Genomic DNA, 57,216 nt, shown 5'->3' with positions numbered 1-57,216 from the left:
CGCGGACCTGCATGTCCGGCTGGGGCTCCAGAGCCAGGGGCTCCGCGGCGACGGTCAGTCGCCCCGACCAATCCTGGCCGCCCCAGCGAAAATCCCCGCCTATTTGGCCATCACTGTCCGCTGCCCGGAATTGGCCGGTCGCCGTAGCCTGGTTGTCGGCCAGTTGCAGGAGCAGCTCGATGTCCTCCACCGGAACCGGCAAGACTTCGTTGTTGAAAAACCCATCCTGCAGTTCGAATCTGCCGTTGAGGACCGGCGCCTCGAGCTGACCGGAGACCGCCAGCTCGGAGTTGATTACCCCCCGCAGAGTGGTTTCCGGCGGCACGAATAACTGGGCGTAATCCGCAAGCTGCAGGGCGGTAATGGTGGCCCGGCCCACAAGCTCCTGGTCGCGCAGGCTCAGCTCCCCCTCGCTGGCCCCGCTGCGCTCACTTTCAAGGCGCCACGTAGCCCGATGGTCGCCGGCATCCATTTGCCACCCCAGTTCAAGGTCACGGATCGCGAGCGAGTCCTCTGCCAGGCGAAGACCGAGATCAGTACTGGTGATGGTCGCCTCCAAACGTGGCGCGGCCAGAACATCTTCGCCGCGGAAGGCCAGTTGCCAGTCCCCCTGGATGCGTAGATCCTCGCCGGGAAGGAAGGGCTGCAACCACTCCCAGGGCAGTTGCTGTCCGATGATCTGAACGGGGGCCAGCGCGCCCCCGGCGAAACGGATATCCGCTTCGCTGCACAGGCTGGCATCGGCGCTCCGCAGGCAGAACGCGGAAGCCTCGAGCCGCGGTTCCCCGGGGCGCAGGTCGATTCGGACCGGAGATTCCAGCGCCCAGACCTGGGAGTCCGGTTGCGCAAACTGAAGCTGCAACTCCTCGCACTGACCGCGCCATTGTTCCCATGGATCGGCTGTACCCGGGTAGAAGCCACCACTGCACTGCAATTGCAACTGCTTGTCCCGGTGGTCGTGCAAACCTTCAATGGCCAGATTCAGCGCGTGGTCCCGGGCGCCGCCCTGCCCCTGCAATCGCAGATTCGCGGCCACGAGCCCTCCCGCAGCCAGGTCATCCAGACGCAGGTCCAGCTCTCCGGGCCCCTCGTCCAAGCCCGGCCACTGGAGTACCAGGTCGGCTTGCGCCACGCCCACGTCGCCATAGCGAACCTCTCGCAGTTGCAGGTTGCTGGCGACGGCCGGATTGTCCAGGTCGCCGAATACTCTCAGGTCACCGGAAGCGGCACCGGCAAGCTCTGCACCCAGATCCCGGGGAATAAACGCGGCGAGCTGTGGAGCATCAATACCCAGGCGGACGTCCAGCGGGCCGGTGGTGCTTATTTCTCCGGTCAGGTCCACACGATTGTCCCCCTGGCGCAGGTTCAGGGAACGGATCGCCAGATTGCCCTCTTCGTAACTCAGCGCGCCGGTCGCCGCGAAGGGACGCTCCAGAACCGTCCCGGACACCTCGGGGAGCGTCAGCTCCGCAAGGAGGCGCCCGGCGGAAAAGCCCCCCCGCGTTGAAAGCTGTCCTTGCAGTTCACCGCTGAGCAACTCGGAGAACTGCGCCAGCCCAACTCCTTCCCAGTCCAGGTTCGCCTCCCAGGCCAGATCGTCCACGTATTCAAGCCGCCCGCTGGCCGTAAACTCGCCATCCGGTAATTGCAGGCGAACACTGTCCACCTCCAGCGCCTCGGTGGAGGCCCGCGCCCGGAGCTGCAGGTTATTGAGCCCATTCCAGTGAGGGCTTTCAAAAGTGAGCGCTGCGGTAATCGCGGGGCTGAGCAAGGGCCCGGCGGCCGTAACATCGCTACTCGCCAGGCGCAGGCTCTGTTCGCCCGCCTCGATCACAACCGGCGCAGGTGTGGTCAGCTGGAGACGAGCGGGAAGATCGGGGTTGAGCGGCTCCAGGCTCAGCGAGAGATGGACGGGAACCGGCTCTGGACTCAGGTTCGATTCCACGCGGGCAGCGAGTTCCAGCGCCACCTTGCGGAGGTCACCACTCAGCTCTGCGGTGGCTTCTCCGAAGCCTCCCACAGACTCGCAACCGAGGTTCGCACTCAGCGGATAGCGGTTGATGAAGGTAAGCTCCCCCTCCATGGCCCATCGGCACCAGGAGTCACGGGCGAGCAGGTGTTCCAGGTCCAGAGTGCTCTCCCGCCAGCCGAGGGCAGCGTCCAGATCTTCCAGCTGGTACACGACATCACTGCCCCGGGTCACGGCCAGGTTACCGATTCGCAGGGACTCCAAAAATACCTCGACCGGCAACTGGATGTCCGGAAGGGTCGTCTCTTCCCCGGGTTCGGCGTCACTTGCCTCCTCCTCGGCTTCTTCGGCACTCAGTTGGATCTCCAGTCCGGCCAGGTGCAGCTGCCGGATGCAAAGAGCTGCTTGCCACAAGCAATCCAGCCGAAGCTCCAGTTCACCCTGTTCCACCATCACGGCGAGCTCCGGTGTGGAATAGCTCAGGTCGAACACCAGTCCTCCCGCCAGGCTCCCCTCCACACGGCTGAAAGAAAGGGCGGGTACAGCATCGCTCGCCTTTTGCAGCGCAAAGCGACTCACCGCCCCGGATGTGAGCAAACCATAGACCAGCAGGTAGAGGATCAGCAGCAGGCCCACCGGGATCAGGATCCACCGGAGCCACCGGGGGATGCGTTTGCTCATAGGGGCGTTCCCAGGTACAAATGGACGCGCACGCCGCTCTCCAGAGGGTCGTCCACCGGAGCCGCCACGTCGAAGGCGATGAATCCCACCGGCGATCGCCACCGGACCCCCAGGCCCGCTCCGGTCCGGTAATCCTCACCCCGGTCCGCCGCCACGAATGTGCCGCTCAGGTCGCTCTCGAAGTTCTCATCCAGGTAGGAACGCCCGGTATCCACAAAGACCGCGGCTTGCCAGGTTGGCAGGAATCGGTAGCGATACTCAAGACTTGCCACGTTCAGGCGCTGGCCGCCGATCAGGTCTCCGTCCGGCTCCCGGGGCGCAATGCTTTCGAAGTCGAAGCCCCGCACACTTTGATCACCCCCGGTGTAGAAGCGCTGGGAAACGGGAGTCCGTCCGAATTCATCGGTTTCAATCCGCCCGTATTCGATCCGGCCCAGCAAACTGTGCCGCTCGAAGAAGGTGAACAGGGTGTTGACGCCTGAATTGATGCGGTGAAAGTCCGTGTCCGACCCGAGGCTGTCGTCACTCGTGGCCAGGTGCAACCAGTATCGGTAGCCGAAGTTGGGGTCTGCTGCATCGCCTGAGAAGAAGCGGCGGGAAAGGCGCACACTGGGGATCACGTAGGAAGTATCCTGCTCGGGCTCGTCGCCGATGCGGGAGGTCTCGTTCTCCAGGTCCACGTGCAGGCTGTAGCGCCAGCTCTCGCCATAGACCCGATGGTAGGACAGGCCCGTGGTGAACACCTCGGTTTCCACGCCCTCGATGTCCTGCTGGCGCCAGCCGTTGTCCCAGCTCACAAATTCATTCTGCGGATGGCCGCGCGGGATCTTGTACTGGGTGAAGACTTCCTGGGAGACCTGGGACAGGCGCAGTTCAGCCAGCAGGTTGTGGCCTCGATCGTTCAGGGCGGGTCGCTCCCAGCGCAGCTTCACCCATGCCCCGATGTCGGTCCCGAAACCCACGCCGGTGGAGACCCTGTGCCGGGCGAGGTCTTCCAGCTCGATGTGCAGGTAAGCACGGTCTGGAGCCTGGGTATCGACGGTGATATTCACCCCGGCGAAGTAGCCGCTGTTCAGCAAGCGGTTGTAGATTTCGCCGACCAGGTCCGCGCTGTACCAGCTTCCGTCGGGGACCTGGGCAATGCCTTGTACCAGCTCCGGGCGCAAGCGGCTTTCGCTGAAGGTGGCATCGACAATCGAGTAGCGATCACCCAGTTCCGCGTGGAGGATCACCTCCGCCTCCTGGATTTGCGGGTTGATCCGCAAGCGGTTGCGGACCAGCCGGGCGTCCAGATAGCCCTGACGGGTGGCAAAGCTGAGGAGCTCGCTCTTGTAGTTTTCGTAGGTTTGATGGCTGAAGGGCTGCCCGGGCCGAAACGGGTGGGATGCGATCTGCTCGCGGAACAGAGCATTCGAAGGCTCGCCGTCACGAAGAACCTGGATATCCACCTCGCCCCAGCGTACGCGGGGGCCCGGGGCCACGTTCAGGATCAAGCTTTCGCCGTCCAACCCGTACTCGACCTCGGCACGGTAGTAGCCCAGGGCCTGGAGTGCTTCGGTAACCGTCGGTTGGACCGTATCGCGCACCTCCTCCACATCCTGAGCCGGTAACTGGTCCCACTTCGAGAGGTGGAGGCGGATATTCTCCTCCAGATCAGAGGGCGCCCCTTCGACCTGCAACGGGATCGCCAGGGCGGAGAGCGGCCACCCGACACACACCAGCAGGCCGAGCAGCAATGCTGTCCGGCGTCGGTTTCGATGGCGATCAGCTGATAGCAAATGACTACGAACCAAAGCGTCTCCGTTGCCCTTGGCCGCTGAGGAGGGAAAGATGAACAGTTCAAGTGAACTCAGGTTTTAGATACTCATCCGTTTAAAAGTTTTGGCATCCGGGCCAAGCGCGCGTATAGTCTATCGCTCGCTTCCCCCCATGTCCTGCTTGCTCACCTCCCGTCTATGCCGTCCCCGAACTTGCCGACTCTGAGCCTCTATGTTCATATCCCCTGGTGTGTCCGCAAGTGCCCCTACTGTGACTTCAACTCTCACTCTGCCCCCGAGCGACTGCCGGAGGAAGACTATGTGACGAGCGTGCTGGCAGACCTTGAACGGGACGCCAGCCTGGCCCAGGGGCGCAGGATTGACAGCGTTTTCTTTGGCGGTGGCACCCCCAGCCTGTTCAGTGCCACGGCCATCGGAGCAATTCTTGAGGGTGCCGAGAAACTGGTCGGCCTTGAACCCGAGGCCGAAATCACCCTCGAAGCCAACCCGGGCACTTTCGAGCAGCAGCGCTTTGCCGATTACCGCACGGCGGGTGTGAATCGCTTGTCGCTCGGTCTCCAGAGCCTCCAGGACCCCCAATTGAAGGCTCTCGGCCGCATTCACGATCGGCAGGACGCCATCGCTGCAGTTCAGGCCGCGCGCTCGGCAGGCTTCGACAACTTCAACCTGGACCTGATGCATGGTCTGCCTGACCAGGGTGTGGCCGAGGCCCTTGCGGACCTGGAATCCGCCTTGGCCCTGGGGCCTGCTCATCTGTCCTGGTACCAGCTCACCATCGAGCCCAACACGGTCTTCTATTCCCGGCCGCCGCAATTGCCCGACAGCGACGTACTGGCCGAAATCGAAGATCGGGGTGTCGAGCTGCTGGAGAGTAATGGATACGCTCGGTACGAGATTTCCGCCTATTGCAGGCCTGGCCGGGAATCACGGCACAATAGCAATTACTGGGAGTTCGGCGACTACCTGGGCATCGGTGCAGGCGCCCACGGCAAGATCACTGATGCCGCCACGGGGGAAGTGTGGCGCAGTCGCAAAACCCGCTTGCCGGCCCACTATCTTGCCGATCGCCCGCTGAAGAATGCCTGGAGCCCTGTTGCGCCCTCCGAGCTGCCTCTGGAGTTCATGATGAACGCCCTGCGCCTTATTCGCGGTGTGCCCCGCGATCTGTATTCGGAGCGCACTGGCCTGAATCTGGCAGGAATCGATGATCAACTGTCGAGCTTGCGGGCTCGGGACCTGCTTGATGCGGACGGGACGATGCTGAGAACCACACCCCTCGGGCGGCGGTTTCTGAACGAGGTCCTGGACGTGTTCATGCCGGACGACGGCACCCGATAGCACTGGGCCGGCGGGGGACGTGGAATTGAGCCGCAGAACGGGCGCGGGTTTCGCAGACGTGCATATGGTCCTTGAACACGCGGCATGGGGTGCTTATCATTCGTGGTCAGCAGCGCCGGCGGCCCCGGACACGACACACCACCCGAAACGCCAGAGATGCCAGGGCACCTCTCTCGCAGAGAGAGTACCCGCCGGGCCGAGGCATGTAGCATTTACAAGGGTGCTGAAGAATTGCCACTTTCCTCCCACGCCATCCACCGGTCACGGCAAACCGACATTATTTCTCAAGCTTTGTGGAGACAACTATGAGTGACGCTATTGTTCATGTAACTGATTCGAGCTTTGAAGACGACGTTCTGAAAGCCGCAGAACCAGTACTGGTGGATTTCTGGGCAGCCTGGTGCGGCCCCTGTAAAATGATCGCGCCCATCCTCGAGGAGCTCGCCGGGGAGTACGAAGGCAAGGTGAAGATCTGCAAGATGGACGTGGATGCAAACAACGAGACTCCGGCAAAGTACAACATCCGCGGGATCCCCACCCTGATGCTCTTCAAGGGCGGCAACATGGAAGCCATGAAAGTCGGAGCCCTGTCCAAAACTCAACTGACCGAGTTCCTCAACTCCAGTATCTGACTTTATGGAAGGGTCGGGAGGCCCGCACGAAGCTCCCGACCCGGCCTGCCGGACGAGGCGAAACCTTTGTCCGGAGCATTGGTCCGATGCTTGCACTATTTGTTTTTGCACTGCTGACTTTTTGTCGCTATACTCTGGTCAATCTCGCGAACTTCCCAGCGGCGACTCTTTCCAAACTTTCCCTTATCGTTGTAATCAACACTCGACCCTCTCAGCAAACGCGATTCCGACGGGTTGCGAAACGTGCAAGGGTTTCTGGATTGAGCCGATAGATTAAAACTACAATCCGGGAAGAAACAGGCCTGATTTACCATCCCTTACCGGCTTTAAGTCAGCCCCGTGCTAACAGAACTGTTAATGTCAGCTTTGGACCTTGGTGGCTCCATTCCAAATGCGCTCTACTCCCAAAGCTGCCCCGGTTAATAGTGGGTAATCAATAAAGTAATCGGAACCACGCTTCGGCGTGTAAATCACAGCGAACATTGCCCGTAACCTTTAATCCCACTCTTTCCCGGCCAACACCTCCTTACATAACCTAACCTCTGGAAACTACTCACAACACCTCTATGAACCTGACCGATTTAAAAACCAAACCAATTGAAGAACTGATCGAGATCGCCAAGGAAATGGGGCTCGAGAACCTCGCCCGGTCTCGCAAGCAGGACGTGATCTTTAACATCCTGAAGCGCCACGCCAAAAGCGGCGAGGATATCTACGGCGATGGGGTGTTGGAAATTCTGCAGGACGGCTTCGGCTTTTTACGCTCCGCCGACAGTTCCTATCTCGCCGGCCCCGACGACATTTACGTCTCGCCCAGCCAGATCCGCCGCTTCAACTTGCGCACGGGCGACTTTATTGCCGGCAAGATTCGGCCACCCAAGGAGGGCGAGCGCTATTTTGCCTTGTTGAAGGTTGCAGAGATCAACTTCGACAAGCCGGAAAATTCCCGCAACAAAATCCTTTTTGAAAACCTTACCCCCCTCTTCCCCGACGAACGGCTGAAACTCGAAGCCGGCAACGGCTCCACCGAAGACCTGACCGGACGCATGATCGACCTCGTGTCACCCATTGGTAAAGGGCAGCGCGGGCTGATTGTCGCCCCGCCGAAGGCGGGTAAGACGATCATGATGCAGCACATCGCCCAGTCCATCATTCGTAACAATCCCGAATGTCACATGATCGTTCTGCTCATTGATGAACGCCCGGAAGAAGTGACGGAGATGCAGCGTTCCGTGCGCGGTGAGGTAGTGGCCTCCACCTTTGATGAACCGCCCACCCGTCACGTGCAGGTCGCGGAAATGGTGATTGAAAAGGCCAAACGGCTGGTCGAGCACAAAAAAGACGTGGTGATTCTGCTGGATTCCATTACCCGTCTCGCGCGCGCTTACAACACCATCGTACCTTCCTCCGGCAAGGTGCTCACCGGGGGTGTGGACGCTCACGCGCTGGAGCGACCGAAGCGCTTCTTCGGCGCTGCCCGAAACATCGAAGAAGGTGGCAGTCTTTCCATTATCGCCACTGCGCTGATCGATACCGGCTCCAAGATGGACGAAGTGATCTACGAGGAGTTCAAGGGTACAGGGAACCTGGAACTGCACCTGGACCGGAAGATTGCCGAAAAACGCATTTATCCTTCCATCAACATTCGTCGCTCCGGCACACGGCGCGAAGAACTGTTGATGACGGAAGAGGAGATGCAGCGCGTGTGGATTCTGCGCAAACTGCTGCACGACATGGAAGATGTGGCGGCAACTGAATTCCTGGTGAGCAAACTCAAGGACTTCAAGAGCAACGACGAATTCTTCCTGTCCATGAAGCGCAAGTAAAGCGCCCGCTTCGGGTGCGATCCGGCGCGCCCGCTCCGGATCGGCCACACCCGATGGTGTACGTAATAGCCAGATGTTGCGCAGTGTATGAAATATAAAGATCTTCGTGATTTCATCAGTCAGCTGGAGCAAAGCGGGGAGCTGAAACGCATTGCGGTGCCGGTCGATCCCCGATTGGAAATGACGGAGATTTGCGACCGCACGCTCCGCGCCGGCGGACCTGCGCTTCTCTTTGAAAATCCCAAAGGCTTCTCCACGCCGGTGCTCGCCAACCTGTTCGGCACTCCGAAAAGAGTGGCCATGGGCATGGGGCAGGAATCCCCCGAGGCCTTGCGGGAGGTCGGAAAGCTTCTCGCCTATCTGAAAGAACCCGATCCGCCAAAGGGCCTGCGGGATGCCTGGGACAAACTTCCGGTGCTCAAGCAGGTGCTCAACATGGGCCCGAAGGTGGTGAACAAAGCCGCCTGCCAGGAGGTGGTGCTGCGCGGGGACGCGGTGGACCTTAGCCTGCTTCCCGTTCAAACCTGCTGGCCGGGCGATGCCGGCCCCCTGATTACCTGGCCCCTGGTGATTACCCGCGGTCCAGAGAAAGAGCGGCAGAACCTGGGCATTTATCGCATGCAGGTACTCGGGAAGAACCGCCTGATCATGCGCTGGCTCAGTCACCGGGGCGGAGCGCTGGATTTTCGCGACTGGCAACTCAAGTACGGCGACGAACCCTTCCCTGTATCGGTCGCGTTAGGCGCGGATCCGGCAACCATTCTCGGAGCCGTTACTCCTGTTCCCGACACACTGTCTGAGTACGGCTTCGCCGGATTGCTGCGCGGCGACAAGACCGAGGTGGTGAAAAGCCTCGACAGTGATCTGCAGGTTCCTGCCAGCGCGGAGTTTATCCTTGAAGGGACCATCAGCCCCAACGATCTCGCTGATGAGGGACCGTTTGGTGACCACACGGGTTACTACAATGAAGTAGAGCGCTTTGCGGTGTTCACCGTGCACACGGTCACCCACCGAAAGAACCCCATCTATCACAGTACCTATACCGGGCGGCCGCCCGACGAGCCGGCAGTTCTCGGGGTTGCTCTGAACGAAGTGTTCGTGCCCATTTTGCAGAAACAGTTTCCGGAGATTGTGGATTTTTATTTGCCGCCTGAAGGCTGCTCTTACCGCATGGCGGTAGTGACCATGAAAAAACAATACCCGGGCCACGCCAAACGGGTCATGATGGGGGTGTGGTCCTTCCTGCGGCAGTTCATGTACACCAAGTTTGTGATCGTTACCGACGACGACGTGAACGCGAGGGACTGGAAGGACGTGATCTGGGCGATCACTACGCGCATGGACCCTGCCCGTGACACCGTGCTGGTGGAAAACACGCCCATCGACTACCTCGACTTCGCATCACCGGTTTCCGGCCTCGGTTCAAAAATGGGAATGGACGCCACTAACAAATGGCCTGGCGAGACCACCCGGGAGTGGGGACGTCCTATCGTGATGGACGCCGAAGTGAAGGAGCGGGTCGACGCCATCTGGGACGAACTGGGGATTGAGACCACCTAGCGTGCCTCTGGCCGTTTTTCCGGTCAGGTATTCCCTTCCTCGAGACGAGCGTTTATATTCGCTTGCACCTTCGCACAGTGAATTCCACCTGGCGTTTTACATCCCGGTTGCCTGCCCCCCATGCCACTCACACGCTCACCTGCCCGCCGAACGGCCTCCACTCAAGGGCCTTTCGACGGCGGTTCCGACGTCTTTGATCGGATCGTTGCTCAACTTCAGGCACAAGGCTATGCGGTTCTGGACCGGGCCCTGCCCGAGTCGTTGATGAACCGCCTTTTCGTTGATTTCACGGAGCGGGATCGAGGCGCGTTTCGGCAGGCGGGTGTCGGACGGAGGAAGGAATATCAGCTCAACGACTTCCTGCGGCGGGACCACATTTACTGGCTCGGTTGTGAAGATGGACCGGTCGGGGAGTATCTCGACTGGATAGAACATTTGCGGATGTGCGTAAACCGGCGGCTGTTTCTGGGCCTGTTCGACTACGAATGTCATTACGCCTACTACCCGGAAGGCGCCTTCTACAAAAAACATTTCGATGCGTTCAAGGGGCGCTCCAACCGGCGATTGTCCACGATCCTCTACCTTAACCCCCAATGGCAACCGGGGGACGGGGGAGAGTTGGCCCTTTACCCCGGTGGCGGCGACCTGAGTAGCGCTACAGAAGCACTCCTGACCCTGGAGCCGCTGTTCGGGCGGATGGTGATATTTCTCAGCGAAGTGTTTCCCCACGAAGTTCTGCGGGCGAACCGCGGGCGCTTCAGCCTCACGGGCTGGTATCGCATCAACGGGACCACCGCCGCTTACCCGGACCCACCCCTGATTCGTTGAAGCATCCGCTGACCTCAGGTCACCCCGAGGAAGCGGAGCCCGGTGCTCAGCAGAATGTAACCCAGGACAATGGATGTGGCGGTGAAGGCCAGGGCGAGGAGGTAGAGAAACTGACGGTAAAACCACTGGCCGAGGCGCTGCAGCCAGCCCTGGGGCCGGTTTGTCGGAGCGTCTGCTGCTACCGCGAAGTATCCGAGAGAAAGGCAAAGCAGGAGCAAGGTAGCGAGCAGGAAGGCCGGAAGCAGATAACGGGCGCTGATAGCTGATTCAGCGAACACCAGCCAGGTCGTCAGAAACACTGCGCCGGTGAGCAGAAACGCAAGTACATGGCGGATGCGGAACATCCGCCGGCCCAGACGCTGGTATGCCTCAAGCAGCCGTGGCAAAGGAACTGCCCGATGACAGGAAGCGGGAACACAGCAGGCCTCCCGCCCTAACGTTTATCATCGAGATCTTCTTCGTCGTCTTCTTCGAGCTCGTATTCTTCGAGGTCGTAGTCCTCGTCATCGTCGTCCTCTTCGTCCACATCCTCGTCGTCGTAGTCATCGTCATCCAGGGCAAAAAGTCGCTCCAGAGCCTCTTCGCCTTCCAGATCTTCTTCGTCGGCGGCGCTGTAAAATACCTCCACTTCTACCTCGCCGTCCGGGTGAAATTCCACTTCCCAGCGCTCTCCCGGCACTGCGATCAACACCGTGATGGTGTCCTCCCGGTTGTGCTCCATTGAATAACCGAGACCGTGCTCGTCCAGTTGGTTGAGAAAATCCAACAGTTTTTTCAGACTGTTCATTGAGGGTACCCGCCACGATTGAAGGAGTGGAGAAGCCGGAACCGGCGATTGTAGAGCAATGGCTCGCAAAGAGCAGTCCGCTTTCGGGCTGCCGCGGGCATTTGGGTGTGTTTCAGCTTCGGATCAGGCCGGCCAGTACCGTGACCCAGGTGAAGACCGCCAGTATCAATGCCACGAATACCGCGGCCGAACCCAAGTCCTTGGCCCGTGCGCTCAAGGGGTGGAGTTCGCTGCCGATGCGGTCGATGGCTGCTTCCACTGCGCTGTTGAGCAACTCGACAATGAGGACGAGCAATACGCTGCCAACCAGAGCGATGCGCTCCATGGTGCTGGCATCCAGCAGCAGGGCCAGTGGCAACATGAGGGTGGCGAGGATAACCTCGAATCGAAATGCAGCCTCGCCCTCCCAGGCTTGCCGGAAACCCTGGAACGAATATCGGGTGGCGTTGTTTAACCGTTTGATTTCTGCGCTGATGAACTTCATGGGTCTTGTTTCGTGTCTGTTTCAGGAGGCAAACAGCGAGTTTAGCCTGTATTTCTCGCCACAGGTCGATTCCGATGCGCCGGACTGGCCAGTTTGTGAGCGGGCTCGCCGCTGAATCCTATAACCGCGCAGGATGGCTCGGGTTGGCGTCCAGTCCGGTGGCCGGTACGGGCGATTTGCCCGCCGGTTCGGGCATGGGCAGCTTCGGCAGACCCGCGGTGGTCATCAGCAGGCCCTGCTGGTAGTACTCTGTGCTCTTCGTGTGCTCGCCCTGGTGGGCGAGCAGGCGCGCCAGCTCCGCATAGGTATCCGGGTCCTTGCGCAGTTTCAGGCTGCTTTCGAAATAATCCCGCGCGCGGGTCCATTCGCGGTTGCGCAGACACAGGCGGCCGAGGGTGAGCAGCAGTACGGCATCCCCCGGGTGCTCCTGCTGCCAGTGCTCCGCAACCAGCAACTGCTTCTGAACATCCTTCCCCTCAACGCGACCGTAGGTGGCGACGAGGCTCTCGTCCCAGGTTTTTTTGAGCTCGCGACGCAGGAAGGACTCCACTTTAGCCTCGGCTCCAACCTTCAGCAGCTGGCGGACATAAACTTTTTGCAAGTCGACCTTCTTGCGCAGCGGTGCCGGCATGGCCATCCATTCGTCTTCAATGGTGGCCGGCCCGTCCTGAGCCGACTGCAGTTTGGCCTTGGTGCCAGCCTTGTCCAGCAGCGCCGCATAGAGCTGAACCTCAAGGCGGCTGAGCTCCGACGCGGGCAAAATCTTGTGGCGGCGAAGATCGGGCATGAGCTTTTGCAGTGAACGCCAATCTTCGAGCTGCTGATAGGTTTTCTGAAGCAGCTCCAGCACCACCGGATGCTGGGGAGCAATTTCCCGGGCCCGTTCCAGATTGGCCATACACTGCTCGTATTTGTTGGCCGCCAGGAGCATGCGCGCCTGGGTCAGGGCGACGGCCAGGCCACTGGTGGCGGAACTTTGCTGGGCTTTGTGCAGCAAATCAAAGGCTTCCTCCTCATTGCCCAGTTCGTAGCTGCTCCGGGCCGCTGCCAGGTAATTGATGAGGGGATCGTCCGACTTGCGGGCGGATTTAAGCAGGTGCTTGCGGGACTGGGCCCAGTTGCCCTCGATAAACTCCACCAGCCCGCGGGCGGTGCGTCGCTGCACGGTTTTGCCACTGACCGACATGAGCTGATTGGCGCCGCCGGTCAGGAGGTGGATGAAACCCACAATGAGGCGCACCAGCAGGTACAGGGCCAGCAGAATACCCAAGAGGATGAACACGGCGGTCCAGAAGCTCATTTCGACGGTGGTGCCACCCAGGGAAATCAGAACGTAGCCGCTGCCGTTCGAAGTCTGCTGGAAAACAAAGGCGCCGGCGATCAGGCTGAGACATATGAGGAAAAAAAGCCGTTTCATTCGCGGGGTTCCTGCGCTTGGGGTTCAGCAGCGGCTGCTTCCGGTTCTTCCTCCTGCGCGGGGGGCGCGGCGGCCTGCTCCCGGGCTGATTGCTGCGGGGCCGGCGCAGGTTGCGGCTGAGCGCCGGAACGGTCCCCGTTCTGGGGCGCAAGGCGGTGGCGACGCTCCAGATAATTGCCGAGCACCTGCTGGGATTCGCTGATATCCGGGAGCCCCTGGCGGATGTCGGTGCCTTCCAGTTCCCGCAACTCCGCCAGGAGAGCCTGGCGCTGCCGCGATTCGGCGTAGACCTCGGTCAGCAACTGCCGGGCGCGCTGGAGACTGGCCCTGTAAATCTCCGGTTGCTCCCGCAGCAGTGCCAGCTGTGCAGTATCGAGGGTGGTTTCCAGACTGGATGCCCGGTACAGCTGCTGGTCCAAAGTCATGACCGGCTGCAGAGGCTCGTCGTGGCGGGTGACGCGGACGAAGTTGGTCAGCTTGTCCATGGCCCGGTGGAAACTCTGCCGTACGGATGCCCAGACGCCCTGCTCACTCGGATCCTGCTCACTCGGATCCTGCTCACTTGGCTCCTGCGCACTTGGCTCCTGCGCACTTGGCTCCTGGTCAATTGGCTCCTGGTCACTGGTCTCCCGGTCACGCTGAGGCTCACCGCCGGAAGCTTCCGGCTTGTCGGCAGGCGCCGGGCGCCCGGCGTCCGGTTCGAAATTGCGGGGTTCACCCACGGGTAATTCGCGGATCTGCCGGATCAGGGCGGCAATTCGCAGGTACAAGCCTTGACGGTCCACGTCATTGGCCAGGCGCAGGGCCGCGATGTCGTCGGCCAGCGCCGCCCGCGCCGGGTGGAGGTCCGGGTCCGGATAGTTGCGCACAATCTCGTCGGCGGCCTGGAGCAGGGCCAGGGCGCTGCCTGTATCCCTCTCCATCAGCAGACGCTGGCCTGCGAGTCGAGTCAGGTAATAGGCTTCCGCGAGCTTCCAGTCTTCCGTTGTCGTGGTAGAGATGGCTTGCAGCTGGCGGCGCAAAGCGCGGACCTGCTCTTCCATCTGACGGGTCTGTTGGCTCAGCTCTCGCTGAACCCGCTGCGCCTGCTGCTGACCTTCCTCCACCTGTTCGGCCGCCTGTTGAACGGCTTGCCGGGCATCCTGCTGAACCCCGTCCACAGCGGAGGAAATTTCCTGGAGCTCGACGCTCTGGTTATCCACCTGGCTGTCCAGCTCGGCCAGCCGGGCCTGCAACGCGTTGTTCTCCTCCCAGCCGAAGTAGCCGAGGGCGGCCACCGCTCCAGCCACAACCAACAGCAGTATGACCAAGGGCCAGACGGTTGCCTTGGTGCGCGAGCGGGGCTTCGTCGCAGGTGGTTTTGACCTGGCCCCGGAGGACTGCTTCCCGGACGCGCCGCCACTGTCTTTTCCGGCTGGCTCCGGTTCTCCGCCCGGCTTGGCCGAAGTTGGTGGCACGGGTTTTTCTCCTGACTGCTCTTTGTCCGTCACTGTGTATCCACTCGTCAGTTGGTGGTGAACCGGGTCGGCCCGGCTCTCCGGGGGATCATGTTGTGGGAGACGAAAGCCCACGGCTGAGCGCTTCGGCCATGGACTCGTCGGTGGCGTTGAGCGCTACAAGTATGCGGCCAAAGCCGAGCTCACTGGCAAGCTCAGCGACCCGCGCTCCGGGTACCACGATCATCACCTGCTCCAGCAGCCTGGTCCGGAATTCGGCCGGGGCGCCACCTTCCAGCAGCTGATTGAAGTTGAGCAGACTCTCCCCGCTGTGGACGGCCACCGCGCGCTCGGGTCCAGTTGCCTCAGGCGGTTGCCGCCAGCGCTCCAGCAGGTCGCTAAAACGGGCTGCGGCCTCAGCTGGAAGTCGTCGGTGATAGAGCTCGCAAAAGTCCACCTGTGCACCACGGGCCCGCAACTGCTCGGCAAGGAAGCTCCGGCCACCGACTCCGCGGAAGATCAGGACTTTCGCGTCGGCCACCGTTTTGAGGCCCTCCAGCTCCAGAAGTGCCTCGCTGTTCATGGCCTGGTCCGCCGCGTGCACGGTAAGGCCTCTGGCCTCGGCCGCTCGGGCTGTGGCACTCCCCACCGCGAAGTATTGAATCCCGACCGGATTTTGGGGCCAGTACCGGTCGACCCACTCCATGGCTTCCGCCACGGCGTTGCGGCTGACAAAGATGACTTTCTGGTATTCGGCCAGATTGAGAATGCACCGCTTCACGGCCTCCCGCTCGGCGGCGGTCCGGACCGCTTCAATCTCCATCACCGGCAGCAGAAACGTGCTGGCCCCCCGCTTGCGCAGATCCTGTTCCCACTGCCGGGCCTGAGCTGCAGGTCGGGTAATGACAACGTCCAGCCCCTGAAGATCCATCACGCCGCCGCGCCTACTGAAAAGCGGACGGGTCCGCCAGCCGCGCGAGAACCTCCGCGGCACCGGCGGCGATCAGTTCCTCGGCAAGGCGCAGCCCGAGCTGCTCCCCGTCTTCCGGCGGGGCATGCCCTTCCCTGAAGAACAGCACCGTGCCGTCCGGCTCCGCCACCAGTGCCCGCAGCCAGAGCTGTCCATCGCTCTGCTGTACGGCATAGGCCGCAATGGGGACCTGGCAGCCACCCTCCAGCCGGCGCACCACCGCCCGTTCCGCGTGGACGCAGGCGGCTGTTTTCGAGTGATGGAGCACCTGGAGCAGTTCGATCACCTCCGAATCGGAGGTCCGACACTCCACCCCCACAGCGCCCTGGCCACCCGAGGGCAAACTCAGCTCCACGGGCATTTTCTGGCGGATGCGTTCCTCCAGTTCCAGGCGAATCAACCCTGCTGATGCCAGAATGATGGCGTCGAAGTTGCCCGCGTCGAGCTTGCCGAGCCGGGTCTGAACATTGCCGCGCAGGAACTCCACCTGAAGATCGGGCCGGGCCGCCAGCACCTGGCTCTGGCGTCGCAGGCTGGAGGTGCCCACCTTCGCGCCCCGAGGCAGCTCGTCGAGGCTGGCGTAGTGGTTGGAGACAAAGGCATCCCGCGGGTCCTCCCGCTCGCAGATCACGGCCAATCCCAGTCTTTCAGGGAATTCCATGGGCACGTCTTTCATGGAATGAACCGCAATGTCCGCCTCACCTTCGAGCATCGCCTGCTCCAACTCTTTAACAAAGAGGCCTTTGCCGCCCACCTTGGCCAGCGGAATGTCCAGCACCTTGTCCCCGCGACTGGTGAGAGGAACCAGCTCGATCCGCAGGTCCGGGTGGTGCTGCTCCAGCTGCGCCTTTACAAATTCCGCCTGCCAAAGAGCGAGGGCGCTGGCGCGCGTAGCGATACGAAGTACTTCAGGCATCGATGGGTCCTGTGGAAATCACTGTGGAAAGGGAAAGTCTAACATGGAGACAGGAATGGGAAGTGCACCAAGGCCGAGGTTCGACGCCCACCGCTCAGGCTCGGGTGGGCGCCGAGCCTCGTCGCGAGCCGGTGGGAGAGCGAGTGGCGACCGGTTCGGCTCCGAGGAGCATAGCGGCGCTATGTAACGAGGGGCCGGGACGGTTTACGCCGCTCTGCCGCCGGCACAATCAGCAGCGGGCCGGCGACCACCCGCTGGAGCTCGGGTGGGCGCCGAGCCTCGTCGCGAGCCGGTGGGAGAGCGAGTGGAGACCGGTTCGGCTCCGAGGAGCATAGCGGCGCTATGTAACGAGGGGCCGGGGCGGTTTACGCCGCTCTGCCGCCGGCGCAGCAGAGGATTGGCGCTCACCCGAGCTCCCACCCCTACATCGTGGTGAGCAGTTCTCTCAAGCGGGATACGTGCCTACGGCTGACCACGGGTCTTTCCTCGATGTCCTTGAGACGGACGCGGTACTGGCCCTGGGGATTGCGCTCCATTCCTTCAATCGCTTCCACCGCCACCAGCGCATTGCGGTGAATGCGCACAAAAAGGTTGGAAAACTCCTGTTCGAGCTCCTTGAGCGTATCGTCGATCAGGGTTTCGCCGTCCGTATGGTAGACCGTCACATACTTGTGATCAGCAATAAAGAAGCGCACCGAGTCGAGGGGAATCAACTCCACACCACGCCGGGTTCTGGCACTGATGTGGTTGCGGTGATTGCCGGAACTCTTGCGTTCGGACAAGGCTGCCAATTGCACTTTGTTTAGCTTTTGTGCTTTTTCCAGAGCGGACCGCAGGTCGTCCTGCTTCACCGGCTTGAGCAGGTATCCCACGGCCGCGGTGGCAAATGCGTCCACCGCGTACTCGTCGTAGGCAGTGCAGAAAATAACGGCGGGAGGGTCCTCCATCCCGGTGATTCGCGTCGCTGCGCTCAGGCCATCCTCTTCGGGCATGCGGACATCTAGCAGGACGACATCCGGATCGTGTTCAGCGATCGCGCTGATGGCATGCTCCACATTCTCCGCCTGCGAGACCACCCGGCAGTCGTCCAGCTTTTCCACCATTCGCACCAGACGCTCGCGAGCCAGCGGTTCATCATCGACGATTATCACATCCATACGGCTTACCTGACTGAACTTGCAGAGAGGCTGGGATCCGCAGCCCCAAAATCGTTATTGTCTTCGAACATCATCGCGTTCCGCGATCGCGCCTGTTCCGGCGGGCGTCCCGAACGGCGGCGTTGACGTCGCCCGGTCGAACGGTATTCGAATTTCCGTGCGGAAGGTGTCGTCCTCCGCTTCCGCCCGGAAGGCGGCCCGATCGCCGTAAAGTGCGGCCAATCGGTTGAGGATATTGTCCATCGCCATCCGGTTGCCGGGCCGGACATTCTCTTCCGTCCGTCGCGGCAGCGGGTTGCGCACGGTGATCCGAAGCTGATTGTGGCGCGCTTCCAGCCATATCTCAACCGTTCCGCCCTCGGCGCGCGGCTGGATTCCGTGGTAGATCGCATTCTCGATAACCGGCTGCAACAGCAAGCTCGGCATGCGGCAGTCTTCCGGGTAGGGACCAATCCGCCAATCAACCTTCAACCTGCGACCCAGACGCAACTGCTCGATGCTGACGTACTGCCGGCAAAGGTTGAGCTCCTGGGTGACCGGCACCTGCCCGGGAGTGGCCAGACTGGCCCGGAAAAGATCCGACAAATCCTCCACCAGCCGCTCCGCGCGGTCCGGGTCGGAGCCGATGAGGCTCACGATGCTATTCATCGAGTTAAATAGGAAATGGGGGCGGATACGTGACTGGAGCGCCTGAATGCGTGCGGTTAACTCCGCCTCCTCCTGGGTGAGCAACTGCTGCTGAATATAGAAGTAACGCAGGACGATGCCACCAAAAATGGCCGCCAGCAGCAGGTGGGCGCCGACGGTCCACCAGTCCACCTGCGTGCGCTGAAACAGCCACTGCCCGATGACGGACGAAGCCAGGGTCACCAGCAGCACGATGCTGTAGCTGAGAAAACCGGCGAGCAACAGGGAGTGACGGCTGAGGAAGGGCCGCAATGGGCAGAGCATCGCTGCGCTGAGCAGGACGATCCACTGAATCAGAAAAGAGGCGTTGCCCAGCTGGGTCCAGTTGAAAGGGCGCAGGCCGCTGTCGGCGAGCACCAGCGCGAGAGCCAGCAGTTCGCCCCCCAACACCAGGGTGAACACCGCCTGCACCTTGCACAGATCCGGGAGAAAATCGCCTCGCTGCTCGATGCTGCGCATGGAATGGAGTAGTGGCCGGGGGGTAATCGGGTCTCTCCTGGTCGGAAACCCAGCGCCATATCCGGCAGTTCTGGGCTTCCTGTGAATCTGGATGGCCTGGGTTTATAATGCGGCGCCTCTGGCCCGGATATGCGGGAACCGTTCGGATAAGCTGGCTGCCGCCAGCGGCTGCCCCTTCCTGTGCGCCGTCCGCGCAATCCTAGGAGTTTCGCCAGAACCCGTCAATCGCCATCTTTGCGCCTTCGGCCGAAGGCCGGGCGGTTTGCAATTTCACTCTCCCACTACGGACCTGCAGCATGAGCGAGAACAACAGCAGCGACAAGCCCTGGGGCGGTCGCTTTACCGAAGCCACGGACGCCTTTGTTGAACGATTTACCGCTTCGGTGGGATTCGATCAGCGACTTTACCGTCAGGACATTCAGGGCTCCATCGCTCACGCCACCATGCTCGCAGAATGCGGGGTGCTGTCTTCGGAGGAAAAAGCCCAGATTGTTCAGGGCCTGGAAGAGATTCTCGCGGATATCGAAGCGGGCCGATTCACCTGGTCCGTTGGCCTGGAAGACGTGCACATGAACATCGAGGCGGAGCTGACCCGGCGCATCGGAATTACCGGCAAAAAGCTGCACACGGGCCGTTCGCGCAATGATCAGGTGGCCACGGACATTCGCCTTTATCTGCGGGATTCCATCGACGAGATCGCCGGTGAGCTGCGTCGCCTGCAAGCCGGGCTGCTGGATCTGGCCGACCGCGAAGCGGACACCATCATGCCTGGGTTTACGCATCTGCAGTCCGCGCAGCCGGTGACTTTTGGCCACCACGTTCTGGCCTGGTTCGAGATGTTGCAGCGCGACTATGAGCGATTGCTCGACTGCCGCAAACGAGTGAACCGGTCTCCACTGGGTGCCGCCGCGCTGGCCGGCACGAGCTACCCGATCGACAGGGAACTCACCGCCCGGTTGATGGGCTTTGATGGGCCAACTGGCAACAGCCTCGACTCCGTAAGCGACCGGGATTTTGCCATCGAGTTCTGCTCCTTTGCGGCGCTGCTGATGACCCACCTGTCCCGCGCCAGCGAGGAAATCATTCTATGGTCCTCAGCCCAGTTCAACTTCATTGAATTACCGGACCGGTTTTGTACGGGTTCCTCCATCATGCCCCAGAAAAAGAACCCCGACGTTCCGGAACTGGTGCGCGGAAAGACGGGTCGCGTGAATGGTCATCTGGTGAGCCTGCTCACCCTGATGAAATCCCAGCCTCTGGCCTACAACAAGGACAATCAGGAAGACAAGGAGCCGCTGTTCGACACCGTCGATACGGTTCGCGATTGCCTGCGCGCCTTTGCCGACATGGCTCCGGCAATGGTCGCCAGGCGTGACAACATGCGCGCGGCCGCCATCTCCGGCTTTTCCACCGCCACCGACCTCGCCGATTATCTGGTTCGCAAGGGCATTCCCTTCCGGGATGCCCACGAGGTGGTGGGCAAAGCCGTGAGCTTCGGGGTTGCCGAGAATCGGGATCTGTCCGAGATGACTGTCGAAGAGTTGCAGCAATTCTCCACAGCCATCAGCGCCGACGTGTTTGATGTGCTCACCCTGGAGGGCTCCGTGGCGGCGCGGGATCACCTGGGCGGAACCGCACCCGCTCAGGTGCGGGCAGCCGTCGCGCGCAACAAAAAACTGCTGGAAACCTAGCGGGCTGTCGACAAGCGCTCGTGCGACGGTTCGCCTGGGGCCACAATACACGTTCGGCTCGCCAACCAGGCGCCTGACGACTGAATCGCCGTGGAAATTGGCTGACATGCGCCGCAAGCCCGTTCCGCAAGCCCGTTGAAGAGTCCCATACGGACTTCTTCAACAGGCTGGTGGCAGGCCCTTTGGACTAAAATTCGCTGGCAGGGATGTCCCTTTCGACTCAAGCGGATCTGTATTTGAGTCGTTTGCCCGTGTTACCCGGGGCTCGGAAGGAACAGCTGGCCACACGGATGGATTGGGCTATGCTCTTCAATTCCTTTGAATTCATTTTCCTTTTCTTGCCGGTCGTTGCGCTCGGCTTTTACCTCATCCGGGCACACAGTGGCACCGGCAATGTGGCCCTCGGCTTTCTGGTTCTTGCTTCGCTGTTTTTCTACGGTTGGTGGGACCCACGCTATCTCCTGCTGATTCTTGCCTCGATATTGGTCAATTTCAGCATCGGGCGGTCCATAATCTCTCTGCGCAGGAAAGGCGCCGGCAAGGGACGGGCTTATGTGGCGCTCGGCGTCGGCCTCAACCTCGCTGCGCTCGGTTACTTCAAGTACAGCGGTTTCCTCCTCGGGAATCTGGGCGCACTCACTTCACTGGATGTGCCCCTGGTTCAGGTCGTTCTGCCCCTGGCCATCTCTTTTTTTACCTTCCAGCAAATTGCTTATCTGGTGGATGCCTACCGGGGGCAATGCGACGATTACGACTTCGTTCACTATTGTCTCTTCGTCACCTTTTTTCCGCAGTTGATCGCGGGCCCCATTGTCCATCACTCGGAAATGATGCCCCAGTTTCTGCGGCAACGGCGCAGCGACTTCTGGAATGATTTATATCTGGGTGTCAGTTTTTTCAGTTTTGGCTTGTGCAAGAAAGTCCTGATCGCCGACGAGATCGCCCAGTGGTCGACGCCCGTGTTCGCAGCGGCCGATGGCGGAATGGCAGTCGGCAGCCTGGAAGCGTGGGGCGGCGCCGCTTCTTACAGTCTGCAGCTTTACTTTGATTTTTCCGGCTACGCGGATATGGCGATTGGGGCCGCGCTCATGTTCGGCATTCGCCTGCCCCTTAATTTCAATTCACCCTATAAGGCTCTGTCGATTATCGACTTCTGGCGGCGCTGGCACATGACTCTCTCCCGCTTTTTGCGGGACTATCTGTACATCCCTCTCGGGGGCAACCGCAACGGCAAACTTGCCCGCTATCGCAACCTGCTGGTGACCATGCTCCTCGGGGGCCTGTGGCATGGTGCCGGCTGGAACTTCATCATCTGGGGCGGTCTGCACGGCCTTTACCTGGTGGCAAACCACCTCTTCCGCATTCTGCGTCCCACCTGGGCCCTTCCCCCTCTCATATCGCGCTTCGCCGCCTGGCTACTAACCACCGTATGTGTGCTGCTGGCGTGGGTATTTTTCCGGGCCGAAAGCCTGGAGGGGGCCCTGGGGATGGTGCAAGTGATGTTCACCCTCGAGCCGGTCGTCAGCCACACTGAAGTCTGGACCGAATCGGCGGATAGCGGACTGAAACGCATCGCAATATTTTACGCAATTGCTGTTCTGCTGCCGAATACCCAGCAGCTGCTGTCCTATGCGGGCCAGACGCGCAGCTCCCTGGAACGCTGGCTGAATTGGCGGCCTAACTGGGCCTTCGGTCTGCTGACATCCATTCTTTTTGCCGCCACAGTGCTTAACATGTCGGCCATCAGCGAATTCCTGTACTTCCGGTTCTGACCATGAATGCGAAATTCTTCGGCATTTTGTTCCTGTCCGTCTACGCTTCTCTGACTGCGGTGATTCTGAGCCTCGCGGGTTGGCTGGAGCCGTTCGAGGGGGATCTCACCCGGATCGGCGGGACGGCCGAAAACCATTTTGGCTGGAATGCGCCCCAGCCCGGTTTCAGCACCAATCTGAGCAGCTACGACGAGCGTGGCAACGGTGCCCCCATCCGTGCCGATGTGCTCATTTTTGGAGATTCGTTTTCGCAGATGGGAAATGGTGATGAGCGTCGCTTTTCGTGGCAGAACTATCTTGCCGCGGCCACTGGCCTGCGCCTCCATACGCTGCATGTGGGCCAGGTGGATGCACGGGATTGGCTCAGGCAGAATCCGCACAGCGTGCCCGATTACGTGGTTTTCCAACGGGTGGAGCGAAGACTCGGTGAACACCGACTGGACGGCCAAGACTGCAAATATACGGATGCCTCGAACGCTTCCGCGCAACCGCTCCTGCTGGACTCGGCATCGGCAACGGAGCGCCTGTCCCGCCCGGCACGAAATGGGCTGGAACTCAAGTCGGCGATTCATTGGCTGAAGACCCGGTTGCGCGACGATAAGGACGTTCTGCGCTTCAAGTTGGCACAGCCAGGCCTGTTCTCCAGTGCTGATGACCAGCACATTCTGGTTTACGGCAAGGATTATCTCGCCGACGTAGAACGCCGGGAAGCGACCGATCCAGACAAGTTGTTGTGCTATCTGGAGGATCTGAAGCGCCTTGTGGAAGCCAACGGGCGCAGCCGGTTTATCCTGGCGATTGTTCCCGACAAGTACACGGCCTACCAGGCTGTTATGGTCGATGCCTCCAGGGGCGAGAACCTGTTCCAGCGGCTGGAACTTGCTGGCGCCCGGGTCGTGCGCTTCGATCGGATATATGCTGATGCAGTCGCTGCCGGCATTCAGGATCTTTATCTGCCCAACGATACCCACTGGGGGAGCGAAGGCAACCGGCTGTTTGCATCGGTGATCGCCGGGATGATCCGGGGCTCCCGTGAGCACGCAACCGGCCAATGGTCAAACGCGCCCCAGCATTAACGATGGAGTATTTATCGTGCAACCTTTTCGGATTTTGTTACGCGTTCGCTACTACGAATGCGACGCCCAGGGTGTTGTCTTCAACGCCCGCTACGGAGATTACGCGGACACCGCCGTCACCGAGTTCATGGCTCACACGGTGGATGGATACCAGGCCATGCGCGCCCGCAATCTGGACAACCAGGTGGTGCACATGGCGACCAGTTGGCGCTCCTCGGCGCGCTTCGACGACGTTCTGGCGATCAGTGTGGAAACCCGGCGGGTCGGTACCACCTCCTTCACGGTGTCCGTGGCCATGGAGCAATACCCCGGCGGCACTCCGGTAGCCACCTGCGAAATTACCTACGTGATGGTAACGGCTCAGGGCCTGGAGAAAACGCCGGTCCCGGACGACATTCGCGAGCGTCTGCTGGCCGGAGCTCCGGGCGGATTGGTTAATTTCTCCGGGCTGGAACTGCCACAACTCCGGTAGAGTTCAGGGCGAGTCGCTGGATATCAACTCGAAGCGAAGCCCGGCGTGCCGCTCCAGCCTTGCGAGCAGCTTGCCGTCCAGGGCAGTCGCGGGTGTCCAGAAGCCTCCGGGGACCTTGTCCCGATCCACTTCGGAGGACAGGCAGAGCGCGGCCTGCGCCAGCATTTTGGCGGTGGACCCGTAGCCCGGGTCCCGGTCGCCGCTTACCGTGCAGTGAATTGTTCGGCCATCGCCGGTCCGGCCGATGAAATCCAGAATGTAGAAGCCTTCCTCCTGGGCCTTGGGGCTGGGGCCCTCGCCCGGTTTGGGCAGCACGAACTTCTCCAGGATCCAGCGACTGGGAGGCAGCGCGATACCAAGGCCGAACACCCCCAGGCCCCATGCCAGTGCCTTCGCCCTGCGCCGGCCCTTGCCGCCGTCCCCGGTGAGAGTGGCTTCGTTGTAGCGGAAGTCCTTGCCATAGGGGGTGCCTGCCAGAGCGTTGCTGCGGAAGACCACGCGGGTGTTGATGCTGCTCATGACGAAGGGCGCCACCCAGCTTATGAGGTCCTCGTCGTATTCGGTTCGGGGGCTGTGCTGGCGGGCAGTGTAGCCGGCGTCGGGCGGACAAAGCGCATAGGGATTTTGCAGGACCTTGCGCAATCCCGGATCCCGCAACGCCTCTTTGGCCCCATTGATCATGCTCGCAATGGTGCCGCCGGACATTCCACCGCGCATTTTCCGGACCCGCATTTTGACCTCGGTACAGTAACTGCCGAAGATCTCCCGCGCCTTCTGCTGACAGAACCACACGCCCAGGTCCGAGGGAATGGAGTCGAAACCGCAGGTGTGGACGATGCGGGCGCCGGACTGCCTGGCACTCTCCTGGTAGCGGTCGATCATGCGCCACATCCATTGAACCTCGCCGGTCAGGTCGCAGTAATCCGTGCCCGTTTGCGCACACGCCTGCACCAGAGGCTCTCCATAAAGCGCGTAGGGCCCGACGGTGGAAATCACCAGCGCGGTTTTCTCGCACATGGCCACAAGTGAACCCGCATCGTTGGCGTCGGCAACAATAATAGGCAGATCTTCGGCTCCCAGGGACTCCTTCAGTTCTTCCAGCTTCCCACTGGAACGCCCGGCAATGGCCCACCGGAATTCATTGTCCTGCTGGTGATCGCGGAGATAACGGGTAAGGATCTGCCCAACAAAGCTGGTTGCCCCGAAAACGACGATTTGAAAGGGATGCTCCATGTCTGCTCTGCCCTCAAGTTTTCCTGTTCCGGCGGAGTTCAGTCCGCCGCGTGGATTTTCGTGACTATACTGCATTTATAGCCCACTGATGGCAGCCGCGCTGAATGCCCCGATTCATTCTTGTCATTGCATGCCTCACCGTCCTCGCCATGGACGGCGCTGCCGCAGTGCCCCTGGGTCCAGAAACCGGGGACGGCCGGGCGCTGACGAAAGAGGAGGTGGAGTATCACCCGTCCGCCGGGCGGCTGAGCTGGGACCAACTTGCCACCTGGGAAGCCTGGGAGCAACCACCTGCAAACACCATAGGAACCTGGGAACCGGACCGGACCCAGGCGCTGCGCATCGTGGTGACCAACGATTCAGAACATGCTGGGAATTTCCGCCTGGAGTTGCGCTGGCCGCATCTGGAGCACGTGGAGTTCGGCGTGCTGCGCGGGGGCGGCTTCGATCCGATCCAGGTGTCGGGGACCCGTGTGGCCACAAACGGAACGAGCGGAACCGAAAACGCCGTGTTCGCTTTTCCCCTGGCCGCCGCTGAGACTGCAACCCTCTACCTGCGAGTCACCGATCCGCTGCTCCTTTACATGCCCATGTATATATGGACGGAACGGGGTTTTGAGCAGCACACAAACGTTCGGATCGCCATCTACAGCATCGCTGTGGGTGTGCTGCTGGTTATGGTGCTCTTCCACGCAGCGCTTTATTTCTTTACGCGCGACACAATGTACCTGGCCTACGGTAATACGGTGTTCGGCATCTTGCTGTACTTGTTGGCGATTACCGGCGTCGGGGAGCTGCTGGTCTGGGGCAGTCATCCCTGGTTTGCGCGAAATGCCTGGCCTGTTTTCTCAACCTACAGTTTTCTTGCGGCCACCTGGTTTTTCCGGGTTTTTCTCGAGTTGAAACGATTCGGCGGTTGGGTCCTGAAGTGCAACACCGCAATTCTGGCCTGGTGGTTCGTTGCGCTGGCGGCCAATCTCTTGGGCCTGAAGGTCCTGGGCATGGCGCTCACCGGATATGGTGGCGTGCTTGCCACGGCAGCGGGGCTGGCCGGCGCCGTCTACCTCTGGGCCAGGGGAAGTCGCCCGGCACGATACTTCTGCGTTGCCTGGGCACCGGTCAGCATTGTCACTGTTCTCGCCATTCTGGCCATGTTCGGAAAGGCCGATTACTTCCCCGGAATGGACTACCTGCAATCCTTTGCGTTTGTGCTGGAGGCGGGGATTCTTTCTATTGCCCTCGCCGACAGAATCAACCGCGAGCGTCGGGAACGGGAGCGCGCCCAGGCGCGAGCCCTCGCGCAGGAGCAGAAGCTGGTGGCGGTGGAACAGAGGGCCAAGGAGCACCTTGAGGCGCAAGTGGATCTGCGCACCGGGGAGTTGCGGGCCGCGCTTTCCGAGCTCGCGAAGGCCAACCGGGAGTTATCGGGGCTCAGCCGAACCGATCCGCTCACCCAACTCGCCAACCGGCGTCATTTCGACGAGGCGGCGGCGGCTGAAGTTCTTCGTGCGATACGCAGCGGCAGTTCCCTGGGCGTGATTCTGGTGGATCTCGACCACTTCAAAGCGGTGAACGACCAACACGGCCATCTGGCGGGCGATGAATGTCTGCGGCGAACGGCCGTCGCGATCCGGTCGGTGGCAGCTCGGGAAACAGATCTGGTCGCCCGCTTCGGTGGGGAGGAGTTCGCAGTGGTTCTGGCCGACACACCCGAAAGCAGACTGGCGGATCTGGCGGAGCGCATCCGCGCCGCGATTGCGGAGATTGCACTGGAGACGGAATCCGGCGTACTACGAGTAACGGCAAGTCTGGGATATGTCTCCAGCCGCCCGCAGCCAGATACACGGCTCGACCATCTGCTCGCCGCCGCGGACAGTGCGCTGTACGACGCGAAGCAGGCGGGCCGTAATCGAGTGACGCGAGGCCGCCTGCTTACCGACAAAGAGTTGAGCTAGCCGTCAGGACCCCGCTGTCAAAGACATCGCAAAAAAGCCACCAGCGCTTCTTTCTCCTCCTGGTTCAGCTTGAGCTGCTGCACCAGGTTGAAGAACTCCACGGTGTCCTCCAGGGTCAACAATCGACCATCATGGAGGTAAGGGGGTGAGTCCTTGATGCCGCGCAGCGTGAAGGTTTTCATCGGACCGGCCGGATGGTCGTAGTGGTCGTCCACCATCTCCGGTTCGTAGAACCGGCCCACATCCAGGTCGTGCATCAGGTTGTCCAGATAGTGAGGCGCATTGTGGCAGTTTGCGCACTGAGCTTTACCGAAGAACAGTGCTTCACCTGCCAGTTCCTGCTCGGTGGCTTTGTCCGGATCAAGACGGCCATACAGGTTCAGCTTCGGGGCAGGGGGAAAATCCAGCATGGACTGAAACTGCCCCATCGCGGACACCGACGTGCCCCGGTCCAGCACATTAAGTCCCTTCTTGGCGGCTGTAACGTGGTCACCATCGAAGTAGGCGGTACGCTGCTCGAACTCGGTGAAGTCTTCCACTGACCTCAACGCACGCTTTGACCCGTGGATTTGCTGCTGGAACATGCCGCGCAGGCTCGGCGTATCGATACGAAACCGCAAGGCTTGGGGCCGGGTATCAGGGTTCAGGTGGAAACTTGCATTGGTATGGCCGTTGGCATGACAGTCAAAGCACGTTACCCCAGTGCTCGGCCTTTCCACCTTTCGATCCGCCGTGGAGTTGAATTGTTGTTGGGGAAATGCAGTAACCAGTAAGCGTAGGCCCTCAAGCTGAAAGGGTGTCAGTTTACCCACGAAAAGGTCATGAAAGTTATCGATGGTGACCAGTTGGCCTTGGGTCACGTCACCGAGATCCGGTCGGTTGGTCAGGAAGATGGGGGGCGGGAACTCTGGCAGTAGATGCTCCGGCAGCACAAACTCCACGTCGAAGCGATCCAGGTTCCGGTTTTCAACGTTCTGGATTTCCTCCACCTGCTGCGGCGGAAACACCATGCCGCCTGTTTTGTGCTTCACGTGCGGCAGGGGTCGAAAGCCCTCGGGCCAAAGGCCCTGCTCCTTGATCTCCTCCGGCGTCATTTCACCCAACTGCTCCCAGGTGACGCCTTCAGGCAGCCGGACCCGGACACCTTGTTGTACCGGCAGCCGCTCGCCGGACATCATGACGTCTGACGGTCTGTCGCTCAGGTCGTAACGCCGCTCGAGCAATTCCTCATGGCGCTGTACCATTTGATCGAGCTCTTCGATGTCCTGCTGGCGCATTTCATCAAACTCGGGAGTAACCACCGGACTGTAGCTTTGGCGCGCGTCGATTTCGGGCGGCAGTGATGGCTGGGCAATGGAGACGGAATGAAGCAGGCCGACGCAAAGGACGGCCGAAGTAACGGTAAAACCGGGACGGCAGATATTCTTGATTGTCATTGGCATTCCTCCCGAACGGTGAGAAGAGAAAAACTTGAAGCAACCGTTGGGCCAGCGTCCGGTCTTCACGACCCGGTCCATTCTGCACCGCGGTGAGGCATGTTTGCCGCCGGGGGTGGGATGCGTGTGACACAATACCGAGCGCGCCATGTAATCCTTACTCCGGCGAAGTGGAAGCTACAATCAGGTCCTTCGAAAAGCTGCCACTGCTTTGCAAAAAATGGCGGAAGATTTGCTGCCTTTAGTCCACTGGCCACACGGACCTTGATCTACGGACCTTGATCTTATGAACGACTTGATTGAACACCAGGTGGAGCGACATCGCTTTGTGCTGCCCAACGCGAATGGAGACGCCCGCCTGGAATATGAAGTGCGCCCCGCTAAAGGACCCGAACGTGACGTAATCAATTTCACGTACACCTACGTGCCGCCTTCTATGCGGGGCCAGGGTGTGGCCGAACGTCTTGTGCGTCGCGGGCTGTCGTGGGCGCGAGAGGAAAATTTCCGAATCGAGGCCAGTTGCTGGTACGTGCAGAAATTCCTGCGTTGATGGCCGCGGGCAACAAACCGCTAGTGGTTTCGATCCCCCGGTTTGAGAGAAACCTGTTTCCGAATGCCGATCTCCTGCACCTGCTGGAGTGGGTCGAGGAATGCTTTTGCGCCCGCCTCGAGTTGCTCGGGCTGGTACCCCAGCTCCTTCATGATCCGGATCTGGTTCGAAAGCAGCTTTTGCTGCGCCGCGCGTTCATTGAGTGAGTTGATCGCTCTCCGGTGTCGCAGGGATTCCTCCATCTGCTCGCGCTCCTGGCGATTGCGGTATAGCAGATCCTTGAGCAGGGCCCGAAGCTGGCCAATGATCTTGTCCACTCCGAGGAGATTGAAGTCGCCCGGGGAGTGGATCTCGATGGAACCCACCTTCAGCCGGTCCTCGGGCTTAACCCGGGACAGGGAGCCGTAGAGCGCCGACTTCAACTTTACCGTCCTGCCACTTGCGGCCAGATCGTCAAGGACCGCCAGGCGATTGTAGAGGATGTTCAACTGATGGAAGAAGGTGTAAAAATCCTCCACCGTCCACTCCTCCATCGCTTCGAATCCGATATTCGACAATTCCTTCATGGTCGATCCATTCTCATTTCATGCCGCGCCCGACGGTGCGCCCGCAACACTCCTTAACAGGGCTTTGGCTTAAAGGTGGGAGGACTTGGCGGTACACTGGCAACCGGCCATGGTGAACAGCCATGTCGCATGGTAAAACAAATAATCAACCAAGAGGGAGTAACAATGAATCATCGACGATTGAAAGGATTCCTGGCCCTGCTCGCCCTGAGCTGCGCCTTGCCACTTGCGAGCATGGCGGATGAGCCGATCGACTACGGTCAGAAGGACAATTGGCTGTGCCGGGCTGACAATCTGCGTTACTGCGATACGGACTTGACCACCACGGTTGTGCAGGCCGATGGCTCCATGGCCAGGGAGGAATGGAAGCACGACGAGCAGGCACCCATCGATTGCTTCTACGTATACCCCACGGTGTCCCGGGACACCACCCCCAATAGCGACATGGACCCGGGAGTGGGCGAAATCAACGTGATCAAACAGCAGTTTGCCCGCTTCGGGTCCGAATGCCGGATGTTCGCCCCCCTTTACCGTCAGGTGACCCTCACCGCCCTGCGCGCTGGTCTTGGCGGCGACTCCGATGCACCCGCGCCGGACCGCGCGATGGGTTATCAGGACGTGGTCAAAGCCTGGAATTACTATCTGGAGAACTTCAACGACGGACGCGGCGTAGTGCTCATTGGCCACTCCCAGGGCTCCGGCGTCTTGAGCCGGCTGATTCCGGCGGAGATCGAAGGCAAGCCCATTCAGGATCAGATTATTTCCGCGTTGATTATCGGCAGCAACGTACAGGTCCCGAAAGGAAAGCTCGTGGGCGGCACCTTCAAGAAGATGCCCCTGTGCCAGAGCGGCGACGACCTGGGCTGCGTCGTCGCCTACGCCTCCTTCCGCTCCACTGTTCCACCGCCCGCAGACGGCCTGTTTGGTCGCGGTGGCCAGGATACGGTCAGCGCCTGCACCAACCCGGCGCAACTGGCCAAGGGGAGTAACGACTTGCACGCCTATCTGGGCAACAGCGTCTCGGAAGGCGCCTCCTCCGCCCCGCCCAAGCCCTGGACCAACACCGGAAAGAAAGTGGACACCCCCTTCGTGAGCGTGCCCGGCCTGCTCTCGGCCGAATGTGTTTCCAATGCGGGGCGCAACTATCTGGAGGTGACCGTCCACGGCGATCCCGCGGACCCGCGCACCGACGACATCTCCGGGGATGTGCTGATGAACGGCGAAGTGAGCGCCGGCTGGGGCCTGCACCTGATCGACGTGAACCTGGCCATGGGCGACCTGGTGACACTGGTTCGCAAGCAGGGGAAGAATTACCTGGCGCGGCAGTAAGTTCGACCGGGCCATCTGCCCATTGAAGCCGCCCCGCGCAAGCGAGGCGGCTTTTTTGTTTACCGGCAATTGGCTGTGTTGCCAATCTCCCATTCGTGAAATACCATTTACCACCACTAAATACTGGTAATTACTAGAATAATCCGTGCAGAACACCACCCACAACCAGGTCATGACGCTGGAAGAATTGGCCGATTACCTGAAAATCCCCAAATCCACCCTGTACAAGTTGGTGCAGGAAGGGCGCATACCCGGCCAGAAGCTGGGGAAACAGTGGCGCTTCGGCAAGGCCGCCATTGACCGTTGGCTGGACTCCGGGAATGGAGATCGGTCTTGAGCACGTTTAACCCACACCAGAGCGCCTGCTTGGCCCACTGGCTGACCCGGCGCGGGCGGATTGATAACCAAGTGTCGCGCACCGTGGCCTCTGCCCGTGACGTTAGCGCCCGGCTCGAGCTCGCAAGCAGCCGGGAAATTTTATTCAGCATTCGCTGGACCCTCACCGACTAATCCGGAAACGACCCGTGGACAGAGAAAAACTCACCAAAGAGCTACTGTTTCATATTCGCCTGGGCGAAGACTACAGCATCGAGTCCAAGGCGGTGGAACAGTGCCTGATCGACAGCAGCGAATTGCGTTAACAATCTTCGCGGAGAGCAAGGAAATTTTGGTAGAGCGAGAATGATCGATATAAAAACGACAGCGAAAAATCTCGACAAAGCCGCCATGGTCCGTCTGATGGAGCGAATCTACGGCATCCACCCGGAAATCGACGAACTTATTGAATCGCACCTGGAATCCGCCACCGGCGCCACGCAAGGCGGCGGTTTTGCCCGCAGCCTGGAGCGGCGCATTGCGGCAATCGCCAGTGAGGATCAATTTATCGGCTACCGGGAAAGCCGCGCCTTTTCCGCCCGCCTGGACAACCTGCTGCTGGATATCAACAGTCTGGCCGAGGACCACGCGAGCACCGCCCTGGCACTGAGCGAACGCTTTCTGGGATTGGTCGAACCGGTCATGAACCGAGCGGATGATTCCAGTGGCAACATTGGCGATGTGTTTCATCAGGCGGTGGACCAATGGCTGGCCATTGCCGCCCGGGTCAGAGCCAGCGGCAGCGAGCACCAGGACTGGGTGGAGCGGGTGCTGCACCACTTCGACAACAACGACTACGGCTGCCTGGACGGAATTCTTCCACACAGCGGAGAATTGCTCGCTGAAGACGAGCTGCGGGAGCTGGCGAGCCGCTTCGAGGCGCAGGCCCGGCGCGCGCTGCAAGCGCAGCCTTCATCGGATACCTACAACCGTGCCGCGTCTCACGCCTGTATTGGACTCCAGTCGGTGGGCGAAGCCCTTGGGGACATGGGCCTCTTTGAGCAGGCCACCCTGCTCGCCAGCCCCCGCCCCAATGGTTTGCAAATGGCCCACCTGGTGGAATACGCGCTGAGGATCGGCAACCATGAACGGGCCCAGCACTGGCTGGACCAACCGGGCTGGGCCCCTCACCAAAGCCGGCAGCGGGACCTCACCATCCGACTGCTGGAAGCCCGGGGAGAACCGGAAAAACTGAAGCAGGCGCTGCGAACCTTCTTCGAGAATGATCCCGGCCTGAACACGCTGGAACCTTACTGGAATATCGCCAACGACGGCGAACGGGCGGAGATAAGCGCCCGGGTGGAAGACCTGGCGGCGCAATGGGCGGAAGTCGGCAACAAGCGGCGGGATGCGATTTGCCTGCTCATTCGTGTGAGCCTCTATCACCGCGCCGAAGCGCTGTTGATCGCCCACCCGGACTGCGTGAAGGACGTTGTTTATTTCCATCTCGCGCCCTGGGCGGAAGCCTTTGAAAACGAAGGGCACGTTCTGGCTGCCATCGTTTGCTACCGCGCCCTGCTCGAGGATATTCTGGATCGCGGCGCCAGCCAGGCCTACCGATACGCCGCCCGCTATTTTCACAAACTGCTGGCCCTGGATCGGCACAGCCCCGATTATCGCGGCCTTTCCGACGCCGGCGCCTTCATTCGCGAGCTTCAGGCACAGCACTGGCGCAAGCGCTCCTTCTGGGCCGCGGCGAATTATCCCAATAAAGCGACCCCATAAACCGACCGATCGCTTCATCATTGACCCATCACTTCAGCATTGAAATAACAGGGCACACCATGACCACCGCGGAAACAGAACTCACACAAATGGATGGCCGCTCACTGGACATCAGCGAGCAGCGGCGCAAGGAGCTGAAGCAGCTCTTTCCCGCCGCCTTCACCGAAACCCGCAATGACAAGGGCGAGCTGGTGGAGACCCTGGACTTCGAGCGCCTGAAGGCGGAGCTGGGGGAATTCAGCGAGATCTACGACAACCGCCGGGAGCGCTACGGCATGGACTGGCCGGGCAAGCGCGACTGCCTGCGGCTGATTCAGCAGCCCAGCACCGCCACCCTCAAACCCTGCCGTGAGGAATCGGTGGACTTCGACAGCACCGAGAACCTCTTTATCGAAGGGGACAACCTGGAGGTGCTCAAGCTCTTGCAGAAAAGCTACTACGGCAAGGTGAAGATGATTTACATCGACCCGCCCTACAACACCGGCAAGGAATTCATCTACCCGGACAACTACACCGAAAGTCTCGACACCTATTTGCAGTACGCCGGCCTGAAGGACAGGGAGGGCCGCACCTTCTCCACCAACTCCGCCAACGAGGGCCGCTTCCACACCAAGTGGCTGAACATGATGTATCCGCGCCTGTATCTGGCGCGCAATCTGTTGCGGGAGGATGGGGTGATTTTCATCTCCATTGATGACAATGAGGTGGAGAACCTGCGGCGGATGTGCGATGAGATTTTTGGGGAGGAGAATCTCATTGAATGCTTTGTATGGAAGAAGAGCTACGGCGGCGGCCCTAAGGAAAAATACGCGGTGACGCAACATGAGTACTGCTTGTTATACGCAAGAAATAAGGAAATGATCAACGAATTTAGCCTTCCCTATGATGAAGAGAAGATCAGGCGATACTACAAATATAAGGACGACAACCATGAATTGCGGGGGCCATATCGACTGAAGCCTTTGGAAGCAACAAAAAGTATGGACGCACGGCCGAACCTGGTATACGGAATTCCATCGCCTGATGGCGAAGACATTTTTCCAAAAAGACAATGGCTGTGGAGCAAAGAGCGTGTTCTCAAGGCGTTGGACAATAACGAGCTACAAATTATAGACGGCCAGGACGGGAAGACGGTCAACTACAAGCAATATTTGCGGGACGAGGATGGAGTCGAAAGAGGAGAAAAGCCATTTTCCGTGATAGACGGAATCTACACGCAGCATGGTACGAATGATCTTCGAGCTCTCTTTGATGACGAGGTCGTCGTTCAGTTTCCCAAACCTGTTGAATTGATTAGCAAGTTTATTGAAATCGCCTGTCACGGAGAAGTTCGCCCGATCGTTCTAGATTTTTTTGCTGGAAGCGGAACGACCGCAGAATCTTGCTTTAAGGTCTCCGCAAAGCATAGACAAAAGATCCATTTCGTTCTTGTACAACTGCCAGAACAATGTGAGTCCGGGTCTAAAGCATATGAAATGGGCTGCCGTGCAATTTCCGAGGTTTCGCTTAAACGGATACACCGCGCCAGCGATAGAGTTCGAAGGGAGCTGGATTCACAGTTGGATTTCGGCAGTATTGATCATGTTGACCTAGGCTGCAAAGTTTTAAAACTCAACCAAAGCAACTTCAAACAATGGCAGGCGCCCTCCGTCGATATATCCGACGAAGACCTGCTCCAACAAATGGAGCTCAACGTCGACCATATCGCCCCCAACGCCTCTCAGGAAGACCTGCTCTACGAGCTGCTGATCAAGTCCGGCATCATGCCCACCAAGAAGATCGAACAGATCGAACTGGCGGGCCATGGCCTCTACTCGGTGGACGAGGGCGAACTGCTGGTGCATCTGGAAGGCGCGATCGACCAGGCACTGGTTGACGCCGTGCTGGCGCGGAACCCCCAGCAGTTCATCTGCCTGGACAGGGCCTTCCACGGCAACGACCCGCTCAAGGCCAATGTGGTGAAAACATTCGCCACTTACAACCGGGACAGGGAAGGGCTGGACCGCATCGAGTTCCGCACCGTTTAAGGGGGCACCGTGAAGCTGAAATTCAACCCCAACCTGGATTATCAGAAGGACGCCATCGACTCCACCCTGGCGGTGTTCGACGGCCTGCCGAGCGGGGGGGATGCCTACCGGGAACGGGGCATTGCCAATGTGCTGGCGCTGAACCCGGATACTCTGCTGGCCAACCTGCACAAGGTGCAGGAGGCGAACTTCATCGAAAAGTCCGCCAGCCTGTTCGGCGAGGGGGACGACTACCCCTTTCCCAATTTTTCCGTGGAGATGGAAACGGGCACCGGCAAAACCTACGTTTACCTGCGCAGTATCTTTGAGCTGCACCAGCGCCTGAAGCTGCGCAAGTTCATTATCGTGGTGCCCTCGGTGGCGATCCGCGAGGGGGTGCTCTCCTCCCTCGCCCTGATGAAGGAGCACTTCAAGGGCCTGTACGACCAGGTGCCCTTCGACCATTACGTGTACAACTCCAAGGACCTGTCCAAGGTGCGTCAGTTCGCCACCGCCAATACCTTGCAGATTATGGTCATTAACATCCAGGCCTTTCAGCGGGACGCGGGGGACGTTGACAACTACGAGGCCCTGACAGCCGAGGAGATCAAAAAGCTCTCGGTGATTCACCGGGAGCAGGACCGCATGTCCGGCGCCAAGCCCATCGAGTTCATCCAGGAGGTGCGGCCGGTCCTGATTATCGACGAGCCCCAATCAGTGGATACCACCCCCAAGGCCCGGCGGGCCATCAATCACTTGCGGCCCCTGTTCGCCCTGCGCTATTCCGCCACCCACAAGAACCCCTACAACGTGCTCTACCAATTGGGCCCGGTGAAAGCCTACGACATGAAGCTGGTGAAGCAGATTGCCGTGGCCTCCATCCAGTCCGGCAATGACATCAACCAGACCTACATCAAGCTGGCGAAAATCGGCTTTGCCGGCAGGGCCAAAACGCCGTCCGCCAGCGTGGTGATTTTTGAAGATACCCCGAACGGCACCAAGGAGAAGACGGTGGCGCTGAAGCAGGGGACGGACCTTGCCGACCATAGCAACCGCCAGGGCTACGAAGGCTATGTGGTGGACGAAATCTACGCGGAGCCGGGCGCGGAGTATGTGCGCTTTGCCAACAACGTGGTGCTGGAGCCGGAGCAGGAGAAGGACGGCATTCACGATGAGGTGTTGAAGGAGCAAATCCGCCAGACGGTGGAGGAGCACTTCAAGAAGGAGCGCAACCTGCAAAAGCAGGGGCTAAAGGTGAAGGTGCTGTCCCTGTTCTTTATCGACAAGGTGGCCAACTACCGCTACTTCGACGGGCAGGGCAACCGCCGCAACGGCAAGCTGGCCCAATGGTTCGAAGAGGCCTACCGGGAAGTGAGCCAGTCGCCGTTGTTCAGCCAGTTACCCAAGTGGGATGTAGAAAAGGTGCACAACGGCTACTTCGCCGAGGTGAAAAAGCGCGGCCAGGTGGTGGAGCTTAAAGACACCTCCGGCAATACCGCCAGCGACGCGGAAGTGTATGAGCTGATCATGCGCGACAAGGAGCGGCTGCTGGACGACGACGAACCCTTGCGATTTATCTTCAGCCATTCCGCGTTGAAAGAGGGTTGGGACAATCCCAACGTGTTTCAGATTTGCACCCTGCGTGAATTCGGCAGCGAGAAGGAACGCCGCCAGACTTTGGGGCGCGGTTTGCGCCTGGCGGTGGATGCCAACGGCGACCGGCTTTACGACCCGCAGGTGAACCGCCTGACGGTGGTTGCCAGCGAATCCTTCGAGCACTACGCCAAAAACCTGCAAACGGAAATGGAAAAGGATATCGGCGGCGGCTTCAAGTTTGGCCGGGTGCCGGCGATCGCTTTTGCACCGCTGGCGGTGAACGAAGCGGAGTCCCTGGGGCAGGAGAAGTCCAAACAGCTGTGGCAGGCCCTGAAGGCCGAGGGTTACCTGGATGCCAAGGGCGACATCACCCAGCAGTTCCGGCCCGACGACCTCTACTTTTCCCTGAAACTGCCGGAGGAATACCAGCCACTGGAAAACGAGATAATCGACACGCTGCGCGGCTTCATGTTTGCCGGCCGAGTGAAGGACGCCCGTAACCGGACACCTATCACCTACAACAAGCGGGTGGAGCTGAACCCGGACTTCAAGGAATTGTGGGAAAAAATCAGCCAGAAGACCCGCTACGCCATTGCCTTCGATACGGTCGAACTGATCGACCTGGCCAGCCACAAGCTGCAAACCATGGCCAAGGTGCAGCCGGTGACCCTGACCATCGACCACACCCAGGCCAAGTTGACCGAAGCGGGGGTGGGCGCGGAACGGCAGATTCAAACCTCCAGGTCGCGCTACGTGACCTCCCACACCGAGCTGCCGGATTTGCTGGGCGCCTTGCAGGAGCGCACGGAACTGACCCGCGGCACCTTGCTGGATATCATTAGACGCTGCGGCCGGCTCGGAGAGTTCAAGAAAAATCCCCACGGCTTTATCACCGAGGCGAGCAAGCAGATTCAGAAAGCACTGGACGAGCTGCTGGTGGACGGCATCCGCTACGAAAAGCTGGCGGGAGAACACTACACAATGGAGCTGTTCGAGGAGCCGGAGCTGGAAGCCTACCTGGACCGTGTGTACCAGGTGCAGCACGCCGAGCAAGGGGATCATGTGCAGACCCCCTACGACTACATCGAATTCGACTCCCACATCGAACGTCAGACCGCCCACGCCCTGGACGGCGCGGAGAATGTGCGCTTCTTCTGCAAGCTGCCCCGCTGGTTCAAGATCCCCACGCCGGTGGGCGACTACAACCCGGACTGGGCAGTGGTGCTGGAGGAGGACAGAAAGGTTTATTTGATTCGGGAAACCAAAACCACCCACGACTCAGACAAGCGGCGCCTGGAGGAGAACCTGAAGATTCTTTGCGGCGAGGCGCACTTCAAGGCTTTGGACAACGTGGATTACCGGGTGGCCACCTCGGTGGCAGAGGTGGTTTCAGTGGAGTGAACACCCGCCTGCCTGCCAGGCGGGGTTGCAGCTTCAGCGCCCCCGAACTCACGCGCGGAGGCGCTGCACAGCGGACTGCTAATCAACAAGAGTTGCAGCGAACTTGCCGAGCTGCTCGATGGTTGTGCCCCACCCCTCCTCGAAACCCATATCCTGATGTTTGCGGCTTTCTTCGGCATTCTTGTGCAGCACTCTCGCTGTATATTGCGTATCCCTGCCCGCGTCCTCCATGGTGATGATTGCAGTCAGTGCGAGCCAGGGTTCGAACGGACGCCAGTTTTCTGTGAGTGCGGTCGTGAAGACAAGCCGCTCTTGCGGCACCACTTCAAGGAAGCAACCTTCCACATGGGGCTTGAAGGTCCGGCCCTCGTCTTCGCTCATTCGGGTTTCGAATCCGCCGCCCGGCCTTAGGTCCATCTTGACCGCCTTGCACCGGATAGGCTCCGGGATCCACCACTTCTCAAAATGTTCGGGCTGGGACCATGCGGCCCATACCGCGGAACGCGGTGCGCGGATAATCCGGCTGATCGTGAGTTCTGAATTTTTATCGGTCATTTTCGTACTCCTCAGACGCTAAGGATTGGGCGTATTGTTCAAGTCGATCGGTACGGGATTCCCACAGGGCTCTTTGCTGGCTTAGCCAATTTTCCGCGGCTTGCAGCTGGTTCGGTTTGAGGTGGCAGGTACGAACACGCCCCTGCTTGCTGGACACGATCAGGTCGCTCTTCTCCAGGACCTTGATGTGCTTCATAAAGGATGGCAGACCCATGTCGAACGGCTGCGCCAGTTCTTTTACGGATGCAGGGCCCGCGATCAGACGATTGAGCACTGCTCGCCGGGTCGGGTCAGACAATGCGTGGAATGCCTGATTGAGTAGAGCTGAGTTGAGTGAATCTGAATAGTTATCCATGTGGCGAACTATAAACATTAGTTTTCCTTTTGGCAAACTAATGTTGCAGATTTCGTGAACGATGCGCGAACGGGGAGGCCCCATCGCGGAGCCGCGTTGTTGAGCCACCCGGCACGGTGCCGGTATACTTCGGGGTTTTCCGCGGCCCCCGCCGTTAGTTGCCACTCCTGAATTCCACACGGGCGTATCGAATATGTTGAGCTTGCGAACAGGACGTCAACGGCGCGCGAGCGTTACCATCGCGCTCGTACTCTGCCTTTTGGCTACTCTTTCGGCCTGCGGCCAGAAGGGACCGCTTTACCTCCCGGAACCTGAGCCGGAAACACAGCCCGAGCAAAACCAGAATCGCGTCTAGGCGCGCCCATCCCACAGTTTTCGAGTTGCCATGAACCCCTTTGAGTACCGCAATGGCGAACTTTACGCCGAAGACGTAAAGCTTTCGCAGATCGCCGAACAGGTGGGCACCCCCACCTATGTGTACAGCCGTCAGGCTTTGCTGTCTGTGTATGAGGAGTATGTCGACGCCCTGGGCGATCACCCGGGGATGGTGTGTTATGCGGTGAAGGCCAATTCGAACCTCGCAGTGTTGAACGTGCTCGCCGAAGCGGGCGCTGGTTTTGACATCGTATCTGTCGGCGAGCTGGAAAGGGTCCTCAAAGCCGGCGGCAAGCCGGAGAGGATCATTTTCTCCGGGGTGGGAAAAACCCGCGCGGAGATGCGCCGGGCACTGGAGTTGGGTATCGCCTGCTTCAATGTGGAGTCACTGCCGGAAATCGATCGGCTGGCGGAGGTGGCCGCGGAAATGGGGGCGGTGGCTCCCGTGTCCCTGCGGGTGAACCCCGACGTGGATGCAAAGACCCACCCTTACATCTCCACGGGCCTGAAGCAGAACAAGTTCGGTATCGATATCGGTGTGGCGGAAGAAGCTTACTCGCACGCCAGCAGCTTGCCGAGCCTTGAGATCAAGGGTATCGACTGCCACATCGGTTCGCAGCTCACCGACGTGAGTCCGCTGCTGGAAGCTTGTGACCGCCTGCTCGATCTGCACGACCGACTCGCGGCCCGGGGGATCAAGGTGAGTCACCTGGACCTGGGCGGCGGCCTCGGGGTGGTCTACCGGGACGAAACCCTGCCCTCCATTGCCGACTACTTTGCCGGGGTAAAAGAGCGGATTGGCGATCGGGAACTCGCCATCTATTGCGAGCCGGGGCGCTCCATCGCCGCCAATGCGGGACTGCTCCTCACCCGCGTGGAATACCTGAAGGAAACCGAGCACCGGAATTTTGCGGTGGTGGATGCGGCCATGAACGACTACCTGCGCCCCGCTCTCTACCAGGCCTGGCAACATATTCGCCCGGTGCAGGAAGCTGCCGGGGGCGCCGAGGCAAAGAACTGGGACATCGTGGGCCCGGTCTGCGAGTCGGCGGATTTTATCGGCCATGACCGGAATCTGGCCCTGCGCGAAGGGGATCTGCTTGCAGTTATGTCCACGGGCGCCTACGGTTTTGTTATGAGCTCCAATTACAATACCCGGGGCCGGGCAGCGGAAGTAATGGTCGCCGATCAGCGCTTCCAGGTAGTGCGGCAACGGGAAACCTTTGCGGACATGGTGCGCGGGGAATCCCCCTTCGCAGGCTAGCAGGCGGCTAACCAGCGCCTGGAACACTTCGAGATTGATGGCAATGCGCTTGCGCTTCACCAAAATGCACGGCTGCGGCAACGACTTCGTGATGATCGATGGCGTAACCCAGCACGTGAAGCTGACTCCGGACAAGGTGCGTTTTCTGGCGGACCGCCGATTCGGTGTGGGCTGTGATCAGCTTCTGGTTGTGGAAGCGCCCACCCATCCTGATATGGATTTTCGCTATCGCATCTTCAACAGCGACGGCTCGGAAGTGGAGAACTGTGGCAACGGCGCCCGCTGTTTTGCCAAGTTTGTGCGGGACCGGCGCCTGACCGCCAAGCGCGTGATCCACGTTGAGACCATGAAAGGCAGCATGACCCTCGAAGTGCAACGGGATGGTCAGGTCACAGTGAACATGGGCGTGCCGGTGCTGGATCCGGGCCAGATCCCCTTTGTGGCCGATGGGCAATCGGAGACCTACAGTCTGGACCTGGAGAACGCTGCCGGCCCGGAGCCGGTGGACGTCTCCGCCGTATCCATGGGCAACCCTCACGGGGTGCTGGTGGTGCCTGCCGTTGCCGAGGCCCCGGTGCAGGACCTGGGGAGCCGGATTCAGCAGCATCCGCGCTTTCCCGAAGGTGTTAATGTGGGCTTTATGGCAGTATTATCGCGGGCGGAAATTGATCTGCGAGTGCTGGAGCGGGGTGTGGGTGAAACACTTGCCTGCGGCACTGGCGCTTGCGCCGCCGTGGTTGCCGGTCGCCTGCGCGGCTTGCTGGACGAGCACGTCACCGTCAACCTTCCCGGCGGCAGGCTTGGCATCCGCTGGGCGGGCGAAGGGGAGCCCGTCATCATGACCGGCCCCGCCACCACTGTCTATCAGGGGCAGATTCATATTTAGGAGTTGGCCTGTGCTCGCATAGCCACCGAGCCGGCAGTACCTCTTTGACGAGGCCCCGCGATGCCCCGTTGCACTCCGGAATAACAATGGACTAATTACTACAAGGCCTATGACCGAGCAGACGTCCGACACCAGCCCGAACGCCGAAGAGGTTTGTGCTTTTCTGCGCGAGAACCAGGATTTTTTTGTTCAGCACCCTGAACTGCTGGAAGACATCAACCTGCCCCATGACAGTGGCAGCGCCGTTTCTCTTGTCGAACGCCAGGTGGCCATCCTGCGCGAGCGCAACATCGAGATGCGTTATCGCCTGGGCAAGCTGCTCGACAATGCCCGCGAGAACGACAAGCTCTTCGATAAAACCAAAGGCCTGGTGCTGAACCTGCTTGAAGGGCGCTCTCTGCCCGAGCTGGTGGAAAACCTGCTGCGCAGCTTCGACCGGGATTTCGGTATTCCCTACACGAGTTTGGTGTTGTTTGGGGACTCGTCCCGCCTCCCGGAATCCGGCGCACGGGTGTGCGGCATCCATCAGGCGCGCGATTCGGTGGGCCGGATCCTGACGGCCAACAAGACGCTGTGCGGCGATTTCCCGCGAGAGGAACTGGAGTTTCTCTTTCCGGGCCTGAGCAATGAGATCGGCTCGGCAGCGGTAGTGCCCCTGGTCCACGGCAACTGCTTCGGCCTGCTGGCGGTGGCCAACAGCGACCCCAATTACTACCGCTCCACCATGGGGACCCTGTTCCTTGGCTACATCGGGGAAGTGCTCAATCGCATGCTGCCCCGCTACCTGGCCGGCTGAGCCAGGCGGCTCGCCCATGGCCACCGACCACCCCCTTTCTCAGACCAGCCACGATTTTCTCGAACACATCGCTGTTGAGCAGCAACTCTCACCTCACACCCTCGCGGCCTACCGGCGGGATTTGAACAAGTTGCTGGCGTTCGCCGAGCGTCACTCCGTACTGAACTGCCGGGAGTTGCAGGGGTTTCACCTGCGCCAGTGCCTGGCCCAACTCCATAAAAGCGGCCTGGCTCCGCGCAGCCTGCAGCGCTGGCTCAGTGCCTGCCGCTCTCTGTTTCAGTTCGCCCTCGACCGCGGCTGGATGGATAAGGACCCTGCCGCGGGAGTCCGCGCGCCCAAAAGCGAGCGGCCGCTGCCAAAGACTTTGGATGTGGACCAGCTGGGGCATTTGCTGGATTTGAGCGGGGACAAGTTTCTCGATACCCGGGATCGGGCCATGCTGGAGTTAATGTACTCCTGCGGCCTTCGGCTCGGTGAACTGGTCAGCCTGAATCTCGCCTCGCTGGATCTTGCCGGCGGCGAAGTGCGGGTGCTGGGCAAGGGCCGCAAGATCCGCCTGCTGCCGATGGGACGAATGGCAGTCCAGGCCCTCGAAAAGTGGCTGCGAGCCCGGCGGGATTATGCCTCTGCACAGGAGGACGCGCTGTTCATCTCCTCCCGCGGTTCACGCCTGCAAGCGCGCAGCGTGCAGAAACGCTTCGCCCGGGCCGGCATCCATCAGGGTTTGAACACCCCCCTGCACCCCCATATGCTGCGCCACTCCTTCGCCAGCCACATGCTGGAGTCCAGCGGCGATCTGCGCGCAGTGCAGGAGTTGCTGGGTCACGCCAATATCTCCACCACGCAGATCTACACCCACCTGGATTTCCAGCATCTGGCTTCAGTCTATGACAGCGCCCACCCCCGGGCCCAGCGCAAGAAGAAGCCAGACTGAAGGGGAGCGCAAAGCAGTCAGTTGATGGATTTCCGACCGTAATTGCTGGTGGGTTTTCGCGGAGGGTCCGCGCGCAGATTGGGTTCAATCTCGCTGATTTCACCGCCTTCCGAAAGGAAGGCCTGTACCTGGTCGGAGAGCTGGTCCCGCACTCGAGCCCGTGAGGTGACCGTGCGATCTTCCGGACGGTCCTCCAGGCTGCCGAAGAATTCTTTCTCGAGAGAATCCTCGTTGAACGAATCGAAACGTGGTTTCCTGGACATGGTGGTTGTTCTCGCTTTAGATCTACAAATCCGGGCGCCCGCCGCGACACAGATGGAAGCTCCGCTGCCATCGCCCAAAGTGTCTCGGCCAGCGACATCATTTATAGCCCATGTAGAATGTGACGCCAGTCACAAAGACGCTTTCGGTTAGGCTGTTTTGGAATAGACGAGCACGAGTTATACCCAAACCTGGACCACCGGATGCCCGAGTACTCATGGGAGCGGGGTTCCAATCAGGAGGAGATGTGAACGATCAACACAGAGCGATCGTCATCGGACTTAGTGCCTGCCTCAGCGGGAGTCCGGTGCGTTACGACGGGACTGACAAGCGCCAGGACCTGGTACTCGACACCCTCGGAGCCCACGCACAGCTGGCGAGTGTCTGCCCGGAGCTGGAAGCGGGTCTGGGAGTGCCCCGGCCGCCCGTGGAATTGATCGCCACCTCAACAGGGGTGCGCGCGCTCGGCGTGGACAATGTCAGCCTGGACGTGACGGAAGCTCTTGTGGTCACGGCGGACCGTTACGTCGCCAATCAGAGCGACGCGTTGAGCGGCTTTATTTTCAAGAGCCGCTCTCCGAGCTGCGGCTCGGGTTCGACGCCGGTTCGATATGCGGACGGCCGGACCGAGCTGGACAGTGGTTTATTTGCGCGAGCGCTGCAATCTTCAGCCCCGTGGCTGGCCTGTGTCGAGGAGACGCAACTGCAAAATGAACTTCAATGCTTTCGGTTTCTCACCGCCTGCTGCGCGGTCAATCGAGAGCGCCACGGCGATCGCAGCCACGACGACCTGCTCGATTGGTTGCACACGGAACTGGGGACGGAGGGAAGGGACCTTGTGCTACGGGATTTGCTCTTGAATGCAGACCCCGACAACAAAAAAGCCGCTCTCGGCGAGCGGCTTCTGCGGTATTGGAAGCGAAAGTAGAGGATGAATAGATTCGGGCTGGCAGCCTGTTAGACTGCGTTGACTCCGGTCTCGCCTGTCCGTATTCGGATGATCTCGTCCAGGGGGCTGATGAATATCTTGCCGTCGCCAATCTTGCCGGTGTGGGCCGCCTTGCTGATGGCTTCAACCACCTGCTCCACCATCGCGTCATCCAGCGCCAGTTCGATTTTCACCTTGGGCAAAAAATCCACCACATACTCGGCGCCGCGGTACAACTCGGTGTGACCCTTCTGACGGCCGAAGCCCTTCACCTCCGTCACGGTCATGCCCTGCACTCCCACTTCGGAGAGTGCCGTCCGGACATCGTCCAGTTTGAACGGTTTGATAACAGCAGTAATCAGTTTCATCGACCTTCCCTTTAGCATTCGAAAATTCGATAGGCGCCTGTCGGCTGGTGGGCATGCACGGGAGTTAAGATACACGAGCCGCCGCGCAGTCTCCAGTGGTCCCGGCTTCGTGTACGGCCCACTGAAAAAAACCCGGCGCGAACGCCGGGCAGGTGAGGTATCGTGCCGGACCGCTCGAAGCGGCGACCCTAGTTCATCAGGCTGACTTGGTGAACTCCGGGTAGGCCTCCATGCCACACTCGGACAAATCCACCCCCTGGTATTCTTCTTCTTCAGTGACCCGGATTCCCATGATCGCCTTGATGATGAACCAGGTGATCAGGCTCGCCGAGAAGACCCAGACAAAGATCGTCAGTGCACCCACGAGCTGGCCGACAAAAGTCGCCTCCGAGTCGGTCAGAAGCACTGCGAATATCCCCCATAAGCCCACAACCCCGTGCACAGAGATGGCGCCGACCGGGTCGTCGATGCGCAACTTGTCCAGTGCCACGATGCTGAATACCACCAGGCCACCACCCACAGCGCCGATCATGGATGCAGCCAGACCGCTGGGGTCGGCAGGTTCGGCGGTAATTGCTACCAGTCCCGCCAGGGCACCGTTGAGCGCCATGGTCAGATCGGCTTTGCCGAACAGAATCCGGGCCACGATGAGTGCGGCGATCAAACCACCGGCGGCCGCGGCATTGGTGTTCAGGAACACGTTCGCCACTTCGTTGGCGACTTCGATTCCGCCCAGCTTGAGGGTGGAGCCGCCGTTGAAGCCGAACCAGCCCAACCACAGGATGAAAGTCCCCAGGGTTGCCAGGGGAAGGTTCGCGCCGGGAATTGCGTTGATTTCTCCGTTCGGGCCGTACTTGCCTTTCCGGGAGCCGAGCACCAGTACACCCGCCAGCGCCGCGGCGGCCCCGGCCATGTGAACGATGCCCGAGCCGGCGTAATCGCTGTAGTTCAATGAGTAGAGGCCGAACACTTCGTTGCCACCCCAGGTCCAGCCGCCTTCCAGCGGGTAGATAAGGCCGGTCATTACAACTGCGAAGGCCAGAAATGCGAAGAGTTTCATGCGCTCTGCAACCGCGCCGGACACAATGGACATGGCGGTCGCCACAAACACCACCTGGAAGAAGAAGTCGGCTGCGCCCGAGTAGACCGAGTCGCCGCCAAAACCGTTCTCCGCAGAGGCGGTCAGCGCGGCTTCCACGTCCAGGCCTGCCACGGTCTCCACACCGGACAGGAACCAGCCCCCGCCATACATGAAGTTGTAGCCGCAGATCAGGTACATGGTGGACGCCACCGCGAACAGTGCCACGTTCTTGGTGAGGATTTCGGTCGTGTTCTTGGATCGGACGAGGCCGGCTTCGAGCATGGCAAAGCCTGCGGCCATCCACATCACCAGCGCACCGCACACCAGAAAATAAAAGGTGTCCAGCGCGTACTGGAGTTCAAAAATCTGATTCTGTAGTTCCATAGGAGGATCTCCGGGTTGTCGCTATGGCCTTGAGTTTGGGGTCGTTTCAGAGGGCGTCCTCGCCGGTTTCGCTGGTGCGGATGCGCATGACGAAATCCAGGGCGGATATGAATATTTTCCCGTCGCCGATCTTCCCGCTGTGCGCCGCCTTGCAGATGGCGTCCACTACGCTGTCCACTTGCGAGTCACCGACGGCAACTTCCAGCTTGGTCTTGGGCAGGAAGTCGACGACGTACTCGGCACCCCGATACAGTTCCGTGTGGCCTTTTTGCCGGCCAAAACCTTTTACCTCGGTCACGGTGATCCCCTGCACGCCGATTTCGGATAAGGCCTCGCGTACGGAGTCAAGCTTGAAGGGCTTGATGATCGCGGTTATCAGTTTCATGTTGGTTTCCTCTGGGTTCGAGTTATTGCTTGCACGCTGCGCCTGGCGTTTGGGTTGCGTTGCACAGTGCGCACGCAACATGTCGTTGGGAGTTTGCGGAACCGCCGCGTTCGCTTGAGCCCGTTTTGGGCTCAAGCGCTACCCGCTAGAGATCGATGGGCAGGGTGTAGCTCAGGACAAAGAGCAGGTCATCATCTGCCGGCGCGCCGTCACCATCCCCGTCGTCGATCATTTTGCTCAGGGTAAAACTCATGCGATCGTTGTACGCATAGCTCACGTCCAGATGAGTTTCCTCGTCGGTAAAATCGTCGTTGTAGTCGTGGTGACCCACCAGAAAGGAGAAGCTCCCCAGGTCCAGCCCGAGGGTGTAGTAGTTGTAGTCCTCACCGAGCGCGTAGCTGTTGTCCGCCGCCTCCAGGGTTTCGTACCAGGAAAGACTCAAGGGGCCGTAGCCTACGGTCAGAATGGCCTCCACCCAGTCACCAATTTCGGTGTCGTTCACTGTCGGATCGATGTGCGAGGAAGGGTAGACATAGCTCACCAGGGCGAGGTCGAAAACGAAGTCACCCACTTCCTGTCCGTAACCCACGATGAGGTCGTACTCCATCCCGGCATAGGCATCGCCGCTGGATGTCCAAACGCTGCCGTAGAAGCCAGCGGCACTCGCGGTGATGTCCCCGAATACGGCCGCGTCCCCCTGGCCAACATCAAACCCCCGCCAGAGGTACAGGTTGGCGACGCCGGCGGAAGCCGCCAGGTCCACCTCCGCACTCGCGAGCGGCGCATACGCGAGTGAGGTGCCGAGCGAGGCCGCTGCCAGGGAAATGCCCAGTTTCTTCGATAGCTTCATTTCTTTCTCTCCGATGTTTGCTTGTAGAGCGTTGCCGACACTCCCTCGATCGCGCGTCGCCATGGTGCGGTAACACATTGCAAGCTCATGTGTTGTCGTTGCGTTAGTCCTATAGCAGGGGCCGTGCCAGTGGAAGAAACGTCCGGGGGATCAGAGGGTTAGCTTCGAAATGTCGTTTATTTCTTTGTATTTGGGGGCCTCATTCAGCCCCAGGTTGGGGCGCCCTCCTGCCGGTGCACCAGAACGGCGCAATCGAAACAGGTCGGGAGGAAGCTGTGGAAAGGAAGTTGAAGAAGTTGGAAGAGAAGTCCGAAAGGCGCGCCGCCCAAGTCGCAAAAACGGGTCTCCCGCGCTAGAATAAATGCCCGCGCAACCAGGCCTGAATTGACCCATGAGCAAAGCCCCTTTGAACGATCTTTTTGACCGTGCCTCGGCTTTTTTCGACAGCGCCACTCCAGAGGTGGAGCGGCGCGTGAAGCAATTGGTTCAGTCGACCCTGTCACGCATGGATCTGGTCACCCGTGAGGAGTTCGACGCCCAGGCAAAAGTATTGCTGCGCACCCGCGAGCGACTGGAAGCCCTCGAAGCAAAAGTTGCCGAGTTGGATCAAGCCGGGCAGAAGACAGGGGAATAAACCGCACTCGGCGAAGCAGCCGGCATCGACGAAGCCGTCTGCACAAAACAACATGGATAATCTGCAGGAACGCAAATGTCTCTCGCCCTCGTCTATACCCGTGCCCGGGCCGGTATCGATGCGCCGCTCGTCACGGTGGAAGCACACCTTTCCAACGGCTTACCGGCCCTTTCCATCGTGGGCCTGCCCGAAACTGCGGTAAAGGAGAGCAAGGATCGGGTTCGCAGCGCCTTGCTGAACAGTCACTTCGAATTTCCCGCCCGGCGAATCACCATCAACCTGGCTCCGGCCGACTTGCCGAAGGAAGGCGGCCGCTATGACCTCGCTATCGCGCTGGGCATTCTGGCGGCCTCGGGGCAGATTCCTCCCGATGCACTGGCTGGCTTTGAGTTTCTCGGCGAGCTGGCGCTGTCGGGTCAGTTGCGACACATTCGCGGCGCGCTGCCCGCTTCCATGGCCTGCGGTCGTGAAGGCCGCGCGCTGATACTCCCCGACAGCAATGCCGAGGAGGCAGCGCTCTGTCGTACCACCCGGGTCTACAAGGCTGTAAGCCTTCTGGAAGTTTGCGCCCAGCTGCACGGGCGGGAAGATTTGCCACGGGCCCGGTTCAACTCATCCGCATCATTGACCGACTACCCGGATCTGTCTGAGGTCAAGGGGCAGGCGCAAGCCAAGCGGGCGCTGGAGGTGGCTGCGGCCGGCGGCCACAACGTGCTGTTCTACGGTCCGCCCGGCACCGGTAAGACCATGCTGGCCAGCCGGCTCCCCGGAATTTTGCCACCTTTGAGCGAAACCGAGGCTCTGGAGGCCGCCGCGATCGCTTCGGTGGCTACGGGCGCAGCGCCCCGCCACTGGTTGCAGCGCCCTTTCCGCGCGCCCCATCATTCTGCCTCGGCAGCGGCTCTGGTGGGCGGCGGCAGCAATCCCAGGCCCGGGGAGATTTCCCTGGCCCACCGGGGCGTTCTGTTTCTGGATGAGCTGCCCGAATTCCAACGCCAGGTTCTGGAGGTTCTTCGTGAACCGCTGGAGTCGGGACAGATCTGCATTTCCCGCGCGAACGCTCAGGTGGAGTTCCCTGCCCGCTTCCAACTGGTCGCGGCGATGAATCCGTGCCCCTGCGGCTACCTGGGTGCGGGGGACGACCGTTGCCGATGTACGCCGGATCAGGTGCTGCGTTATCGGCGCAAGATCTCCGGGCCGTTGCTGGACCGGTTTGACTTGCAGGTGCCTGTCAACGCGGTGGACACACGCCGCTTTCAATCAGCGCAAGCGGGGGACGAATCCTCCCGCATTCAGGCACGGGTCGTTGCCAGTCGGGAGCGGCAAGTCAGTCGTCAGGGCAAAAGCAACAGCGAGCTCGCGGGTCGGGAGCTGGAACGCGTGTGTCCGCTCGACGATGAGATGCGGACGATGCTGGAACACGCAATGGAGCGACTGGGTTTATCCGCGCGTGCCTATCATCGGTGCCTGCGGGTTGCGCGCACGTTGGCGGACATGGCAGGAAAGGAGCACATCGGCCGTGAACAACTGGCCGAAGCATTGAGCTACCGCAGCCTGGATCGGCGGACACGGGCAGACACAGCTCCGGCCTGAAGCGCCCGGCAAAAAACATGAGACGCAATAAAAAAGGCAGACTCTTTCGAGCCTGCCTTTTTTGTTCGCTTTGACTCCCGCGGGTGCGGGAAGAGCATTTAAAGAGCGACGATGTTTTCCGCCTGGGGGCCTTTCTGCCCCTGGGTCACGTCAAACTGGACGCGCTGACCTTCGACCAGGGTTTTGAAGCCGGAGCCGACGATGGCGCTGAAATGGGCGAAAACGTCCGGACCGGAATCCTGTTCGATAAAACCAAAGCCCTTGGATTCGTTAAACCACTTTACAGTGCCAGTAGAGGAAGTAGACATAGTGTCATCCTATTCGTTCAAAAAGTAGAGGTGACCTCGGAGAGGCCGGTTTTGCTGGAAGTGTTGCTGAGACTTACTTATGAAGAACCGGATGAGACTGGACGTCTGTGGTGTGCATAAACAAGGGGCGTACTTTCAAGCTGGTGGCGATTATAGAGCTTCCCGGAGAGCTGTCAAACACATTTGGAACCACAACGCTGAGCGGATGAGGCAGAGTCTCATAAATACATATGCGGGAAGGACGAGCTCAGATAGCACCCCTCTGGCGCGACTTCAGTGCAAGCTGCCAGACGCGTGCTTTGATTGTCTGCGCAAGGCTGCTGCGGAGCTGCGAAGCTTTTCGGAAACAAGTATCGGCCTCCGAGAGCCGGTTGGCCTTGAAGTAGGCTTTACCGAGTGAGTTGTATTTGCGCTGCATGATGTGTTTGAAGCCGCGCCCGAGCTCATCCAGAAGGTCGGGGTTGTTGGCGACCTTCTCTTCGAGGATCCTGATTTTTGATTCGCGGTTGAACAACTTGTCGCGGGTAGCGTTGTCGCCGTGAACCCGATAACGGTGCAGCGGTTCTTCCAGATAGTAGTACTCGTAGTCGCGCGTAATTCGCATCCACAACTCGTAGTCCTCTCCAATCACATAATTCGGATTGAAGAGGCCGCTTTTCTCTAGACATTCCCGCCGGGTCATGGCGTTGATGGACAAGAGACATTTCCCTGCGATGTAGTCGTAAAGACTGACCGCGCCCTGCATCGGCTTCTTCCGTTGCTTTTGGATCTCCACCGTGTGACCGTCGCGATCGATAACCGCCGCACCGGTCACCACCAACCCCGCGCGGGGATGCCTGCGAAATAGTTCAAGTTGTTTTTCCAGCTTGTTCGGCATCCACTCATCGTCGGAATCGAGAAAGGTGACGTATTTGCCATGTGAATTCTCTATGCCTGTGTTGCGTGCGCGGGCCACTCCCTGGTTCTCCGGCAGCAAAAAGGCCTTGATTCGGGGGTCTTTGCGGCAGTAATCCTCGATCAGGTCCCTTGACCCGTCAGTAGAGCCGTCGTCGACAATGACATATTCGATGTTGGCGTGCGTCTGGGCGCGAACACTCTCAATGGCCTGGGCGAGATAGCGACTACCGTTGAAGTTCGCCGTAACCACAGTAACTAGAACTTGATCCAAATGCTCACCCATTCCAGGATTATTGTTATTGCCGGGCCCACCCGCGATGTCGCCCGGGACCCAGCCTTACAGCTTGACTGCGCCGTACACCCTGCACTCCCCAAGGGCCCCGACACGTCCACCCGCCGCCGGATTCCTGTGGGCCGCGAGTGCCGCAATGATACACCTCCGGCACCGGGCTGTTAACATCCACTCCGCTTCTGCCGGCTGCCCGGCCTCGGTTGGGACCGTTAGGCAGCATTTTGCGGCCCTGGTGGTGATGTTGGCGCAGGCCAGTTGCTACAATGGGGCTGCAACCCACCACATCGTAGTAATTTGTGACCCAACTCAACGCCCCCCAACGCCGCGCCGTTCGATACGTGGACGGCCCCTGCCTGGTGCTGGCCGGCGCCGGCAGCGGCAAAACCAGTGTAATCACCCACAAGATCGCGTACCTGATCGAGGGCTGCGGTATCCCCGCCCGCAACATCGCGGCTGTAACCTTCACCAACAAGGCCGCCCGGGAGATGAAGGAGCGGGCCTCCAGGCTGGTGAAGGGCAAGGCGGCGCGAGGTCTGATCGTATCCACCTTCCACAACCTTGGTCTGCGGATCATTCGCGCGGAGTACAGGAAATTGGGCTTTAAAGCCGGGTTTTCCATCTTCGACAGTGAAGATGCGCGGGCGGTGCTGAAGGAGATCATGATCAAGCATGACGATCTGGACAGCGACCACCTGGACCGTGTACAGAACCAGATATCCCAGTGGAAAAACGACCTGGTCACGCCCGAGGATGCGCTGGGCCTCGCCCAGAGCGACGGCGAAGCCGCGTTCGCGCGCATTTATCAGGGCTATCATCAAGCATTAAGTGCCTACAACGCCCTGGATTTTGATGACCTCATCGGCCTTCCGGTGCAACTGTTTTCCAGTGAGCCCGATGTTCTCGCCCGCTGGCGCCAGAGAGTCCGCTATCTTCTGGTGGACGAATACCAGGACACCAACAACAGTCAGTATCGTCTGGTCAAACAGTTGGTCGGAGACCGCCATTGCCTTACCGTGGTGGGCGATGACGACCAGTCCATCTATGCGTGGCGCGGTGCCAACCCGGAGAACCTGGCCCAGCTGCAGCGCGACTTCCCCACCCTTGCGGTGATAAAGCTGGAGCAGAACTACCGGTCCACAAGCAGGATTCTCAAGGCCGCGAACCACCTGATTCAGTTCAATCCCCACGTGTTTGACAAAACCCTGTGGAGCGAGATGGGGATGGGGGAGCCGATTCGCATCATTCGCTGCAGCAACGACGATGCGGAAGCGGAGCGAGTGGCTACGGAGATTTTGCATCAACGGCTTGGGCGCGGAATCAAGTTTCGCGATTTCGCGGTGCTGTATCGCGGCAATCACCAATCGAAGCTCCTGGAGCTGAAGCTTCAGCAGCACCAGATCCCCTATAACATCAGTGGCGGCACATCGTTTTTCGCTCGGGCGGAAATAAAGGACATCATGGCCTACCTGCGGCTGGTGGTGAACCCCGATGACGACAACGCCTTCCTTCGCATCGTGAATACACCGCGCCGGCAGATCGGCACGTCCACCTTGCAGACCCTCGGCCATTACGCGAGCCAGCGGGAAATCAGTCTTTACGCCGCTGCCCAGGAGTTCGGGCTGCAGCAACAACTTCCGGTCCCGGCCATGCAGCGCCTGGAGAAATTCGTTGCAACCATCGAGTACACGCGCCAGGCCTCCGCGGAGCACGACCCGGTGAGGATACTGCGGGAGTTGGTCGAGGACATCGACTACGAGGGCTGGTTGCACCAGAATGCCAGCAGCGGCAAAGTTGCGGAGCGCCGCATGGAGAACGTCCACTTCCTGCTCGGTTCGATTCAGAAGATGCTGGAGAAGGATGAGGGGGACGAGGTTGACCTCCAAGGAGCGATTGCCAAGCTGATTCTGCAGGATTTGCTCGACCGGCAGGAGGAGGAAGACGAGAGTGACCGGGTGCAGCTGATGACTCTGCACGCCGCCAAGGGCCTGGAGTTCCCCCACGTGTTCGTGCTCGGCCTTGAGGAAAATCTGCTGCCCCACGCCAACTCCGTCGCCGACGGAAACGTCGAGGAGGAACGTCGCCTGGCTTACGTGGGTGTTACCCGCGCGCAGAGAACATTGACGCTGACACTGGCCGCCAAGCGCAAGCAGTTCGGAGAGGTAATTGAATCAACCCCCAGCCGGTTTCTCGAGGAATTGCCACAGGAGGACGTGACGCGGGAAGGGTTTGCTGAGGATTCGTCTCCGGAGCGGAACAAGGACCGCGGGAGCGAGACGCTGGCCAATCTGCGAGACTTGCTGGCCTAGGCTGACGGGCCATGGCAGATAACCTGCGCAGTGACCTGTCACCCCCGGGAAACTGGCCCGGGGTGCAGGCGGGCCGAAGATTACGGCCCGCCAATCTTATCCTGAGCAGGCGATTAGCTGCTTTCCTGGACCATGTACTCAACGGTCTCGCGAATTTCCTGCTCGCTGCAGTCCATACAGATACCTCTCGGAGGCATGGCGTTAAAGCCGTTCCAGGCATTTTCAAACAGAACATCCATGCCCTTCGCAATGCGCGGCTCCCACGCGGCTGCGTCGCCCAGTTTGGGGGCACCGCCCACGCCGCTGTTGTGGCAGGAGGAGCACTTGCTCTGATAGATTTCGGCAGGGTCGCGCGCTTCGCTCGCAGCCACGACAGTGGTACCACCGGTGCACTCTTCGCCTGCCATGCAGACTTCCCCGACGGGGGCCAGACGCTCCGCAATTGCGTCGGTACGCGAATCCGCTACGGCCACGGCTGCCGCAGCCATCAGGGCCACCGCCGCAAATCCAGCTACTACTCGTTTCATGTGTTCCACTATCAAACCCTCACTGTTACCGAAATCCGAGGCCTACTGAGGCCAAAAGGGCCATCATTATAAGCTCAATTACCCATCCGTAAAATCGATTGTTGCCATTATCCGGCCCGGAGTCATCAAATCGAAACCCGGACCACACCGAATCTGCGTCGGCCCCGAAGCGGTCAGACGGGCGCGGGGGTCCATTTTCGGTCGGGACAGACCATCCGAAGTGAACGGCTCAGCGACCGGGTGGCGGCGATTTGGGCTTTGGTAGGAAAGAACGAGGGCGACCGGCGGGAGCCGGTCGCAGCAAGGGGGGCTCAGGCGTCGCCGCGATCCTTGCGGATTTTCTCGATCAGGAAGTCAGCGATTTCCAGCATGGTCTCGTGGTCCACACCGGCGCCGGGCTCAATGACATATTCACCGTTCACCAGCATGCTCGGGGTGCCGCGGACCTGGGACCCGGCAACCTTCGCTTGCCCCTGGCTCACCTGGCTGGTGATTCCGAAGGAGTCGAACGTTTTATTGAACACCTCTTCGTCAACTCCCTGACCGGTAAAAATGTCGGCGATCTGCTCCTGATTCTGCAAGCGTTTGCGCTCCGCGTGAATGGCTCGGAAAAGCGCGGGGTGGACGGTGTCCATCACCTCGAGAGCCTGCGCGGTGTAGAGAGCCCGGGCCAGATTCTCCGTGGTGCGGTCCCACTTCACATGCAGTTTGACAACCTGGACATCGTCCGGGAGTTGCTCTTTCCAACGCTGTAGCAAGGGCTCGAAGTTGTAGCAGTGACCGCAGGCATAGGAAAAGATCTCCGCCACTTCAATTGCGTCCTTGCTGCGCACCGGGACTGGATCGGACAGACGCTTGTAATGGGTCCCTTCTTCAAAGGGGCCGGCGGCGAATGCGGAAGTGGCCAGCAGCATGCAGCCGATAAGGGTTGTTGCGAGTTTGTAAAAGTGCTTCATAACCTAGCCTTCTGTGCTGTCGTGACTGTTCGTTGTTCTTTTACTGTTCGGCGGCGCGCTCCGCGCGGACTTTGTCGACGAGAAAGTCCGCCACTTCAAACATTTTGCTGTGCGGCACCTGCCGGGTCGATTGAATTCGGTACCGCCCGTGAACGATGAGCTGCGGCGTGCCGGTGATCTGGTAACCGCGGGCCTTGGTATCCGCCTCCTTCAGGAGGGCAGTGGTTTCGGCCGAATTGAACACCCGCACCGTCTCCTCCTCTTCAGCTCCGTGCCGGGCGAAGAGCTCAGCCACTTCCTCCGCGCTGTTGAGCCGCTTGCGCTCCACATTTATGGCGTCGTAGATGGCCTGATGCACGTCTTCCAGAATTCCCAGCTGCCGGGCGGTGTAGTAGGCCCGGGCGTGGGTCTCCATGGGGCGGCTCCACATTGCCGGAACCTGGACGAAGTTGACGTCTTCGGGCAGATCCTTCTTCCAATCAAGCACCAGGGGCTCGAAGCGAAAGCAGTGGCTGCAACCGTACCAGAATACCTCGGTCACTTCGATTTTGTCGGGATCTTCTACCGGAACCGGCTCCGGAAGGACGAGATAGTGCACGCCTTCACGAAAGGCGGGGCTGGCTTGGGGATTCTGGGCTAAAACTGGAAAGGACAACAGGGCGATGGCCAGGGTTGCCATCGGCAAAAGTTTGCGCATAGAGGACCTCGTTCCGGCGCTGACAACGGGGTTGCGCCCAATGGTTTTCGACGCGCACACCGGCGATGCAGCGCTCGCGGCACCCCCCAATTGTTCGCTCGGTAGGGGTGGCTGGCGGCCCGTCAATGATCGATACGGGCTGCCATTCAGCGATGCGCTAAAAGACCATTACTGCGCCGCTGAGTTCCCTTCACCAGCGTAGAGGCCGGCGATGTAATTGGATACAGCGGTGATCTCTGCTTCGCTCATGTGCTCGGCCACCTGGCGCATGACCTGCTGTTCATCGTTGGTGCGCTCACCCAGGCGGAACGCTTGGAGCTGCTTGGAGATGTAGTCCGCAAACTGGCCACCCAGGCGCGGGTAACCCGCCGGAGCGTTGCCGACCCCGGTCGGGGAATGACAGCCGCTGCAAGCCGGGACACCGGTTTCCGGGTTGCCGAAGCGGTAAGTGGTGCGGCCCAACGCCAGAGCGTCGGTTTCGTCACCGCTGTTTAATTTCACAGTGGCTTCCTGGGCACCCGCCAACTGCAGTGTTTGCTCCGCATAGTAAGCGGCGACATCCCGCAGGTCCTGTTCGGACAGCGGATTGAGCATGCCGGTCATTTCCGGGACCACCCGCGCACCGCTTTTGATGTCTTCCAGCTGCTTGTAAAGGTACTTCTCCCCGAGTCCGGCCAGCTTGGGATAGATGGCCGCGCCACTGTTGCCGTCGGCACCGTGACAGGCGGCGCAAACCGCCGTTTTCTCCGCGCCGGCTTCAGCATTCCCCTGGGCCAGAACCTGGGCGCCGTGCGCCAGGGAGAAAAGTCCCAGGAGAATAGTCGCGGCTTTGGTGAAATTCTTCATCGTTAAATCCGTAGTGAACAGTAGTGTGCGAGTGGTTGCGGACCGGGGACGCACCGAGGGCGGGCGGTCGCAAAGGCGGCACATTATATACTAACCGCGCCAAGAATCTAAACGGACGACCTCCAGACACTGGGGGCGCAGCAATGGCATTCAGAGTAGAATGACCGGCCTCACCGTCAGCGGAGCAAGTCGTGCCAACTGCCATCGATTTTAATAGTGCCGAGTTCAGCCAGAGCGCCCCCAGCCTGGCCGAATGCCCGGCCGACGAAGGCGCCGAGGTGGCCTTTGCCGGGCGCTCCAATGCGGGCAAGTCCAGCGCCATCAACACTCTCACCGACAACACCAAGCTGGCGCGCACCAGCAAGACGCCGGGGCGCACCCAGCTCATCAATTTTTTCCGGCTGAGTGACTATCAGCGCCTGGTGGACCTGCCCGGTTACGGGTATGCCAAGGTACCGCAAGCGATGAAGCAGCGCTGGCAGCGCCATCTGTTCGAATACCTGCAGAAGCGGCAAAGCCTGCGGGGGCTGGTGCTGCTGATGGATATCCGACACCCCCTCCAGGAGTACGACACGAACCTGCTCAACTGGGCGGTTGAGGTTGAAATGCCGGTCCATGTGCTGCTGACCA

53 protein-coding genes (2 of these 53 cut by a window edge) are annotated in these 57,216 nt (G+C 60.1%); 26 read left to right on the top strand and 27 right to left on the bottom strand.

The genetic code is table 11. From position 1 onward, the window contains the following. Both ACURWW_RS03015 and ACURWW_RS03010 read right to left on the bottom strand, forming a co-directional pair. Positions 1–2,650 carry the 5' portion of a translocation/assembly module TamB domain-containing protein gene (locus tag ACURWW_RS03015; RefSeq protein WP_445615543.1) on the bottom strand. Its footprint begins 893 nt before the window's first position, so the window shows 2,650 of its 3,543 coding nt (coding positions 1–2,650); the start codon lies at positions 2,648–2,650; its stop codon lies off the left edge, out of view. Further along, the gene (locus ACURWW_RS03010) at positions 2,647–4,443 is read right to left on the bottom strand and encodes an autotransporter assembly complex protein TamA (RefSeq protein WP_458618430.1); all 1,797 of its coding nucleotides are present in this window, start codon (positions 4,441–4,443) and stop codon (positions 2,647–2,649) included. The genes ACURWW_RS03015 and ACURWW_RS03010 overlap by 4 nt, the downstream gene beginning before the upstream one ends. A gap of 162 nt (positions 4,444–4,605) precedes the next feature. Between ACURWW_RS03010 and hemW the strand changes: the two genes are divergently transcribed. The 5 genes from hemW (at position 4,606) to ACURWW_RS02985 (ending at position 10,612) form a co-directional block, all read left to right on the top strand. Beyond that, the gene (gene hemW, locus ACURWW_RS03005) at positions 4,606–5,766 is read left to right on the top strand and encodes a radical SAM family heme chaperone HemW (RefSeq protein WP_445615541.1); all 1,161 of its coding nucleotides are present in this window, start codon (positions 4,606–4,608) and stop codon (positions 5,764–5,766) included. 305 nt (positions 5,767–6,071) lie between these two features. Next, positions 6,072–6,398: a thioredoxin TrxA gene (gene trxA / locus ACURWW_RS03000; protein WP_445615540.1), complete on the top strand. Its 327-nt coding sequence runs from the start codon at positions 6,072–6,074 to the stop codon at positions 6,396–6,398. Between the two features lie 566 nt (positions 6,399–6,964). Further along, complete coding sequence (gene rho / locus ACURWW_RS02995) at positions 6,965–8,224, top strand: transcription termination factor Rho (RefSeq protein ID WP_445615539.1); 1,260 nt, start codon at positions 6,965–6,967, stop codon at positions 8,222–8,224. Between the two features lie 87 nt (positions 8,225–8,311). Then, positions 8,312–9,784, top strand: coding sequence for a 4-hydroxy-3-polyprenylbenzoate decarboxylase (gene ubiD, locus ACURWW_RS02990; protein WP_445615538.1), 1,473 nt, complete (start codon positions 8,312–8,314; stop codon positions 9,782–9,784). A 120-nt stretch (positions 9,785–9,904) separates the two neighbouring features. Beyond that, the gene (locus tag ACURWW_RS02985) at positions 9,905–10,612 is read left to right on the top strand and encodes a 2OG-Fe(II) oxygenase (protein ID WP_445615537.1); all 708 of its coding nucleotides are present in this window, start codon (positions 9,905–9,907) and stop codon (positions 10,610–10,612) included. A gap of 14 nt (positions 10,613–10,626) precedes the next feature. Here ACURWW_RS02985 and ACURWW_RS02980 read toward each other — a convergent pair whose 3' ends face one another. The 9 genes from ACURWW_RS02980 to ACURWW_RS02940 form a co-directional block, all read right to left on the bottom strand. Next, the gene (locus tag ACURWW_RS02980) at positions 10,627–10,998 is read right to left on the bottom strand and encodes a hypothetical protein (RefSeq protein WP_445615536.1); all 372 of its coding nucleotides are present in this window, start codon (positions 10,996–10,998) and stop codon (positions 10,627–10,629) included. A gap of 47 nt (positions 10,999–11,045) precedes the next feature. After that, the gene (locus ACURWW_RS02975; protein WP_445615535.1) at positions 11,046–11,399 is read right to left on the bottom strand and encodes a hypothetical protein; all 354 of its coding nucleotides are present in this window, start codon (positions 11,397–11,399) and stop codon (positions 11,046–11,048) included. Between the two features lie 112 nt (positions 11,400–11,511). Further along, positions 11,512–11,883 (bottom strand): diacylglycerol kinase, encoded by a 372-nt coding sequence (locus tag ACURWW_RS02970; protein WP_445615534.1) that lies wholly within the window; start codon positions 11,881–11,883, stop codon positions 11,512–11,514. Positions 11,884–12,001: 118 nt separating this feature from the next. Further along, a complete protein-coding gene (locus ACURWW_RS02965; protein ID WP_445615533.1) occupies positions 12,002–13,300 on the bottom strand; it encodes a heme biosynthesis HemY N-terminal domain-containing protein in 1,299 nt (432 codons plus the stop codon). Continuing rightward, a complete protein-coding gene (locus ACURWW_RS02960) occupies positions 13,297–14,757 on the bottom strand; it encodes a uroporphyrinogen-III C-methyltransferase (protein ID WP_445615532.1) in 1,461 nt (486 codons plus the stop codon). The genes ACURWW_RS02965 and ACURWW_RS02960 overlap by 4 nt, the downstream gene beginning before the upstream one ends. Before the next feature lie 88 nt (positions 14,758–14,845). Next, positions 14,846–15,667 (bottom strand): uroporphyrinogen-III synthase, encoded by an 822-nt coding sequence (locus ACURWW_RS02955; protein WP_445615733.1) that lies wholly within the window; start codon positions 15,665–15,667, stop codon positions 14,846–14,848. Positions 15,668–15,680: 13 nt separating this feature from the next. Further along, positions 15,681–16,622 carry a hydroxymethylbilane synthase gene (gene hemC / locus ACURWW_RS02950; RefSeq protein WP_445615531.1) on the bottom strand — a complete coding sequence of 314 codons (942 nt, stop codon included), beginning with the start codon at positions 16,620–16,622 and terminating at the stop codon, positions 15,681–15,683. 422 nt (positions 16,623–17,044) lie between these two features. Further along, complete coding sequence (locus ACURWW_RS02945; RefSeq protein WP_445615530.1) at positions 17,045–17,779, bottom strand: LytR/AlgR family response regulator transcription factor; 735 nt, start codon at positions 17,777–17,779, stop codon at positions 17,045–17,047. A 54-nt stretch (positions 17,780–17,833) separates the two neighbouring features. Further along, positions 17,834–18,925: a sensor histidine kinase gene (locus ACURWW_RS02940; RefSeq protein ID WP_445615529.1), complete on the bottom strand. Its 1,092-nt coding sequence runs from the start codon at positions 18,923–18,925 to the stop codon at positions 17,834–17,836. A gap of 296 nt (positions 18,926–19,221) precedes the next feature. Here ACURWW_RS02940 and argH point away from each other — a divergent pair, with 296 nt between their 5' ends. The 4 genes from argH to ACURWW_RS02920 all read left to right on the top strand — a co-directional run bounded on the left by argH (position 19,222) and on the right by ACURWW_RS02920 (position 23,936). Next, on the top strand, positions 19,222–20,616 hold the full coding sequence (gene argH / locus ACURWW_RS02935; RefSeq protein WP_445615528.1) for an argininosuccinate lyase: 1,395 nt from the start codon (positions 19,222–19,224) through the stop codon (positions 20,614–20,616). 302 nt (positions 20,617–20,918) lie between these two features. Further along, the gene (locus tag ACURWW_RS02930) at positions 20,919–22,388 is read left to right on the top strand and encodes an MBOAT family O-acyltransferase (protein ID WP_445615527.1); all 1,470 of its coding nucleotides are present in this window, start codon (positions 20,919–20,921) and stop codon (positions 22,386–22,388) included. Positions 22,389–22,390: 2 nt separating this feature from the next. After that, a complete protein-coding gene (locus ACURWW_RS02925) occupies positions 22,391–23,464 on the top strand; it encodes an alginate O-acetyltransferase AlgX-related protein (protein WP_445615526.1) in 1,074 nt (357 codons plus the stop codon). A 16-nt stretch (positions 23,465–23,480) separates the two neighbouring features. Further along, positions 23,481–23,936 carry an acyl-CoA thioesterase gene (locus ACURWW_RS02920; RefSeq protein ID WP_445615525.1) on the top strand — a complete coding sequence of 152 codons (456 nt, stop codon included), beginning with the start codon at positions 23,481–23,483 and terminating at the stop codon, positions 23,934–23,936. Between the two features lie 3 nt (positions 23,937–23,939). On the opposite strand, the gene ACURWW_RS02915 is transcribed toward ACURWW_RS02920, so the two are convergent. Continuing rightward, the gene (locus ACURWW_RS02915; protein ID WP_445615524.1) at positions 23,940–25,169 is read right to left on the bottom strand and encodes a saccharopine dehydrogenase family protein; all 1,230 of its coding nucleotides are present in this window, start codon (positions 25,167–25,169) and stop codon (positions 23,940–23,942) included. A gap of 104 nt (positions 25,170–25,273) precedes the next feature. On the opposite strand from ACURWW_RS02915, the gene ACURWW_RS02910 reads away from it, so the two are divergent. Beyond that, positions 25,274–27,124, top strand: a complete 1,851-nt coding sequence (locus tag ACURWW_RS02910) for a sensor domain-containing diguanylate cyclase (protein ID WP_445615523.1) — start codon at positions 25,274–25,276, stop codon at positions 27,122–27,124. 17 nt (positions 27,125–27,141) lie between these two features. Here the strand turns inward: ACURWW_RS02910 and ACURWW_RS02905 are convergent, their stop codons facing one another. Continuing rightward, a complete protein-coding gene (locus tag ACURWW_RS02905) occupies positions 27,142–28,560 on the bottom strand; it encodes a hypothetical protein (RefSeq protein WP_445615522.1) in 1,419 nt (472 codons plus the stop codon). 286 nt (positions 28,561–28,846) lie between these two features. On the opposite strand from ACURWW_RS02905, the gene ACURWW_RS02900 reads away from it, so the two are divergent. Next, entirely contained in the window at positions 28,847–29,110 is a 264-nt protein-coding gene (locus ACURWW_RS02900) for a GNAT family N-acetyltransferase (protein ID WP_445615521.1), read from the top strand. A gap of 20 nt (positions 29,111–29,130) precedes the next feature. Here the strand turns inward: ACURWW_RS02900 and ACURWW_RS02895 are convergent, their stop codons facing one another. After that, entirely contained in the window at positions 29,131–29,676 is a 546-nt protein-coding gene (locus tag ACURWW_RS02895; RefSeq protein ID WP_445615520.1) for a hypothetical protein, read from the bottom strand. 165 nt (positions 29,677–29,841) lie between these two features. On the opposite strand from ACURWW_RS02895, the gene ACURWW_RS02890 reads away from it, so the two are divergent. From ACURWW_RS02890 to ACURWW_RS02870, 5 genes are all read left to right on the top strand, one after another. Then, positions 29,842–31,005 (top strand): DUF3089 domain-containing protein, encoded by a 1,164-nt coding sequence (locus tag ACURWW_RS02890; protein WP_445615519.1) that lies wholly within the window; start codon positions 29,842–29,844, stop codon positions 31,003–31,005. Between the two features lie 145 nt (positions 31,006–31,150). Then, positions 31,151–31,342 carry a helix-turn-helix domain-containing protein gene (locus ACURWW_RS02885; RefSeq protein ID WP_445615518.1) on the top strand — a complete coding sequence of 64 codons (192 nt, stop codon included), beginning with the start codon at positions 31,151–31,153 and terminating at the stop codon, positions 31,340–31,342. 344 nt (positions 31,343–31,686) lie between these two features. Next, the gene (locus ACURWW_RS02880; RefSeq protein WP_445615517.1) at positions 31,687–33,105 is read left to right on the top strand and encodes a DUF6880 family protein; all 1,419 of its coding nucleotides are present in this window, start codon (positions 31,687–31,689) and stop codon (positions 33,103–33,105) included. A 191-nt stretch (positions 33,106–33,296) separates the two neighbouring features. Next, positions 33,297–35,132 (top strand): site-specific DNA-methyltransferase, encoded by a 1,836-nt coding sequence (locus tag ACURWW_RS02875; protein ID WP_445615516.1) that lies wholly within the window; start codon positions 33,297–33,299, stop codon positions 35,130–35,132. Between the two features lie 9 nt (positions 35,133–35,141). Continuing rightward, the gene (locus tag ACURWW_RS02870) at positions 35,142–38,108 is read left to right on the top strand and encodes a restriction endonuclease (RefSeq protein WP_445615515.1); all 2,967 of its coding nucleotides are present in this window, start codon (positions 35,142–35,144) and stop codon (positions 38,106–38,108) included. A gap of 78 nt (positions 38,109–38,186) precedes the next feature. Here the strand turns inward: ACURWW_RS02870 and ACURWW_RS02865 are convergent, their stop codons facing one another. Next, positions 38,187–38,663 (bottom strand): SRPBCC family protein, encoded by a 477-nt coding sequence (locus ACURWW_RS02865; protein WP_445615514.1) that lies wholly within the window; start codon positions 38,661–38,663, stop codon positions 38,187–38,189. Then, the gene (locus tag ACURWW_RS02860) at positions 38,653–39,036 is read right to left on the bottom strand and encodes an ArsR/SmtB family transcription factor (protein ID WP_445615513.1); all 384 of its coding nucleotides are present in this window, start codon (positions 39,034–39,036) and stop codon (positions 38,653–38,655) included. Before ACURWW_RS02860 ends, ACURWW_RS02865 begins: the two co-directional genes overlap by 11 nt. A gap of 175 nt (positions 39,037–39,211) precedes the next feature. On the opposite strand from ACURWW_RS02860, the gene lptM reads away from it, so the two are divergent. From lptM to xerC, 5 genes are all read left to right on the top strand, one after another. Next, on the top strand, positions 39,212–39,373 hold the full coding sequence (gene lptM, locus ACURWW_RS02855) for an LPS translocon maturation chaperone LptM (RefSeq protein ID WP_445615512.1): 162 nt from the start codon (positions 39,212–39,214) through the stop codon (positions 39,371–39,373). 30 nt (positions 39,374–39,403) lie between these two features. Then, positions 39,404–40,657, top strand: a complete 1,254-nt coding sequence (gene lysA / locus ACURWW_RS02850) for a diaminopimelate decarboxylase (protein WP_445615511.1) — start codon at positions 39,404–39,406, stop codon at positions 40,655–40,657. Positions 40,658–40,700: 43 nt separating this feature from the next. Next, positions 40,701–41,543 (top strand): diaminopimelate epimerase, encoded by an 843-nt coding sequence (gene dapF, locus ACURWW_RS02845; protein WP_445615732.1) that lies wholly within the window; start codon positions 40,701–40,703, stop codon positions 41,541–41,543. A 109-nt stretch (positions 41,544–41,652) separates the two neighbouring features. Further along, positions 41,653–42,339: a DUF484 family protein gene (locus ACURWW_RS02840; protein ID WP_445615510.1), complete on the top strand. Its 687-nt coding sequence runs from the start codon at positions 41,653–41,655 to the stop codon at positions 42,337–42,339. Between the two features lie 16 nt (positions 42,340–42,355). Then, complete coding sequence (gene xerC, locus ACURWW_RS02835; protein WP_445615509.1) at positions 42,356–43,273, top strand: tyrosine recombinase XerC; 918 nt, start codon at positions 42,356–42,358, stop codon at positions 43,271–43,273. Positions 43,274–43,290: 17 nt separating this feature from the next. Here xerC and ACURWW_RS02830 read toward each other — a convergent pair whose 3' ends face one another. Continuing rightward, the gene (locus ACURWW_RS02830) at positions 43,291–43,536 is read right to left on the bottom strand and encodes a hypothetical protein (RefSeq protein WP_445615508.1); all 246 of its coding nucleotides are present in this window, start codon (positions 43,534–43,536) and stop codon (positions 43,291–43,293) included. Positions 43,537–43,781: 245 nt separating this feature from the next. Between ACURWW_RS02830 and ACURWW_RS02825 the strand changes: the two genes are divergently transcribed. After that, positions 43,782–44,462, top strand: a complete 681-nt coding sequence (locus tag ACURWW_RS02825) for a DUF523 domain-containing protein (protein WP_445615507.1) — start codon at positions 43,782–43,784, stop codon at positions 44,460–44,462. 29 nt (positions 44,463–44,491) lie between these two features. Here ACURWW_RS02825 and glnK read toward each other — a convergent pair whose 3' ends face one another. The 4 genes from glnK to ACURWW_RS02805 all read right to left on the bottom strand — a co-directional run bounded on the left by glnK (position 44,492) and on the right by ACURWW_RS02805 (position 47,530). Further along, on the bottom strand, positions 44,492–44,830 hold the full coding sequence (glnK, locus tag ACURWW_RS02820) for a P-II family nitrogen regulator (protein WP_445615506.1): 339 nt from the start codon (positions 44,828–44,830) through the stop codon (positions 44,492–44,494). Between the two features lie 196 nt (positions 44,831–45,026). Beyond that, on the bottom strand, positions 45,027–46,295 hold the full coding sequence (locus tag ACURWW_RS02815; RefSeq protein WP_445615505.1) for an ammonium transporter: 1,269 nt from the start codon (positions 46,293–46,295) through the stop codon (positions 45,027–45,029). A gap of 46 nt (positions 46,296–46,341) precedes the next feature. Further along, complete coding sequence (locus tag ACURWW_RS02810) at positions 46,342–46,680, bottom strand: P-II family nitrogen regulator (protein ID WP_445615504.1); 339 nt, start codon at positions 46,678–46,680, stop codon at positions 46,342–46,344. Positions 46,681–46,825: 145 nt separating this feature from the next. Continuing rightward, positions 46,826–47,530 (bottom strand): TorF family putative porin, encoded by a 705-nt coding sequence (locus ACURWW_RS02805; protein ID WP_445615503.1) that lies wholly within the window; start codon positions 47,528–47,530, stop codon positions 46,826–46,828. Positions 47,531–47,921: 391 nt separating this feature from the next. On the opposite strand from ACURWW_RS02805, the gene ACURWW_RS02800 reads away from it, so the two are divergent. Together ACURWW_RS02800 and ACURWW_RS02795 are read left to right on the top strand one after the other, a co-directional pair. Further along, positions 47,922–48,164, top strand: a complete 243-nt coding sequence (locus tag ACURWW_RS02800) for an accessory factor UbiK family protein (protein WP_445615502.1) — start codon at positions 47,922–47,924, stop codon at positions 48,162–48,164. Between the two features lie 75 nt (positions 48,165–48,239). Beyond that, on the top strand, positions 48,240–49,757 hold the full coding sequence (locus ACURWW_RS02795; RefSeq protein WP_445615501.1) for a YifB family Mg chelatase-like AAA ATPase: 1,518 nt from the start codon (positions 48,240–48,242) through the stop codon (positions 49,755–49,757). A gap of 98 nt (positions 49,758–49,855) precedes the next feature. Here ACURWW_RS02795 and ACURWW_RS02790 read toward each other — a convergent pair whose 3' ends face one another. Together ACURWW_RS02790 and ACURWW_RS02785 are read right to left on the bottom strand one after the other, a co-directional pair. Then, positions 49,856–50,065 (bottom strand): cold-shock protein, encoded by a 210-nt coding sequence (locus ACURWW_RS02790; RefSeq protein WP_445615500.1) that lies wholly within the window; start codon positions 50,063–50,065, stop codon positions 49,856–49,858. Positions 50,066–50,312: 247 nt separating this feature from the next. After that, the gene (locus ACURWW_RS02785; protein WP_445615499.1) at positions 50,313–51,245 is read right to left on the bottom strand and encodes a glycosyltransferase family 2 protein; all 933 of its coding nucleotides are present in this window, start codon (positions 51,243–51,245) and stop codon (positions 50,313–50,315) included. Positions 51,246–51,550: 305 nt separating this feature from the next. Here ACURWW_RS02785 and rep point away from each other — a divergent pair, with 305 nt between their 5' ends. Then, positions 51,551–53,560, top strand: a complete 2,010-nt coding sequence (rep, locus tag ACURWW_RS02780) for a DNA helicase Rep (RefSeq protein WP_445615498.1) — start codon at positions 51,551–51,553, stop codon at positions 53,558–53,560. A 113-nt stretch (positions 53,561–53,673) separates the two neighbouring features. Here the strand turns inward: rep and ACURWW_RS02775 are convergent, their stop codons facing one another. From ACURWW_RS02775 to ACURWW_RS02760, 4 genes are all read right to left on the bottom strand, one after another. Beyond that, the gene (locus ACURWW_RS02775) at positions 53,674–54,087 is read right to left on the bottom strand and encodes a c-type cytochrome (protein WP_445615497.1); all 414 of its coding nucleotides are present in this window, start codon (positions 54,085–54,087) and stop codon (positions 53,674–53,676) included. A gap of 311 nt (positions 54,088–54,398) precedes the next feature. Then, positions 54,399–55,043 (bottom strand): thiol:disulfide interchange protein DsbA/DsbL, encoded by a 645-nt coding sequence (locus ACURWW_RS02770; RefSeq protein ID WP_445615496.1) that lies wholly within the window; start codon positions 55,041–55,043, stop codon positions 54,399–54,401. A gap of 40 nt (positions 55,044–55,083) precedes the next feature. Beyond that, on the bottom strand, positions 55,084–55,740 hold the full coding sequence (locus ACURWW_RS02765) for a thiol:disulfide interchange protein DsbA/DsbL (RefSeq protein ID WP_445615495.1): 657 nt from the start codon (positions 55,738–55,740) through the stop codon (positions 55,084–55,086). 168 nt (positions 55,741–55,908) lie between these two features. Then, positions 55,909–56,586: a c-type cytochrome gene (locus ACURWW_RS02760; RefSeq protein ID WP_445615494.1), complete on the bottom strand. Its 678-nt coding sequence runs from the start codon at positions 56,584–56,586 to the stop codon at positions 55,909–55,911. Positions 56,587–56,777: 191 nt separating this feature from the next. Here ACURWW_RS02760 and yihA point away from each other — a divergent pair, with 191 nt between their 5' ends. After that, positions 56,778–57,216, top strand: partial view of a ribosome biogenesis GTP-binding protein YihA/YsxC gene (yihA, locus tag ACURWW_RS02755; protein ID WP_445615493.1) — the 5' portion only. Its footprint extends 197 nt past the window's final position; only the first 439 of its 636 coding nucleotides appear in the window; its start codon is at positions 56,778–56,780; its stop codon lies off the right edge, out of view.

Source organism: Gilvimarinus sp. F26214L (assembly GCF_054401055.1).
This window is presented reverse-complemented; position numbering and strand designations above follow the sequence as displayed.

Bases quoted from the DNA above. Each gene is read 5' to 3' on its own strand.
- hemW (WP_445615541.1), top strand. From the start codon at position 4,606: ATGCCGTCCCCGAACTTGCCGACTCTGAGCCTCTATGTTCATATCCCC.
- trxA (WP_445615540.1), top strand. From the start codon at position 6,072: ATGAGTGACGCTATTGTTCATGTAACTGATTCGAGCTTTGAAGACGAC.
- rho (WP_445615539.1), top strand. From the start codon at position 6,965: ATGAACCTGACCGATTTAAAAACCAAACCAATTGAAGAACTGATCGAG.
- ubiD (WP_445615538.1), top strand. From the start codon at position 8,312: ATGAAATATAAAGATCTTCGTGATTTCATCAGTCAGCTGGAGCAAAGC.
- ACURWW_RS02985 (WP_445615537.1), top strand. From the start codon at position 9,905: ATGCCACTCACACGCTCACCTGCCCGCCGAACGGCCTCCACTCAAGGG.
- ACURWW_RS02975 (WP_445615535.1), bottom strand. From the start codon at position 11,399: ATGAACAGTCTGAAAAAACTGTTGGATTTTCTCAACCAACTGGACGAG.
- ACURWW_RS02970 (WP_445615534.1), bottom strand. From the start codon at position 11,883: ATGAAGTTCATCAGCGCAGAAATCAAACGGTTAAACAACGCCACCCGA.
- ACURWW_RS02965 (WP_445615533.1), bottom strand. From the start codon at position 13,300: ATGAAACGGCTTTTTTTCCTCATATGTCTCAGCCTGATCGCCGGCGCC.
- ACURWW_RS02955 (WP_445615733.1), bottom strand. From the start codon at position 15,667: ATGGATCTTCAGGGGCTGGACGTTGTCATTACCCGACCTGCAGCTCAG.
- hemC (WP_445615531.1), bottom strand. From the start codon at position 16,622: ATGCCTGAAGTACTTCGTATCGCTACGCGCGCCAGCGCCCTCGCTCTT.
- ACURWW_RS02945 (WP_445615530.1), bottom strand. From the start codon at position 17,779: ATGGATGTGATAATCGTCGATGATGAACCGCTGGCTCGCGAGCGTCTG.
- ACURWW_RS02940 (WP_445615529.1), bottom strand. From the start codon at position 18,925: ATGCGCAGCATCGAGCAGCGAGGCGATTTTCTCCCGGATCTGTGCAAG.
- argH (WP_445615528.1), top strand. From the start codon at position 19,222: ATGAGCGAGAACAACAGCAGCGACAAGCCCTGGGGCGGTCGCTTTACC.
- ACURWW_RS02930 (WP_445615527.1), top strand. From the start codon at position 20,919: ATGCTCTTCAATTCCTTTGAATTCATTTTCCTTTTCTTGCCGGTCGTT.
- ACURWW_RS02925 (WP_445615526.1), top strand. From the start codon at position 22,391: ATGAATGCGAAATTCTTCGGCATTTTGTTCCTGTCCGTCTACGCTTCT.
- ACURWW_RS02915 (WP_445615524.1), bottom strand. From the start codon at position 25,169: ATGGAGCATCCCTTTCAAATCGTCGTTTTCGGGGCAACCAGCTTTGTT.
- ACURWW_RS02910 (WP_445615523.1), top strand. From the start codon at position 25,274: ATGCCCCGATTCATTCTTGTCATTGCATGCCTCACCGTCCTCGCCATG.
- ACURWW_RS02905 (WP_445615522.1), bottom strand. From the start codon at position 28,560: ATGACAATCAAGAATATCTGCCGTCCCGGTTTTACCGTTACTTCGGCC.
- ACURWW_RS02900 (WP_445615521.1), top strand. From the start codon at position 28,847: ATGAACGACTTGATTGAACACCAGGTGGAGCGACATCGCTTTGTGCTG.
- ACURWW_RS02895 (WP_445615520.1), bottom strand. From the start codon at position 29,676: ATGAAGGAATTGTCGAATATCGGATTCGAAGCGATGGAGGAGTGGACG.
- ACURWW_RS02890 (WP_445615519.1), top strand. From the start codon at position 29,842: ATGAATCATCGACGATTGAAAGGATTCCTGGCCCTGCTCGCCCTGAGC.
- ACURWW_RS02880 (WP_445615517.1), top strand. From the start codon at position 31,687: ATGATCGATATAAAAACGACAGCGAAAAATCTCGACAAAGCCGCCATG.
- ACURWW_RS02865 (WP_445615514.1), bottom strand. From the start codon at position 38,663: ATGACCGATAAAAATTCAGAACTCACGATCAGCCGGATTATCCGCGCA.
- ACURWW_RS02860 (WP_445615513.1), bottom strand. From the start codon at position 39,036: ATGTTTATAGTTCGCCACATGGATAACTATTCAGATTCACTCAACTCA.
- lptM (WP_445615512.1), top strand. From the start codon at position 39,212: ATGTTGAGCTTGCGAACAGGACGTCAACGGCGCGCGAGCGTTACCATC.
- lysA (WP_445615511.1), top strand. From the start codon at position 39,404: ATGAACCCCTTTGAGTACCGCAATGGCGAACTTTACGCCGAAGACGTA.
- dapF (WP_445615732.1), top strand. From the start codon at position 40,701: ATGCGCTTGCGCTTCACCAAAATGCACGGCTGCGGCAACGACTTCGTG.
- ACURWW_RS02840 (WP_445615510.1), top strand. From the start codon at position 41,653: ATGACCGAGCAGACGTCCGACACCAGCCCGAACGCCGAAGAGGTTTGT.
- xerC (WP_445615509.1), top strand. From the start codon at position 42,356: ATGGCCACCGACCACCCCCTTTCTCAGACCAGCCACGATTTTCTCGAA.
- ACURWW_RS02830 (WP_445615508.1), bottom strand. From the start codon at position 43,536: ATGTCCAGGAAACCACGTTTCGATTCGTTCAACGAGGATTCTCTCGAG.
- glnK (WP_445615506.1), bottom strand. From the start codon at position 44,830: ATGAAACTGATTACTGCTGTTATCAAACCGTTCAAACTGGACGATGTC.
- ACURWW_RS02815 (WP_445615505.1), bottom strand. From the start codon at position 46,295: ATGGAACTACAGAATCAGATTTTTGAACTCCAGTACGCGCTGGACACC.
- ACURWW_RS02810 (WP_445615504.1), bottom strand. From the start codon at position 46,680: ATGAAACTGATAACCGCGATCATCAAGCCCTTCAAGCTTGACTCCGTA.
- ACURWW_RS02805 (WP_445615503.1), bottom strand. From the start codon at position 47,530: ATGAAGCTATCGAAGAAACTGGGCATTTCCCTGGCAGCGGCCTCGCTC.
- ACURWW_RS02800 (WP_445615502.1), top strand. From the start codon at position 47,922: ATGAGCAAAGCCCCTTTGAACGATCTTTTTGACCGTGCCTCGGCTTTT.
- ACURWW_RS02795 (WP_445615501.1), top strand. From the start codon at position 48,240: ATGTCTCTCGCCCTCGTCTATACCCGTGCCCGGGCCGGTATCGATGCG.
- ACURWW_RS02790 (WP_445615500.1), bottom strand. From the start codon at position 50,065: ATGTCTACTTCCTCTACTGGCACTGTAAAGTGGTTTAACGAATCCAAG.
- ACURWW_RS02785 (WP_445615499.1), bottom strand. From the start codon at position 51,245: ATGGGTGAGCATTTGGATCAAGTTCTAGTTACTGTGGTTACGGCGAAC.
- ACURWW_RS02775 (WP_445615497.1), bottom strand. From the start codon at position 54,087: ATGAAACGAGTAGTAGCTGGATTTGCGGCGGTGGCCCTGATGGCTGCG.
- ACURWW_RS02770 (WP_445615496.1), bottom strand. From the start codon at position 55,043: ATGAAGCACTTTTACAAACTCGCAACAACCCTTATCGGCTGCATGCTG.
- ACURWW_RS02765 (WP_445615495.1), bottom strand. From the start codon at position 55,740: ATGCGCAAACTTTTGCCGATGGCAACCCTGGCCATCGCCCTGTTGTCC.
- ACURWW_RS02760 (WP_445615494.1), bottom strand. From the start codon at position 56,586: ATGAAGAATTTCACCAAAGCCGCGACTATTCTCCTGGGACTTTTCTCC.